General features: G+C 40.9%; 49 protein-coding genes, 1 pseudogene and 1 riboswitch (2 of these 51 running past the window's edge). Of the genes and pseudogenes, 30 read left to right on the forward strand and 20 right to left on the reverse strand.

All coding sequences use genetic code 11. From position 1 onward, the window contains the following. The 3 genes from SJ2017_RS14345 to tesB all read right to left on the reverse strand — a co-directional run. Positions 1–852: the 5' portion of an MFS transporter gene (locus SJ2017_RS14345; RefSeq protein ID WP_080916182.1), read on the reverse strand. Its footprint begins 402 nt before the window's first position; the window shows 852 of its 1,254 coding nt (coding positions 1–852); the start codon lies at positions 850–852; the stop codon falls past the left edge of the window. 192 nt (positions 853–1,044) lie between these two features. Further along, a complete protein-coding gene (locus SJ2017_RS14350; protein WP_055026089.1) occupies positions 1,045–1,440 on the reverse strand; it encodes a YbaY family lipoprotein in 396 nt (131 codons plus the stop codon). Between the two features lie 4 nt (positions 1,441–1,444). Continuing rightward, positions 1,445–2,308, reverse strand: a complete 864-nt coding sequence (tesB, locus tag SJ2017_RS14355) for an acyl-CoA thioesterase II (RefSeq protein WP_080916183.1) — start codon at positions 2,306–2,308, stop codon at positions 1,445–1,447. Between the two features lie 238 nt (positions 2,309–2,546). Here tesB and SJ2017_RS14360 point away from each other — a divergent pair, with 238 nt between their 5' ends. Continuing rightward, a complete protein-coding gene (locus SJ2017_RS14360) occupies positions 2,547–3,428 on the forward strand; it encodes a 1,4-dihydroxy-2-naphthoate polyprenyltransferase (protein ID WP_055026087.1) in 882 nt (293 codons plus the stop codon). A 107-nt stretch (positions 3,429–3,535) separates the two neighbouring features. On the opposite strand, the gene SJ2017_RS14365 is transcribed toward SJ2017_RS14360, so the two are convergent. After that, entirely contained in the window at positions 3,536–4,312 is a 777-nt protein-coding gene (locus SJ2017_RS14365; RefSeq protein WP_080916184.1) for a phytanoyl-CoA dioxygenase family protein, read from the reverse strand. 290 nt (positions 4,313–4,602) lie between these two features. Between SJ2017_RS14365 and SJ2017_RS14370 the strand changes: the two genes are divergently transcribed. Further along, positions 4,603–5,382 carry an IclR family transcriptional regulator gene (locus SJ2017_RS14370; protein ID WP_055026092.1) on the forward strand — a complete coding sequence of 260 codons (780 nt, stop codon included), beginning with the start codon at positions 4,603–4,605 and terminating at the stop codon, positions 5,380–5,382. 77 nt (positions 5,383–5,459) lie between these two features. On the opposite strand, the gene SJ2017_RS14375 is transcribed toward SJ2017_RS14370, so the two are convergent. The 3 genes from SJ2017_RS14375 to SJ2017_RS14385 form a co-directional block, all read right to left on the reverse strand. Then, positions 5,460–5,762 carry a hypothetical protein gene (locus SJ2017_RS14375; RefSeq protein ID WP_055026085.1) on the reverse strand — a complete coding sequence of 101 codons (303 nt, stop codon included), beginning with the start codon at positions 5,760–5,762 and terminating at the stop codon, positions 5,460–5,462. A 198-nt stretch (positions 5,763–5,960) separates the two neighbouring features. Next, the gene (gene gndA / locus SJ2017_RS14380; RefSeq protein WP_080916185.1) at positions 5,961–7,490 is read right to left on the reverse strand and encodes an NADP-dependent phosphogluconate dehydrogenase; all 1,530 of its coding nucleotides are present in this window, start codon (positions 7,488–7,490) and stop codon (positions 5,961–5,963) included. A gap of 375 nt (positions 7,491–7,865) precedes the next feature. Continuing rightward, positions 7,866–10,265, reverse strand: a complete 2,400-nt coding sequence (locus tag SJ2017_RS14385; RefSeq protein ID WP_080916186.1) for an OmcA/MtrC family decaheme c-type cytochrome — start codon at positions 10,263–10,265, stop codon at positions 7,866–7,868. A 393-nt stretch (positions 10,266–10,658) separates the two neighbouring features. Here SJ2017_RS14385 and SJ2017_RS14390 point away from each other — a divergent pair, with 393 nt between their 5' ends. The 4 genes from SJ2017_RS14390 (at position 10,659) to SJ2017_RS14405 (ending at position 15,376) form a co-directional block, all read left to right on the forward strand. After that, positions 10,659–11,306 carry a 4Fe-4S dicluster domain-containing protein gene (locus SJ2017_RS14390; protein ID WP_080916187.1) on the forward strand — a complete coding sequence of 216 codons (648 nt, stop codon included), beginning with the start codon at positions 10,659–10,661 and terminating at the stop codon, positions 11,304–11,306. A gap of 19 nt (positions 11,307–11,325) precedes the next feature. Further along, positions 11,326–13,551: an aldehyde ferredoxin oxidoreductase gene (locus SJ2017_RS14395; RefSeq protein WP_080916188.1), complete on the forward strand. Its 2,226-nt coding sequence runs from the start codon at positions 11,326–11,328 to the stop codon at positions 13,549–13,551. A gap of 11 nt (positions 13,552–13,562) precedes the next feature. Next, the gene (locus tag SJ2017_RS14400; protein ID WP_080916189.1) at positions 13,563–14,096 is read left to right on the forward strand and encodes a hypothetical protein; all 534 of its coding nucleotides are present in this window, start codon (positions 13,563–13,565) and stop codon (positions 14,094–14,096) included. A 269-nt stretch (positions 14,097–14,365) separates the two neighbouring features. Then, positions 14,366–15,376, forward strand: a complete 1,011-nt coding sequence (locus tag SJ2017_RS14405; protein ID WP_055026079.1) for a LysR family transcriptional regulator — start codon at positions 14,366–14,368, stop codon at positions 15,374–15,376. 78 nt (positions 15,377–15,454) lie between these two features. Here the strand turns inward: SJ2017_RS14405 and SJ2017_RS21600 are convergent, their stop codons facing one another. Continuing rightward, positions 15,455–15,613 (reverse strand): hypothetical protein, encoded by a 159-nt coding sequence (locus SJ2017_RS21600; RefSeq protein ID WP_167692928.1) that lies wholly within the window; start codon positions 15,611–15,613, stop codon positions 15,455–15,457. Positions 15,614–15,804: 191 nt separating this feature from the next. Between SJ2017_RS21600 and SJ2017_RS14410 the strand changes: the two genes are divergently transcribed. Then, complete coding sequence (locus SJ2017_RS14410) at positions 15,805–16,554, forward strand: SDR family oxidoreductase (protein WP_080916190.1); 750 nt, start codon at positions 15,805–15,807, stop codon at positions 16,552–16,554. Positions 16,555–16,771: 217 nt separating this feature from the next. Here SJ2017_RS14410 and SJ2017_RS14415 read toward each other — a convergent pair whose 3' ends face one another. Both SJ2017_RS14415 and SJ2017_RS14420 read right to left on the reverse strand, forming a co-directional pair. Continuing rightward, a complete protein-coding gene (locus SJ2017_RS14415; protein ID WP_055026077.1) occupies positions 16,772–17,251 on the reverse strand; it encodes a hypothetical protein in 480 nt (159 codons plus the stop codon). A 324-nt stretch (positions 17,252–17,575) separates the two neighbouring features. Beyond that, entirely contained in the window at positions 17,576–19,498 is a 1,923-nt protein-coding gene (locus SJ2017_RS14420; protein WP_080916191.1) for a propionyl-CoA synthetase, read from the reverse strand. A 394-nt stretch (positions 19,499–19,892) separates the two neighbouring features. Here SJ2017_RS14420 and SJ2017_RS14425 point away from each other — a divergent pair, with 394 nt between their 5' ends. The 9 genes from SJ2017_RS14425 to SJ2017_RS14465 all read left to right on the forward strand — a co-directional run bounded on the left by SJ2017_RS14425 (position 19,893) and on the right by SJ2017_RS14465 (position 29,953). Next, positions 19,893–20,285, forward strand: coding sequence for a MerR family transcriptional regulator (locus SJ2017_RS14425; protein WP_055026075.1), 393 nt, complete (start codon positions 19,893–19,895; stop codon positions 20,283–20,285). 209 nt (positions 20,286–20,494) lie between these two features. Continuing rightward, positions 20,495–21,664: an isovaleryl-CoA dehydrogenase gene (locus SJ2017_RS14430; RefSeq protein WP_055026074.1), complete on the forward strand. Its 1,170-nt coding sequence runs from the start codon at positions 20,495–20,497 to the stop codon at positions 21,662–21,664. Positions 21,665–21,829: 165 nt separating this feature from the next. After that, complete coding sequence (locus SJ2017_RS14435) at positions 21,830–23,437, forward strand: carboxyl transferase domain-containing protein (RefSeq protein ID WP_065108480.1); 1,608 nt, start codon at positions 21,830–21,832, stop codon at positions 23,435–23,437. 26 nt (positions 23,438–23,463) lie between these two features. Further along, positions 23,464–24,333, forward strand: a complete 870-nt coding sequence (locus SJ2017_RS14440; protein WP_080916192.1) for an enoyl-CoA hydratase-related protein — start codon at positions 23,464–23,466, stop codon at positions 24,331–24,333. Continuing rightward, a complete protein-coding gene (locus SJ2017_RS14445) occupies positions 24,333–26,360 on the forward strand; it encodes an acetyl/propionyl/methylcrotonyl-CoA carboxylase subunit alpha (RefSeq protein WP_080916193.1) in 2,028 nt (675 codons plus the stop codon). Before SJ2017_RS14440 ends, SJ2017_RS14445 begins: the two co-directional genes overlap by 1 nt. A gap of 10 nt (positions 26,361–26,370) precedes the next feature. After that, the gene (locus tag SJ2017_RS14450; RefSeq protein ID WP_080916194.1) at positions 26,371–27,264 is read left to right on the forward strand and encodes a hydroxymethylglutaryl-CoA lyase; all 894 of its coding nucleotides are present in this window, start codon (positions 26,371–26,373) and stop codon (positions 27,262–27,264) included. A gap of 59 nt (positions 27,265–27,323) precedes the next feature. After that, positions 27,324–28,040 (forward strand): CoA transferase subunit A, encoded by a 717-nt coding sequence (locus tag SJ2017_RS14455; RefSeq protein ID WP_055026069.1) that lies wholly within the window; start codon positions 27,324–27,326, stop codon positions 28,038–28,040. 11 nt (positions 28,041–28,051) lie between these two features. Further along, positions 28,052–28,708 (forward strand): 3-oxoacid CoA-transferase subunit B, encoded by a 657-nt coding sequence (locus SJ2017_RS14460; RefSeq protein ID WP_080916195.1) that lies wholly within the window; start codon positions 28,052–28,054, stop codon positions 28,706–28,708. 384 nt (positions 28,709–29,092) lie between these two features. Further along, positions 29,093–29,953: a hypothetical protein gene (locus SJ2017_RS14465; protein WP_080916196.1), complete on the forward strand. Its 861-nt coding sequence runs from the start codon at positions 29,093–29,095 to the stop codon at positions 29,951–29,953. A gap of 322 nt (positions 29,954–30,275) precedes the next feature. Here SJ2017_RS14465 and SJ2017_RS14470 read toward each other — a convergent pair whose 3' ends face one another. Further along, positions 30,276–30,707, reverse strand: a complete 432-nt coding sequence (locus tag SJ2017_RS14470; protein WP_080916197.1) for a hypothetical protein — start codon at positions 30,705–30,707, stop codon at positions 30,276–30,278. Between the two features lie 362 nt (positions 30,708–31,069). After that, positions 31,070–31,516: an azurin gene (azu, locus tag SJ2017_RS14475; RefSeq protein WP_420820587.1), complete on the reverse strand. Its 447-nt coding sequence runs from the start codon at positions 31,514–31,516 to the stop codon at positions 31,070–31,072. 335 nt (positions 31,517–31,851) lie between these two features. Between azu and SJ2017_RS14480 the strand changes: the two genes are divergently transcribed. The 4 genes from SJ2017_RS14480 (at position 31,852) to SJ2017_RS14495 (ending at position 36,765) form a co-directional block, all read left to right on the forward strand. Next, the gene (locus tag SJ2017_RS14480) at positions 31,852–32,631 is read left to right on the forward strand and encodes a sulfite exporter TauE/SafE family protein (RefSeq protein ID WP_080916198.1); all 780 of its coding nucleotides are present in this window, start codon (positions 31,852–31,854) and stop codon (positions 32,629–32,631) included. A 399-nt stretch (positions 32,632–33,030) separates the two neighbouring features. Next, a complete protein-coding gene (locus SJ2017_RS14485) occupies positions 33,031–33,579 on the forward strand; it encodes a BUD32 family EKC/KEOPS complex subunit (RefSeq protein ID WP_156003301.1) in 549 nt (182 codons plus the stop codon). A 293-nt stretch (positions 33,580–33,872) separates the two neighbouring features. Continuing rightward, a complete protein-coding gene (locus SJ2017_RS14490) occupies positions 33,873–35,174 on the forward strand; it encodes a hypothetical protein (protein ID WP_080916200.1) in 1,302 nt (433 codons plus the stop codon). Positions 35,175–35,472: 298 nt separating this feature from the next. Next, positions 35,473–36,765 carry a mechanosensitive ion channel family protein gene (locus tag SJ2017_RS14495; protein ID WP_080916201.1) on the forward strand — a complete coding sequence of 431 codons (1,293 nt, stop codon included), beginning with the start codon at positions 35,473–35,475 and terminating at the stop codon, positions 36,763–36,765. Positions 36,766–36,818: 53 nt separating this feature from the next. On the opposite strand, the gene SJ2017_RS14500 is transcribed toward SJ2017_RS14495, so the two are convergent. The 3 genes from SJ2017_RS14500 to SJ2017_RS14510 form a co-directional block, all read right to left on the reverse strand. Beyond that, complete coding sequence (locus SJ2017_RS14500) at positions 36,819–37,220, reverse strand: hypothetical protein (protein WP_080916202.1); 402 nt, start codon at positions 37,218–37,220, stop codon at positions 36,819–36,821. Between the two features lie 276 nt (positions 37,221–37,496). Further along, positions 37,497–37,946, reverse strand: a complete 450-nt coding sequence (locus tag SJ2017_RS14505; RefSeq protein ID WP_055026061.1) for a hypothetical protein — start codon at positions 37,944–37,946, stop codon at positions 37,497–37,499. Positions 37,947–38,278: 332 nt separating this feature from the next. Further along, the gene (locus SJ2017_RS14510) at positions 38,279–38,770 is read right to left on the reverse strand and encodes a DUF1097 domain-containing protein (protein ID WP_080916203.1); all 492 of its coding nucleotides are present in this window, start codon (positions 38,768–38,770) and stop codon (positions 38,279–38,281) included. Positions 38,771–39,252: 482 nt separating this feature from the next. On the opposite strand from SJ2017_RS14510, the gene SJ2017_RS14515 reads away from it, so the two are divergent. After that, positions 39,253–40,617 carry a coproporphyrinogen III oxidase family protein gene (locus SJ2017_RS14515; RefSeq protein ID WP_080916204.1) on the forward strand — a complete coding sequence of 455 codons (1,365 nt, stop codon included), beginning with the start codon at positions 39,253–39,255 and terminating at the stop codon, positions 40,615–40,617. A 94-nt stretch (positions 40,618–40,711) separates the two neighbouring features. Here the strand turns inward: SJ2017_RS14515 and SJ2017_RS14520 are convergent, their stop codons facing one another. Beyond that, positions 40,712–41,269 carry a TlpA family protein disulfide reductase gene (locus SJ2017_RS14520; protein WP_080916205.1) on the reverse strand — a complete coding sequence of 186 codons (558 nt, stop codon included), beginning with the start codon at positions 41,267–41,269 and terminating at the stop codon, positions 40,712–40,714. A 262-nt stretch (positions 41,270–41,531) separates the two neighbouring features. Between SJ2017_RS14520 and SJ2017_RS14525 the strand changes: the two genes are divergently transcribed. Next, positions 41,532–42,422, forward strand: a complete 891-nt coding sequence (locus SJ2017_RS14525; RefSeq protein WP_080916206.1) for an alpha/beta fold hydrolase — start codon at positions 41,532–41,534, stop codon at positions 42,420–42,422. 217 nt (positions 42,423–42,639) lie between these two features. Then, positions 42,640–44,430 (forward strand): acyl-CoA dehydrogenase C-terminal domain-containing protein, encoded by a 1,791-nt coding sequence (locus tag SJ2017_RS14530; protein ID WP_080916207.1) that lies wholly within the window; start codon positions 42,640–42,642, stop codon positions 44,428–44,430. A 90-nt stretch (positions 44,431–44,520) separates the two neighbouring features. On the opposite strand, the gene SJ2017_RS14535 is transcribed toward SJ2017_RS14530, so the two are convergent. Next, entirely contained in the window at positions 44,521–45,099 is a 579-nt protein-coding gene (locus tag SJ2017_RS14535; RefSeq protein ID WP_080916208.1) for a thymidine kinase, read from the reverse strand. A 410-nt stretch (positions 45,100–45,509) separates the two neighbouring features. Here SJ2017_RS14535 and SJ2017_RS14540 point away from each other — a divergent pair. After that, positions 45,510–47,645 (forward strand): annotated as a pseudogene (locus SJ2017_RS14540) (M3 family metallopeptidase). Between the two features lie 137 nt (positions 47,646–47,782). On the opposite strand, the gene SJ2017_RS14545 reads toward SJ2017_RS14540, so the two are convergent. The 3 genes from SJ2017_RS14545 to SJ2017_RS14555 form a co-directional block, all read right to left on the reverse strand. Further along, positions 47,783–49,339 carry a Na+/H+ antiporter NhaC family protein gene (locus SJ2017_RS14545; protein ID WP_080916209.1) on the reverse strand — a complete coding sequence of 519 codons (1,557 nt, stop codon included), beginning with the start codon at positions 49,337–49,339 and terminating at the stop codon, positions 47,783–47,785. 76 nt (positions 49,340–49,415) lie between these two features. Further along, positions 49,416–49,636, reverse strand: a riboswitch (Lysine riboswitch). 408 nt (positions 49,637–50,044) lie between these two features. Further along, a complete protein-coding gene (locus tag SJ2017_RS14550; protein WP_055026054.1) occupies positions 50,045–50,968 on the reverse strand; it encodes an electron transfer flavoprotein subunit alpha/FixB family protein in 924 nt (307 codons plus the stop codon). Positions 50,969–50,970: 2 nt separating this feature from the next. Then, the gene (locus tag SJ2017_RS14555; RefSeq protein WP_055026053.1) at positions 50,971–51,720 is read right to left on the reverse strand and encodes an electron transfer flavoprotein subunit beta/FixA family protein; all 750 of its coding nucleotides are present in this window, start codon (positions 51,718–51,720) and stop codon (positions 50,971–50,973) included. A 449-nt stretch (positions 51,721–52,169) separates the two neighbouring features. Between SJ2017_RS14555 and SJ2017_RS14560 the strand changes: the two genes are divergently transcribed. The 6 genes from SJ2017_RS14560 to SJ2017_RS14585 form a co-directional block, all read left to right on the forward strand. Continuing rightward, entirely contained in the window at positions 52,170–52,574 is a 405-nt protein-coding gene (locus tag SJ2017_RS14560) for an H-NS histone family protein (RefSeq protein WP_055026052.1), read from the forward strand. Between the two features lie 138 nt (positions 52,575–52,712). After that, positions 52,713–53,108 carry an Rcs stress response system protein RcsF gene (rcsF, locus tag SJ2017_RS14565; protein WP_055026051.1) on the forward strand — a complete coding sequence of 132 codons (396 nt, stop codon included), beginning with the start codon at positions 52,713–52,715 and terminating at the stop codon, positions 53,106–53,108. A gap of 23 nt (positions 53,109–53,131) precedes the next feature. Further along, positions 53,132–53,869: a tRNA (N6-threonylcarbamoyladenosine(37)-N6)-methyltransferase TrmO gene (tsaA, locus tag SJ2017_RS14570; protein WP_080916210.1), complete on the forward strand. Its 738-nt coding sequence runs from the start codon at positions 53,132–53,134 to the stop codon at positions 53,867–53,869. A gap of 126 nt (positions 53,870–53,995) precedes the next feature. Then, positions 53,996–54,610 carry an acyltransferase gene (locus SJ2017_RS14575; protein WP_080916211.1) on the forward strand — a complete coding sequence of 205 codons (615 nt, stop codon included), beginning with the start codon at positions 53,996–53,998 and terminating at the stop codon, positions 54,608–54,610. Positions 54,611–54,811: 201 nt separating this feature from the next. Beyond that, positions 54,812–56,527 carry a proline--tRNA ligase gene (locus tag SJ2017_RS14580; protein ID WP_080916212.1) on the forward strand — a complete coding sequence of 572 codons (1,716 nt, stop codon included), beginning with the start codon at positions 54,812–54,814 and terminating at the stop codon, positions 56,525–56,527. Positions 56,528–56,715: 188 nt separating this feature from the next. Then, a protein-coding gene (locus tag SJ2017_RS14585) for a patatin-like phospholipase family protein (RefSeq protein ID WP_055026047.1) crosses the window boundary here: on the forward strand, positions 56,716–57,671 show its 5' portion. 175 nt of this gene lie beyond the right edge of the window; the window shows 956 of its 1,131 coding nt (coding positions 1–956); the start codon lies at positions 56,716–56,718; its stop codon lies off the right edge, out of view.

Raw genomic sequence — 57,671 nt, forward strand, 5'->3', positions numbered from 1 at the left:
AGATAAATAAGACGTTAAAGTTCCACTTAAATAGCAAAGAAAAATTAAAGTCGCCGCAAAACGGCTAAAATTGTATGGGTCGGCCATCAAGTATAATTGAATAAAGCTGAACTGATTCACCATCATCATAAAAGCAAGTCCACCGATGGCATATACAAGCCGCATCTGGGGATCTGTCAAATGATAAATAAAACCACCGATATCGTGCTTTATTTTATTAATGACGCTCGTTGAGTATTGGGTTACCGCGCACTTTATTTCTCTTCTTGGTAGCAAATATGTGACTATAGAAATCCCAATCAAAGTAACCGAAAAATTCACCATCATGGCTTGTTCCCAGGTAAAGTATTGAGACAAAAGCCCTCCCATTAACCTGCCACCAATGCCGCCTAAACTATTTGCCATAATGTAAATACCAGCCGCTTTTAATAAAAAACCTGCTGGTAATTGCTCTTTAAAATATGCCATTGCAATGGCAGGTACTGCTGCGAGTAATACCCCCTGCAATAGCCTAACCAATAATAAAGCATCAAAGTCTCGAGCAAAAATAAGTAATAGATTGGAAGCGACTAACATCCATAAGCTGACCATAATTGGCGCTAAACGGCCTACTCGGTCTGAAATTACCGCATAAATAAGTAACGAAAAAGCCAGCGAAAAACTGGTAACAGACAAGATCAATGTTGCTTTAGCACCACTGACATTAAAATGCTCAGCAATTAAAGGCAGCATGCCTTGTACTGCATATAAATTGATATAAACAACGATAGATGCAAGACACAATGCCCAAATTAATCTTTGTTCGCCACCAGATTGGTTTTCAGTGGCTTCTTTGGCAAGTAAATCAGGCACAACATAAGCCTCGATTAAATAGTTAACTGAGCATTGATTATTGCTCGATGAAGACCATAAGCAATTTGAGAAAGTTAAAGATGTGAGTTATGTCTTAATTTGTCAGCATAATCATTAAGACATAACTTAAAGTTCGAGCAATATTTTTACTAATGAACCCTGCTGTTATTAAGCAGGTGTAAAGTGATCAGTTTAGCGCTCTACCTTTTTCATAATAACTTCAGTGGTGAACTTATCATTATTGATAACCGGAAATTTCTCATAGGTTTGAAAAATAGGTCTATCTTGATACAGAATCATCGCAACAACCCCATACTCAATATCTTCATCAATACTGTCCGCAGGTAACGTAAACTTAAACGGTACTGGTGCTCTGGCAATATCGAACGTTTTTTGCGAGATAATTAAACCTGGGGTATTAAGACCAATAATCGCAATGTTAATTTTACAGTTTTGAGGCAATACAATTTTCTCAAGGTAACCCGCATAGCCATTAATAATAACCGGCTCATCTGGGGTAACGGTTACACACGCAGTCATCATAAATGTCATCAACGCAAACATTGCTGCTTTTACACCGAACTTCATATTTTTATCCTTTCGTCATTCTTAATAAGCCTTCTTGTGTTGCAGATGCAACCAAGCGACCTTGTTGATCAAAAAACTGCCCTTTAACAAAACCGCGGCCACCGCTGGCATTGGTACTTTCTACACTATAAAGCAACCAATCTGAAAAATTAAACGGCCTATGGAACCACATGGCATGATCTATCGTCGCCATTTTAATCCCTGGCGTTAAAAATGACACACCATGAGGCTGAGCCGCAGTCACCAGAAAGTTGAAATCTGACGCATATGCGAGTAAATATTCATGAACACTGTGATCACTTGGAATATGGCCATTCGCTCGCATCCAAATATACCGCTTGGGTTCAGTAGAGTCTGGAGCGATAGGATGTATTGGATTAACCAAGCGCATTTCGATCGGCGAGTCAGCCATGAATTTTTCAAGTATGTTAGCGGGTACTTTATCGCGCATTGTAGAAGCTAATTCTTGCTGATTTAGTAACCCGTCTGGACCATCGACGACTGGCATTTCAGCTTGATGTTCAAAACCTTCTTCAGGAGCTTGAAACGAGCAAGTCATGTAAAAAATAGGGCGGCCTTTTTGAATCGCTTTTACTCGTCTTGCACTGAAACTGCCCCCATCACGCATGTTTTCAACATCGTAGACAATAGGAAGTTTCTCATCACCCGCCCGCAAAAAATAAGAGTGTAATGAATGCACATGCCTATCTTCATTTACCGTTTGCTTTGCAGCACTTAACGCTTGCCCCATCACTTGTCCGCCAAAGACATGACCGAAGCCTAAATCCTGACTTTGCCCACGGAACAGCCCTAGTTCGATTTGCTCTAATGAAAGCAGTGATAATAAATCGTTTAAAACTTGACTCATAATTTCCCTAACGTCTGCACAACCTGACTCAATAAACTTAGATTACCTTAGAACCACACACCTAGCGTAAATATATTCTCGAATTTACGTACAAATAAACAAAAAAACGATAAAATTCAGCACAATTAGTAACAAGATTTTACTTAATTGCGCGATCACAACCTCGTACTTAATCAAAAAAAGTTGCTATGCTAATAGTCTATCCTAATTTAACTCGATATCTTGAAGCCTTAACAATATGCAATCTTGGATTTTAGCCATTAGACCTCGCACTTTACCTGCTGCCATTGGTCCATTATTAATTGGTAATATTTTAGCCCTACACCTTGAGCAATTCAGTTATACCATTGCTTGCATTTCAATGTTATGTGCCATTTTATTGCAAATTGCCGTCAATTTAGCCAATGATTATTTTGATTTTAAAAATGGCATCGACACAGAAGAACGAGTAGGGCCTGTCAGAGTGACCCAAAGCGGAATGTTATCACCTAGCAGTGTACGCAATGCCATGGTTATTTGCTTATTGCTTGCATTATTGGTTGGTTCAGCACTTATTTTTCACGGTGGCTGGCCTATTGCGATATTAGCCGTGGCATCCTTACTTGGTGCGGTATGTTACAGCGGCGGACCTTACCCTTTAGCATCACATGGTTTAGGTGAAGTGGCAGCATTTGTATTCTTTGGACTTGTTGCCGTCGTTGGTAGTTATTACTTACAAGCAGGTGACACGAGTACCAGTGCTTGGCTGTTAGGAAGTGCTATTGGCATGTTTAACGCAGCGATTATGCTAGTAAATAATACCCGTGATATTCAAACAGACACCAAAGCAGGTAAAAATACCCTTGCTGTCAAAATTGGACAAGCTCAAGCTAGAGTCTTATATCAAGCATTAGTCTATTTACCTTTTGGTCTTATTATTGGTGGTTTTTTAATGGGTAACCTTGCAGGCCTTCCAGTGCTGCTAGCAGGTTTATCATTAATCTACGCTCGTCAACTCAGCGGAGAGTTCAGTAATACCAGTGGTGAAGCCTTAAACCCAATCTTAGGGCGCACAGCTAAGTTAACAATGATTTTCAGCCTATTGTTCAGCATAGGGTTAATCTTTAGTTTGCCAATGTAACTGACCGCTCGCCCAATAAGTCTTCCTATGAACTTGCTTTAACATTAATACAAGCATGTCATAGGAAGCTTTTTACCTTATTAAGCCTATACTTAATCCTGTAATAATTACCCTTTTCTTCCCTCTTCATGCCATTCAAGAATAGCACTATCATCCAGCCTAGAAAGCGGATAATACACAGCTTCATTTGGTTTAAATGCTTGATTAGTAATTGCATTGTAAGCACATATCATCGACCATCTAGGTTTATCTGAGCGATTTTGATTTGATTTATGCAGCAAGTTGCAATGAAAAAACAGAACATCCCCTGTTGCTAACTCAACATTGACTAAAGGATGATACTTCATTGCTTCTTCGACAAAAGTCATGTCTGCGCCTTTTTGATCGCCAGTTTTTGCGTGATCTAACCTTCCTATATGATGCGAGCCTTTTAATACCTGTAAGCAGCCATTTTCAACTGTTGCAGGGTTGATGGCAATCATGCAGCTAATCGCTTTTGGGTACAACATAAGGTTATCTTGATGCCAATAACCGAAGTCTTGATGCCATTCCCAAGCGCCTCCAACCAATGGCTCTTTCATCATGATTTTGGTACTCGTATGGTAAGCCTCCTCTTCTAGTATCTTTTCTACTGAATCAACAAGTCGTCGGCCTCTAGAAAACATACTGTATAAGTCATCACCAGTTTGCTGCCAAATGCACACCTTGCTTAAGGCACCTTGACTGTCTTTCTTATTCCATGCTTGTTGGTACAAACCCTCATCATTAAAAGCGACTTGCTGCAATTTCGCCATTTCTTGTTGAGAATAGTACCCCTTTACAATGACATAGCCATCACGATTAAAATCTTTAATCTGTTCAACTGTTAATTCAAGCTTACTCATCTTCCATACTTCCTTTTAATTGCTAATGTTAGTTCCGTCTTTATTCATCTTGCTCGATAATGGCAAAATAAACGCCTAAACAATTCAAGTATTGTTAACAATAATCAATTAAACTTATTAAGATCGCAAGTTTTTATTTACATATAAATGTTAAATTTATATAAGTATTGAGATTGTAAATAAATGCCCTGTCGGTTTTCTATGCAAATTTTGACAAAATAGCCTTCCTACATCTCAAAGAAAAAGGCCAGCCGAACAATTGGGCACCATTAATAAAAGGGAAAGGTGATATGCCAGCAAGTGTTAACTCAATAGCAGAACAAAAGTACTCTGTGCCAGCATTGGACAAGGGCTTTGATATTTTGGAATTTTTAGCTGAGCAACAAACCCCTTTACTTCAATCAGAGATAGCCAAAGGTATTGGGCGTAAGCCAAATGATATCTATCGGGTATTGGTTAACCTTGAAGCTCGGGGGTATCTTCATCGGGATGAGTCTTCTGGTCGATATCAGCTGTCTTTGAAAATATATAACCTCTCAAGAGGAATATCGCCGATTGATAAAGTGAGGCAAGCAGCGCTGCCGTTAATGGAGGATTTGGCGGTTACCACAGGTCAAGCTTGTCACTTAAGCATGCTTTACCAAAGTCAGGCAATGGTTATTGTACAAGCAAAAAGTCACTCCCCAGTGTCAATCAACATAACTGAAGGAGCAATGTTCTCTACCGTTTCATCAACTGCTGGTAAGGTATTACTGGCAAACAGTAACCCTGATGTCGCCTTGATGATACTAAAACGAGATGCACTTTATTTAACAATGAATCAAAAACAGAAAATGGCTTTATCTGCTCAACTGGAAGAAGTTAAGCAACAAGGTTTTTTGTTTACGCATACAAGCCATATTGAAGGTATCGCGGAATATTGCGCATTGATTGGAGAACCAGAAGGACAAGTGATTGCCGCACTCACCTTTTCAGTGTTACCCAATGTGCTAAACCACACAGAGCTAAACCTGCTTCAAAATGCGCTGAAGCAAACAGCGAAACAAATTACCCACCAGTTAATAAGTTAAACGCAATCCGCTTAATACGCCTTTCCTTTATGGAAAAGGCGTATTGGCATACGTAAAAACTTAACACTGTTAGACTTTTAAGATTCAACTTCTGCCGTTGCATTGGCCGAAATCTGTTTTCGGTCAAAATCATCATTAAGCAAGATCATGTCGGCTAAAGAAGCTCTTAACTTCACTGATGCAGGTGCTTTAGCTGCCGTTCTTTGACTTAACGATTCCCTTAGCAATACGACTTCAAGTAATTTTTCTAGTGCATCATTATTGTCAATTTCAAGGGGGGGGAGTTTTTTGGCAGCATTTTTGGAGTATTGTTCATATTCAAACGTGACGCTTTCTATCGCTTCGGCTATTCGTTTCTTTTTATCAGCTTTTGTCGGCATTATATTCCCTCATAACTATGAATTTTTACTTACAAACCTTACTGCTTATAGTTGAACCTATAGCAGTCAAGCCACAGTTACAAGTTTTGCTTACCCGCTGGATTGGGTAATATCATTATTCTATACACAAAAAAGCACTTCTAAATAGAAGTGCTTTTTAATCAATAACCAGCTAAAAGCTGTCATTCAAACTCGATATCAGACTTTTGATAATGTGCGTTGCTTAGCACTCCAATCTAGATGATATTTTTTACCTGCTGGTTTATCGGTACGTTCAAATGTATGGGCCCCAAAAAAGTCACGTTGACCTTGGAGTAAATTTGCGGGCAAGGTTTCACTGCGATAGCTATCATAATAAGCCACTGCAGAACTAATGCAGGGTGCAGGGATCCCTTGCATGACAGATGCCGCAACGGTCTTGCGCCAATTCATATGCTTAGCTGATAAGCTCTCGCTAAAGGTATCCGCCATAAGTAAGTTTGGAAGCGCTGCATCATCTTGATAAGCTTTAGTAATTGACTGTAAGAAAGTGGCACGAATGATACAACCCGCACGCCAAATCTTGGCGATTTCAGCAAAATCTAAATCCCAATTTTGCTCTTTAGCCGCCATCGCCATTAATTGAAAACCTTGGGCATAACAACATACCTTGGCGCAATATAAAGCATCTTCCAGGTTAGCGATAAACTCCGCTTTTTCGGCATCGTTCAATGGTATTTTTGCAGGACCAGAAAGCTTACTGCTTAAATTAACCCGCAAGGTTTTTTGCGTACTCACCGCACGTGCATAAACCGCTTCAGCAATTGTAGGCGCAGGGCAGCCAATTTGTAAGCTGCTTACCGCAGTCCATAGACCAGTGCCTTTTTGACCCGCTTTATCTAAGATCATTTCAACCAGAGGTTGACCGGTTAACGGATCATCTTGTTGTAATACCTCTGCGCTTATTTCCATAAGATAGCTATTTAAACTACCTTGGTTCCAAGTATGGAAAATACTACCAACTTCATGAGCAGATAAACCTAAGCCATCATGCAATAATTGATAAGCTTCGCAAATGAGTTGCATGTCAGCATATTCAATACCGTTATGCACCATTTTCACGTAATGGCCAGAGCCCGCAGGACCAATGTAAGTCGTGCATGGCTCCCCTTCAATCACTGGATTGCCCGGCTCAAACCGCTCAATAGGCAAGCCAGTTGCAGGATCAACTTTTGCTGCCATTGCTTTCCATACAGGTGCTACGTATTGCCAAGCATCTTTATCACCACTAGGCATTAAAGAAGGTCCAAAACGTGCGCCAACTTCTCCACCTGAAACGGCAGAACTGAAGAATACAAACTTACCTTTAAAGCGAGCTTCACGCTCCACTGTATCAGTCCATAGACTATTACCTGTATCAACAATGATATCGTCTGATTCGATACCTGCTTCAATAAGCGCATTACACACGCCATCAACAGGTCCACCAGCAGGCACAGATAACACAATGACGCGAGGTTTAGCTAAAGAATCAAGCATTTCAGTAAGATTATTACAGCCTAGCATTCGGGGAGCTAAGTTTGCTTTTCTTTCTGCTTGTTCTTGATTTATTGCGGTATTCACTTTGTCGCTGTCGAGGTCGAAAGCCGCGACCTGGTAGCCATTATCAGCAATATTTAACGCGAGATTCTTGCCCATTACACCGAGGCCGATAACACCGATGTCTGAACGAAAGGGTTGGGTAGTCATTATTATTTTCCAAAGGTCACAGAGATTAATCGCGCGTAGCGAATCCATTTGGACGGTGATTATACTGATTTATGTAACTAAATTACAGTCGCAAAATGTGCACACACAATTGCATAATTAGGAAAGCAAACTAATAAACAAGTTTTAGCTAATAAACACAGTGAGTTAGAAAAAATTAAGACGGATTGTAAATAATCGTTACAACATTTAATCCAGCAGTCTGAAAATACAAGATTTTTGGTTAAATAACCAAGCCAGCGACCTTAATAAAACATGATTAATGAGCTCACTTTAGCTTAAAAGTAACTAAAAAAGGTTGTATAAGCTAATCTAAGCAAGCTAACTCATACAACCTTTAACACATTTATGAACGATTTAGTTCAGTCCGTGCATCACATCAATACCTAAGCTTTTCCCTTCGCCATGACAGGTTTGGCAAGACTCATCACCAGGCTGATATATTGCGCCAGAGCTTGCATCTTGTTGGAATACACCGCCGAAGCTTTCTGCATGAGCTGCCCAGCTTGCTTCAGTATTATGGCATGAGGCACACACAGCAACAGTCGGTGAATACTCAGAAACTTGACCCGATAAGGTCGCATCACGAGCTGCCACTATGACAGAGTCTTGCGCAGCAAGCGTATCCATTTGGAGCTGACCTTCATCATGACAAGCACGACAATCGTTCGCAGAAGCCGGATACGTCATTGCTTCACGTTCACTACCGGTATAGCCTTTGGTTGTGCGAGTATTTGCATGCAGTGAATGCACTAACTCTCGATAACCTAGACTATTATTAATAGTTCTAAATGATTTAATACTTGCATCACCTGGTGTGTGTTTGCGTGTGGCATTCATGTATTTAACCATGTCGTTGGTATGACAGCTTTGACAACTACCATCTGCTAAGGTTGTCGCAACTTGTGGCGAGTGACAAGCACCGCAGGTTGCCCCATTAGCTGGTGTAGATATTTTACTGTGAGCCTCATTCACTCGTTGATGGAACTGTTCATCATGGCAAGCAATACACTTTTGGTTATTCACTAATTCAGTATAAAGCTCAACATTCGTGGTTAATGGTATCGCTGCATCAGCTGGGACCTCAGCAAGCACGATACTTGATTCCGTCTCTAGTGCCTCACATGAAGCTGCTAGACCCGTTAGTTTGTCTCCGCAAACCATAACCTTCGCATATAAGGTACCCGTCGTATTCAGCCCAAGATCGGCAACACCAGCATTGTTAATCGTCACAGTAACAACTGAGCTCTCCCTAATTAACGTGATATCTTCTGAGCTTGATACTAGGTCCCACACTTTACGCTGACCATTGTTTTCAGGCATTACATCTTGTTGCGGATTACCTGATGCCACCAGCCAAAGGTTATCTATAGCGGGATCAGCATCTGGATTCGTGCTTAATTGGTTAAAAGTTAGGGTAGCTGTTAACGTGTCTTGCGCCTCATCTACCACACTGTCAGTTAACGCAAACTGATATTGCTCAATCAAGGAATCTGTCACACTCACAGTAGCATTGTGGAAAATGGCCGAACCTAATGGATTATGACTATCTGGGTGACAACCACTACAGCTCATCGCCCATGCATCAGGAAACGCATCTCGATCGTGAAATAAGCCTACCGCAGTCCCATTCCAGGTATCAGGTGCATATTTCTCATGACAGCTTAAACAGGTTTCTTGACCAGGGTATTGGTAAAAGTTAGCTTGAGGCGCACCATCTTCAATATGACATTGCTGACATTGATGCATATCACCAGGATAAGTCAGATCGCTATAATCATGGACAGATCCGTTATAACCAATGACCAAATAATCACTTTTATGGATTTTATGTACTAAGCTGGCCATGCCAATACTCACGCCTGTTTCAGGATCGCCAGAATAACTGGTATGACACATCACACAGCCTTCATAATCAAAGCGTTTATTGCCATGCATTAATAAGCGATTGTCAGCACTTAAGTCATTTGTATGGCATCGATAACAACTCTGCTCCGCTGTCAGTAATACCCGAGTATCTTCTGCTGAAGCGCTTACGCCAGTGGTCGGGTCAAAGTCAAATGTGGTGTTCACCAACATCGTACTGATGTCTGCATCGGAAAAAGGCATTAACTCTAAATACACCCGATGAATATTTTCTACATTGTACTCAGTATTAATTCCATCAATATTTGAATAGCTATCTAAAGGCTGTGAAAACGTATAACGATATAAACCGTTTCCAATAGCTTCAATACAAGCTTCTTTACAATCCGACTCAATACTTGCTTGCCACTGAGTCCCTTTGTGCTTGTCCCAGCCCTCTTCTAAATCATTGTCCGCAACGTCTCCAGGCTCAACCACGTTATTGATATAACTCGTCCATTGTGGTGATAAATCAGTTTCAGCAGTTGTCACAACAGTAGCGCTATCTGCTTCATTCAATGGGCGCACGCGCCTTTGTTGAACTCCTAGCTTAGCAATGCCTGCCCCTAAAGTTGAAATGGACGCCACATCGGCTAAACCACTTACAGCTACACCGTTGGCATTACTAAGATAAAACTCAAAAGAGACCTGCAACGACTCATCAATCGTGACCTTTTCAATTTCAGCTTGTAATGATTTTGCCGATGAAATTGCAATGTTAATGTCACCAGATTCGCCATCATCGCCATTTTTTCCGTCATCACCGGAACATGCTGTAAGTGCAACCATTGGAACTAAAACAAGCGGTGTTATCCACTTCTTATATTTCCTAATTAACAATTTGCTCATCATTATTATTCCTTTTATTAATTCACGGCATTTTTAATTTTTAGTAATAATTATTTATTTATAAAAATCTTATTGTGATAAAAATCATGAATCCACTCAAAATATTAAAACAACAACTAACAAAACAGTACATTCCACAAAGTAAAATACTCAGTTCAAAAGTAACAATTCCAAAAAATGGAATCGAATATAATTTTTTAATAATTAAATAGAAAAGCAACTTTTAATAAATAGAATACACAGCAAAAAAATGTGACTTAAGATATATATTAAGACTAATTAGAAAAACAAGAAAACAAACGTGATCATAATCAACTTGTTTTTAAATTAATTAAATAATACTCGAATCATAAATATAAACATAAAAGCAATATTTATAATTAAGAGGAAACAAATATGATTACAAGGAGAGCACTACTTGCTAATGGCGCTAAGGTCGCTGTCGGAACCGTTTATGGTGGAACATTAGTCGGTTTTTTAACTGGGTGTGGTAGCAGTGATGACGCAGAAACCCCAATAGTTGAAGTCATACCCGGTGGACTCATGGTCGTCAACCCTATCTTATGTGTAGGTTGCCGACGTTGCGAAATAGCCTGTAGCTGGAGCCACGGAAAATCAGCTGTTAGCCCAAGCACCTCAAGAATTAAAGTTGCCAAAAACCTCAATTTTGGCCCCCATGGCGTGCAGCCAAACTATCAAGACCAGCGTGGTGAACAAGGTGATAGCACCATTGTGCCATCAACCTGTCGTCAATGTGATGTTTGCATGACCGTTTGCCCTCAAAAAGCGATTACCGTTAACGAAGAAACGGGAGCCAGAGTGGTCAACGATGACTTATGTGTCGGTTGTGGCTATTGCGCTGACAAATGCCCGCAGCAAGTTATCACCATAGATAAAACCACTCGAAAATCTCTCAAATGCGATCTTTGTGAAGGCAGCCCTAATTGTGCCCAAGTTTGCCCAACTGGTGCAATTAAGTTTTATACCTGGGAAGACGCTGTTGCCGAAGTTGAACTTCATGAAAAGTATTTAGAATTAGTTTAAAAACTAAAAAGGAATAATTATGACTACTACATATGGTGGCTGGGCCGGTTATATTTTAAGAGTTAATTTAACAACAAAAGTTATTACTAAAGAAACAACAGAAACCTATCACGATTATATTGGTGGAATGGGAATCGGTTATAAGGTTTTATGGGATGACCATGTCGATGGAATTAAAGCAACTGATGCAGAAAACCAATTAGTTATTTCAGCGGGACCATTAAGTGGCTCAGGTGCAATTTGTTCGGCTAGAACAACGATTACTTCTCGTAACCCTGTTATTCGAAATCACTTAATCACTGATGGCCACTTTGGCGGTCACTTTTCACCAGAGCTTAAATTTGCTGGTTACGATGCAATTATTATTGAAGGTAAATCAGAAACCCCTGTATGGCTAAAAATTGTTGATGACACTGTCACCCTCGAACCCGCTGACTCTTTATGGGGAGTAGGCATATTCGATACCTTTGCCAGCATCAGTAAATTAATGGGACAACAAGCTCAGATTGCAGCAATTGGCCCTAGTGGTGAACACCTTGTAGCTCAATCAACTATTCAAACTCAAGGTGGCCACTCAGCAGGCGGTCATGGGGCTGTACTAGGCTCTAAAAAACTTAAGGCCATTGGTATTATTGGAACTGGTACAGTCGATATCGCAGAATCGACAACCAATGAGCAATTACGTGAACTCGATGACCATATTCTTGGGATCATCGGCGCCAATAATAACGGCGTCGTGCCAAACCAACCACAATCATGGGCAGAGTATAGCTCTACAGGCAGTCGTTGGCGTGGTGGTCCAGGCGTCACATGGGGAGCCGCAGACAATCCTGTTGATGTGGGTGAAACACCATGGGATGACCGCCAAAAAGTGGGCATGCGCACCTCAATGGCAGAAATGTATTTTGGCCGTGATGAAGCCAATAAAATCTTTAAACGTCCAGGTGGCTGTCACTCGTGCCCTATTCGCTGTTTTTGCGAAGTTAAAAACCCAAAAATGAAAACCGAATACAATCTGCCAACCGAAAACATTACTAATGTATGTTTAGGTTTTCTCGACCCTTGGTACGCCATGGGTAAACCAAGCAGTGGTGAAAAACGAACCGACATTCAAACCGTTGGTGCCTATTATATGGATGATAATGGTATTTGGAGTGCTTACGGCCAACTGTCCCATTTAATGCGCGAATTTACCGCCCGCGGCTTTTGGGAAATCATTCTACCAGCTGAAGAATATGCTGCGATTAACTGGGCACAATACGCGGATCTCGATGCGCATTTTATGCAAGATTTCTATACCCGTATTGCCTACAGTGAAGATTATCCTGGCTCAAATATTCTAGGGCGCTGCCTAGGCCGTGGCTTACATGAATTCATTAATGAAGATGGTGAACTGTACAACGTTGAAGATATTCTTAATGAGGTAGAATCCCCTCGTATGGCGGAATTGACCTTCGAGTTAGAATCTGATGCAAATTATGATTTAGTCGGTAAAACCTACAGTGTATTTCTCGATAAAAACATGAAAGTGTTTAACCGATCTATGGTGGGTGGCGTTCACCACGCCAGTGAATCAGCAGGTCAAGTAGGAGCGCTGCTAAACACAGTATTTAACCGTGATCCGCAATGTCACTCGCACATCAACTTAATTAACTGTGGCCTTCCCCACGCCAAGATCGCCGAAGTAGCCGCGTCACTATGGGGTGAAGGCGCATTTGATCCAGTTCAACATTACACCGCCATGAATACCTCTAAAGCAAAATTTGCTAAATGGTGTTTAGTGAAAAATGTATTACATGATTCATTAACCCTATGTAACTGGATGTTCCCACTCGTTGTTTCACCAGATGCCAATCGAGACTATATCGGTGACAGCTCAATAGAAGCACAAATGTTCAGCCTTGTCACAGGCATTGAAACATCAGAAGCTGAACTGGACGCCATGGCGGAAAGTGTCTTGCAATTGCACCGCGCACTTACCGTGTTGCAAATGAATGAAATCGATCAGCGAAATAAACATGATGTCTTGTCTGAATGGGTTTATGACTTAGATCATGACAAGAATTTCGGCGACGAAGGCACGATTAAAATGGATCGAGACGATATCCAAATAGGCTTAGACATGTTTTACGCTGAAATGGGCTGGGATAAGGATACTGGCGTACCGACTCGTGCAACATTAGAAAAATTCAAACTGGGTTACGTCGCTGACAAGCTAGAAAGCTTGGCGTTGTTACCAGCATAGGTAAATAAAATATGATTGAACTGGTTGATTATATTCGCTTGCTAAGTAAGGACGGTCGTCTGGTGACGGCCGAGCAAGTTATTGCTGTCGCAGGCCTTGATGTAGAAATAGAAGATGTTGAACTCGCTCATCAGCAATTGATTGAAGATAGCCAATATCACGATATCGCCATTATAGCGGGAGAAAAAGAGCACTATTTTTATTCTAAAAGGTTCATTGTAAGAAGTTACGCCATCCAATGGATTGGGGTAAAAGATGATAAGTTAATTGAAACAATGGCGGATTATATTCGCCGTTATTCAGCAATGGGCGAACTCGTTGCAGCGGTTAACTTTAGCTATCCCCCTTATCAACTTGAACTCAGTGAATTAACGACATTAATTGATAAATTTAGCCAAACAGAGGGGTGCGAAGACATTCATTTTCAAGCCGATGCCAAGAATCATGAAACACAAAGTCATGGTTATTACTTCTCCATAAAAACCATGACCAACACTTATGCCAAAGTGTTGGCTGACCATGATCCATTTGAGTGGTCTGCATAGGTAAACGTTATTGCCTTATATGCCGTTTATAAGGCAATAACACCCCAATAAAATTAAAATAGGCTAAATTTCTTATTTATATTTAGCCAGTTTGGCTATGTACAGAATAAACTTTTGACTGATTTTCGCTAATCTTATTCGTTAGTTAACACTTCAAGAATAAAAACGCCGCTTTATCGTGACTAAGGTAAAACTTATCTAGTTTTTAACTCCTAAATTACCTCCCAGTTGGTACATTACTCAAACATGATTCCAACTAAGTGTGATATATGAAGCCAACAACTACACAAGAAAGTCTTCTGCATCTTGATTACATGACTTTGCTGGTATTTCTTCGACTTTACGAGTTTCAAAGCGGTAAACTCACAGCTGAGTCATTTAACGTTCCCCAATCAAAAATTAGTCGTTGCCTGTCTAGGTTACGAGAAGCTTTTGATGATCCCTTGTTTATCAAAAAAGTGTCAGGCTTAGAAATAACCGATAAGTCTCAGCGCCTTTACCCTATCCTTAAACGTATTGAGATCAACCATATCGATCTTGCACAAGAAATAGATAAAAGCATCGAAACACTTAACAGTGAAATTGTCATTCATGCGCCTTCTGGTTTTACAAATGGCGTGCTAAGGAAACTGTATAACTGCCAATGTAATAACGCGTGTATGAAACCCTGCGTAAAATCTGCAGTATTGCAAGACAACGGCGCAAATGACGAAGAAATGTTACTGAATAGTCATTGCGACATCGTCATTACCTGCAATCCGTCCATTCATGTTGGCATACAAAGTCAGAAAATTTGTGAAGTTACCGACACCTTTGTAGTCGCAAGAGAAAACCACCCAATTTGGGATGAGATGTATAAGCCAATTTTAGATCGTGTGCTTAATTACCCTGTCATTTTGACTGAAGTGCTGCATTTTAATAGCGAACTTGAAGCGACACCGTTAAAACAGTTTGCCGATTCTCGTCAAAGAGAATTACTCGTTGCCGCTAAAACAAACAACCTTAATGAAATTTCTGACTTCTTAGTCGGCACTGATGCTATTACTTTAGTGGTATCTCAAGGTGCTGTAGATTATTTAACCCATGATGACACCATCAGAGCGCAAATTGTCCCACGAAAAGAACGTGAAGAATTAATGCGTAATAAGCCCAATATGACGCTCTACATGCAAACCAGAAAGTCTGAACGTAAGCTATCTGAATGTGTAAAAAACAAAATTGCCGAGCTAATCACCACAGGAGCAAATGGCTGCATTAAAGCTTGTCAATTTGAGCGCTAAAATGATTGCCAGATTGTTAGTTAACCTAATACAAATAAACAAAATACCAGAAAGACTAATCAGCTAAATACTGAATCCTTACTCTATACACCAGCCGCAATGGCTGGTGTTACCGTGCTTTGCCATCACTTCCCTTTCAATCACAAAACACGCAAAAGCCATCGCAAGGCTCATTTCTAAATACGCCTGACAACTCGAGATACTGGTTCCGTAAGATTTCAGCAGTAATCTCTTCACTGGCCCATGGTTTAAATAACATCGTTATTATTCACTCAGATTTGACACTTGTTTGGAATGTCCGCAAGATAATTTGAGCTTTTGCTCTTTTCTCATCCAATCGGTTGAAAACAGCAAGAAATTTATCGATAAAAATAACACAGAAACAACGTTAAGTTTTCTTGTTCGTGTTTAATCAGAATGGAATCAAGATGCATAGACAAAATATCATTATCACAGGGGCAAGCTCAGGTTTAGGTCAAGGTATGGCCATAGAGTTTGCTAAACAAGGCTGCAATCTAGGACTTTGTGCTCGTAGAACCGAACGATTAGATGCATTAAAAAGTCAAATCGAGTCGATTAATCCGAATGTCAACGTCTGGTTATTACCGCTAGATGTCAATGACCATCAACAGGTGTTTGACGTTTTTGAGCAATTTACTCAGTTAATGGGGCAAGTTGATCGCATCATAGTGAATGCAGGTATGGGAAAAGGTGGCTCAATAGGCACAGGATTATTTGAAGCCAATAAACAAACTGCACAAACTAATTTCATCGCTGCTTTAGCTCAGTGTGAAGCTGCAATGAGTATATTCCGTAAACAAAACGCGGGCCACTTAGTCACAGTTTCCTCAATTAGTGCACTGCGAGGTTTTAGACGAGCAATGACCGTTTATGCAGCAACTAAAGCAGGATTAAGCTCGCTTTCCGAAGGCATACGGTTAGATGTAATGAATACACCGATTAAGGTTACTTGCGTACACCCTGGTTACATTAAAACAGAAATTAACGATCACGCCGATGGGGCATTATTTATGGTCGATGCTGAAACAGGCTGCAAAGCTATGGTCAAAGCAATCAATAAGGAACCTGCAAATTGTTATGTGCCAAGTTACCCTTGGGCGATGATTCAATTAATCCTCCGTATATTACCTGATAAGTTTTTACGTAAAATGAGCTAGAAAATCGCTTACTTTTCAGCTTGTCGTCATATGTTGTTTACACTAAACCGCAAACACAAAAGAGCAATAAAACAACATATTGCAGATATATCAAACTAAAAGCGCGCAAAACTGTTCATTAAATAATTTGATACCAGTTCATAAAAATTAAGTCAGAAACATAAAAAAGAGAAGCGTAAAGCTTCTCTTTTTTTATGTTCAAAATACTGAAACAGGATTACTTTAGCTCAGTAATATTAATCGAGCCTTTGCCATAGGTAGGATGGCCTTTTTGTTGTTCTTCAGGTAATTGATTTATGCAGTAATTAATATAAAAAATATTAAAAATTACCGTGAAGAACTTATTCATTTTGTAATCAATATCGAAGTTAACGTGAGCATAATCTTGAATCGCCGCTCTGGCACGAAAAGACCAAAAAACATAAAGACCAAATGCAATCAGCAGCATCATATTTCCGACAAATCCGAATAATCCCATATCACTGTGAGTTAGCACACCGCCAAGGCCAAAACACACAGCAATAGTTATCACGAAGCTATCGTCAGCAGTGCGAATTGAGGTGATATCATCCATTTTAGGGTATTTCGCAAACAACCAAAGAATGGGATAAATACCGCCAGTGAATACCGTCAACCAAAACAAACGACTTGTTTTAGTGTTAATTTTTTCAGGCAATTCTTTAATATTGGAAATCATGAATGCTAAAACCTTTTTAATCGAATAAGCTGCTAACAAAAACGGATTGTATTAGCTTATTATAAAACTAAATTGCAGTCGTTATTATCATGCAAAGTAAAATTAAATAATAAAATCAGTGTTTAGCTCTCATTTTAGACTAATAATGTCGCTTCGCCAGTCATGCCATATTGAGTCACTTTTTAGCGACAAACCCGCAGCATTACACGAGATTTCAGGCAATTATTCATCAAGGCGCAAAACTCATCAAAAAAAGCTGAGCGTAGATTAAGCTCAGCTTGCTCCCAAACGCATATTTTTGTCACAGCTATACCACAGTGTAACTCAAGAGGCTGTGAGCTCCTTTGCTAACGCATCGGCATATCCCATCTTAGTTAACGCTGAGCGCACAATATCTAAAGTCATGGGATCTTCGATTGTGGCAGGCACAGTAAAGGCACTATTGTCGGCAATTTTACGCATCGTCGCCCGTAATATTTTACCTGAACGGGTTTTAGGCAGCTTTTGCACCGCACTCACCAATCTAAAGGAGGCAACAGGACCTATTTCATGGCGAACTAAGGCTAATAACTCCTTATATAATTGCTCATCAGAAATATCGACACCATTTTTTAATACCACTAACCCTAGAGGCACTTGGCCTTTAAGTTTATCTTGCACACCAATCACTGCCGCCTCAGCCACAGCATCATGCTGACATAATACTTCTTCAAATCGACCTGTCGATAAACGGTGCCCAGCAACATTTATGATGTCATCAATACGACTCATAATATAAAGATACCCGTCTTCATCGATGTAACCAGCATCACCCGTTAAGTAATAACCGTCATACATGGATAAATAACTGTCGACGTAACGGCTGTCATTATTCCAAAGCGTGGTGAGATTTCCTGGCGGCAATGGCAATTTAATCACTACATTACCACTTTCATTGGCAGGCACTTGCTCACCAATAGCATCAAGTACTTCAACTTGGTAACCCGGTACTGGCCTTGCTGGCGATCCTGCTTTAACTTCAATAGGATCGGCTCCCATTAAATTGGCAGCAACTGGCCAACCAGTTTCAGTTTGCCACCAATGATCAATCACTGGCTTGTTCAACTTTTCTTGCGCCCAGTAAAGCGTATCAGGATCGCAACGCTCACCCGCTAAAAAGACTTGCCCAAGACAAGACAAATCAACGCCGTCTAATCCATCACCATTAGGGTCTTCTCGTTTAATTGCACGAATGGCCGTAGGAGCGGTAAAAAAACTTTTAACGTTATATTGTGCGATAATTCGCCAAAAAGCCCCAGCATCAGGCGTGCCAACGGGTTTGCCCTCATACATTAAGGTTGTCGCTCCCGCCATTAACGGTCCATAGACAATGTATGAGTGGCCTACAACCCACCCCACATCCGATGCAGCCCAAAATACATCGCCCGCATCAATATTATAAATATGCTTCATTGACCACATCATGGCGACTGCGTGGCCACCGTTATCTCTTACAACTCCTTTTGGTTGCCCTGTGGTACCTGAGGTATATAACACATATAAAGGGTGAGTTGACTCAAGGGGAACACAATCAATTAATGGTGCATCTGCTACTGCTTGCTGCCAATCAACATCGCGCTCACTCAGTAATTCAGCTTGATATTGTGGTCTATTTAAAATGACACAATGATTAACTTGGTGAGTCGCTTGCTCTAACGCTTCATCCAGTAGCGGTTTGTATTTAACAACACCAGATGGCTCGATACCGCATGATGCTGATAACACTAGCTTAGGCTTAGCATCGTTAATTCTGGTCGCAAGTTCATTAGCAGCAAAGCCACCAAAAACGACAGAATGGATTGCACCGATACGAGCACAAGCCAACATTGCATAGGCGGTTTCTGGCACCATGGGCATGTAAATGACGACTCTATCGCCTTTTTTAATACCAATGGATTCCATGTAACCAGCTAAACGACTGACTTGAGATAACAATTCTTGATACGTAATGCTGTAGTGATTTTGAGTCACAGGGCTCACATACTCGATGGCAATACGATCGCCATGACCCGCTTCAACATGCCTGTCGACAGCATTAAAACAAGAGTTCATTTTGCCACCAGCAAACCACTGATAAAAAGGGGCATTCGACTCGTCCAACACAGTGTTAAAGCGGGTAAACCAAGTCACTGCTTGTGATGCTTGTTGCCAAAACGTCTGCTTATCTTGTATAGATTGCTGATGCATCTTCATCCCTAATCCAGCCATATGCTATTCCTCTATCAGTTTTTTATTCGCAATTGATATTTTTATTTCTGATCATAATTTTTTCATTATGGCGTGGTTAAAAAATAAACCCTATTAGACCAAGGGATATAGAAATAGCGATAAATCCCGCTGCAATTTTCATAGAAATAATTAACTAACTAGCTGAAATTAAAACAGTAGTATAAATTTTCATGATAAACAGCAGCAAAAATTTGCTACACTTAGCTCAATTAGACACAAGCCTTTTCACCTCACCGAAACTGAGATTTTCTCAGTATTGGCAAGCTCAATTTACAACTTCATCAAGCGAAAGCACGTCACAAACTGGCGACAAACTTTACCTTTACGTAAACTTCATATATCTTGCATCAAAAGACGTATTTTTGGTGAGATGATGAGCGCGAACATAAACCCACAATCAACCTATTCAATTAGTGATTTATCAAAAGAATTTGATATCACGACTCGGAGTATTCGTTTTTACGAAGACCAAGGGCTTATTAAACCTAAACGCCGTGGGCAAACCCGTATTTACAGCTTAAAAGACAGAGTTCGTCTAAAACTGATTTTGCGTGGTAAGCGATTAGGCTTTTCGTTAGCTGAAACCCGTCGGTTATTCGAACTGTATGATGCGGATAAAAGCAGTACGTCACAATTACATACCATGCTCGACTTAGTAGAAGAAAAGAAAGCTTCGCTGCAGCAGCAAATGGATGACATCAAAGTCGTACTCATGGAGCTTAATTCTGCAGAGCAGCAATGCCGAGCAGCGCTAGAACAAGATTAAATAATTGGGGGGAGCCCCCCCTCAAAGCATCACAATTAACAACTAAGCTCAAAACGTCGCACTCATCGACTCGATATAACGTTAAACCAAGCAATTAGTCACTAAGAACTGATGCTTAACCAATACAAAGCTCAACATAAAAATTATAAGCCTAAGAAACAACATAGTTTCACGGTAAAAGTACCTAATATTCAACAGGACACAAGACAATGACATCACTCTACACAAGCCTTAATTTCGGCCTGGGCGAAGACGTGGATATGCTTCGCGACGCCATCAATGATTTCGCAACAAATGAAATCGCACCGATTGCTGCGCAGGTCGATCAAGACAATACATTCCCTAACCATATGTGGCCAGTATTAGGCGAAATGGGACTACTAGGCGTGACCGTACCAGAAGAGTTCGGCGGCGCTAATATGGGCTACCTTGCTCATGTTGTAGCCATGGAAGAAATCTCCCGCGCATCAGCTTCAATTGGCCTTAGTTATGGCGCACACTCAAACCTTTGCGTTAACCAAATTAACCGTAACGGTAATGCTGCTCAAAAAGCCAAGTACCTGCCTAAGCTGGTTAGTGGTGAGCACATTGGTGCCTTAGCCATGAGCGAACCTAATGCGGGTTCCGATGTGGTATCGATGAAGCTTCATGCTCGTAAAGAAGGCGACCGCTACATTCTAAATGGCAACAAAATGTGGATCACTAACGGTCCTGATGCCGACACTTTAGTGATTTACGCTAAAACCGATATCGATAAAGGCCCTCACGGCATTACCGCTTTTATCGTTGAAAAAACCTTTAAAGGTTTCAGCACCGCTCAAAAGCTAGACAAACTCGGAATGCGTGGCTCAAACACCTGTGAGCTTGTTTTTGAAGATTGTGAAGTCCCAGAAGAAAACATTCTAGGCGGCCTAAACAATGGCGTAAAAGTATTAATGAGCGGCTTAGATTATGAACGTGTCGTATTATCTGGTGGCCCATTAGGCATCATGAATGCGTGCATGGACATTGTTGTGCCCTACATTCACGAGCGTGAACAGTTTGGTAAATCAATCGGTGAATTTCAGCTTATCCAGGGCAAAATTGCTGATATGTACACCGGTATGAATGCAGCAAAATCATACGTTTATAACGTGGCGAAATCATGCGATCGCGGTGAAACCACTCGTAAAGATGCCGCTGGCGCTATCTTATACAGTGCAGAGTTGGCCACGAAAATGGCGTTAGATGCGATTCAATTACTCGGCGGCAATGGCTATATCAATGAATATGCCACAGGACGATTATTACGAGATGCCAAGCTATACGAAATCGGTGCTGGCACATCAGAAATTCGCCGCATGCTAATTGGCCGTGAACTGTTTAACGAAACAAAATAGTCAAGATAGCAACACGCTATCGTAAGCACATAACCTAAGCCGTTCAAACGGCGGGCATCCGTAACTAATCGGTAAATCGAAAGTGTTTTGCGTAGCGTGGTTGAGAGTTTCCCCCATTGTCTCAGCCATGCTAACGCCTCACTTGATTCAATAAGGATATGCATTGTGACGCAACTGAGCAGCCGTATTAACTCCCGTAGCGATGAATTTAAAGCCAAACATAATGACATGGCTGCCATCGTAGACGACCTAAAACTCAAACTCGCTAAGATTGAACAAGGTGGCGGGCCCGCTGCACTTGAACGTCATCTTTCGAGAGGTAAATTGCTCCCTCGCCAACGTGTCGAAAAGCTACTCGATCCAGGTTCACCTTTTCTGGAAATTTCTCAATTTGCAGCATACGAGGTGTATGATGAAGCCGTACCAGCGGCTGGGGTCATTGCCGGTATTGGTCGTGTTAGCGGCGTTGAATGTATGATTATTGCTAATGATGCAACAGTCAAAGGTGGAACCTACTACCCCATCACAGTGAAGAAGCATTTACGCGCTCAAGATATTGCAAGTCGCTGTCATCTTCCTTGTATCTATCTGGTTGATTCTGGCGGGGCAAACTTACCGCGCCAAGATGAAGTCTTCCCTGACCGAGATCACTTTGGCCGTATTTTCTACAACCAAGCGCAAATGTCAGCGAAAGGGATCCCGCAAGTGGCAGTGGTTATGGGGCTATGTACCGCAGGCGGCGCATACGTTCCAGCAATGGCTGATGAATCAATTATCGTCAAAGAGCAAGGCACCATCTTCTTAGCTGGGCCACCATTAGTTAAAGCAGCTACAGGTGAAGAAGTCACAGCAGAAGAACTTGGCGGTGCTGAAGTGCACACCAAAATTTCTGGTGTGGCAGATCATTTAGCGCAAAATGACGATCACGCATTAGAGCTTGCTCGTAAATCCATTGCGCGCCTTAATCATCAAAAAGACATTGCTGCGCAGCTAAGTCCTGTGAAACCACCTAAATTTGATATCAACGAGCTTTACGGCATTGTTGGCACCGACCTTAAAAAGCCATTTGATGTAAAAGAAGTGATTGCTCGTGTCGTTGATGACTCTGACTTTGATGAGTTCAAAGCAAATTACGGTAACACCTTAGTGTGTGGTTTTGCCCGTATTCACGGCTACCCTGTCGGTATTGTCGCCAATAATGGCATTTTATTTTCAGAGTCAGCACAAAAAGGCGCTCACTTTATTGAGCTATGTTGTCAGCGCAAAATCCCATTATTGTTCCTGCAAAACATCACTGGCTTCATGGTCGGTAAAAAGTATGAACATGAAGGCATCGCTAAGCACGGCGCTAAAATGGTGACAGCTGTTTCTTGTGCCAATGTGCCAAAATTTACCGTGATTATTGGCGGCAGTTATGGTGCAGGTAACTACGGCATGTGTGGCCGTGCATTCGAGCCAACGATGATGTGGATGTGGCCAAATGCCCGAATTTCCGTCATGGGCGGCGAGCAAGCTGCAGGCGTTTTAGCTACCGTTCGTCGTGACGGTTTAGCTCGTAAGGGACAAGATTGGTCAGATGAAGACGAACAAGCCTTTAGAAAACCCATTGTTGAGCAATACGACAAAGAAGGACATCCATATCATGCGAGTGCACGATTATGGGATGACGGCATTATCGACCCAGCGCAAACCCGCGATGTGGTAGGTCTAGCTTTATCGGCGGCACTAAATGCGCCTATTGAAGATACCAAATTTGGTGTATTCCGCATGTAATTGCGGTTTAACAATAGGAGTACATGATGACTGATACAGTGACACTACCGCTTTCTTTTCAACACATCGAATGTCAGCTTAACCAAGGTATTGGTGAGTTAATACTTAATCGTGTTGAAAAGCATAACGCCTTTGATGAAGTGATGATTAATGAAATGATCACCGCCATTGAGTTTTTTGCCAATAACGAAACTTGCCATCAATTAATTCTACGAGCCAACGGGAAAAACTTCAGTGCAGGCGCAGACCTTAATTGGATGCGCAAACAAGCTCAAATGGACTTCGAGCAAAATCTCGATGACGCCCATGAGCTAGCTAAATTAATGCATGTTTTAGACAAATTTCCCAAACCGACCATTGCCTTAGTCAATGGCGCAGCCTTTGGCGGTGCACTTGGTCTTATATGCTGCTGTGATATCGCCATCGCCAATGAGCGTGCAAGCTTTTGTTTAAGCGAAGTCAAACTCGGCCTTATCCCTGCGGTAATTAGCCCTTATGTCGTCAGAGCAATGGGGAACCGCCAAGCAAGACGTTACATGCTCACAGCTGAACGTTTTAGTGCTAACGTTGCGCTAGCTCATCAAGTTATTCACGAAATTAATGATGATTTAGATGCCGCTGCAAAACCCTTTATCGATGCTTTTAACGCGAATAGCCCCCAAGGCATGGCATGGGTTAAAACCTTAGTATCTCACCTCGAAGATGGTGTAATTAACGACGACACTCTTACCTACACCAGTGAGCAAATCGCCCGTATTCGGGTCTCTGATGAAGGTCAAGAAGGTCTTAACGCCTTCTTTGAAAAACGCCCTGCTGCTTGGACAACTGCCAGCAAAAATAATAACGATAAAAGCCCCCAAGCAAGCACCAAGACTGCTGCACAAGGAGTTCAGTAATGTTTACCAAATTATTAATTGCTAATCGCGGTGAAATTGCGTGTCGCATTATTAACACCGCCAGAGATATGGGCATACGCACAGTCGCTTTATACTCTGACGCTGATGCCAATGCCCGTCACGTTGCCATGACTGATGAGTCATTTCACATCGGTGGCAGTGCCCCTGCTGACTCATATCTAAAAGCTGATTTAATTATTGATATTGCTAAAAAATCAGGCGCTGAAGCCATTCATCCTGGTTATGGCTTTTTATCAGAAAATGCAGAATTTGCTCGCAACTGTGAACAAAATGGCGTTGCATTTGTCGGTCCAGGTAGCGATGCAATTGATGCCATGGGCAGCAAAAGTGCCGCTAAAATCATTATGGGGGCGGCCAATGTACCATTAGTGCCTGGTTATCATGGCGATGACCAAAGCGATGCGACATTACTTGATGAAGCAAAAAATGTTGGCTACCCAATGCTCATTAAAGCCGCTTATGGCGGTGGTGGTAAAGGGATGCGCATTGTTGAAAGCCAGGCCGACGTGCTTGAAGCCATTAACTCAGCACGTCGTGAAGCAGCATCATCATTTGGCAATGACAAACTATTGATGGAGCGCTACCTTCGCCAACCTCGTCACGTTGAAGTGCAAGTCTTTGCTGACACTTTTGGCAACACGATTTACTTATCCGATCGTGACTGTTCAATTCAGCGTCGCCATCAAAAAGTGGTCGAAGAAGCACCAGCACCAGGCCTAAGTGATAGTTTACGCAAACAAATGGGTGAAGCGGCAGTCGCAGCAGCAAAAGCTATTGATTATGTTGGCGCTGGTACGGTTGAGTTCTTACTTGATACCGATGACAGTTTTTACTTCATGGAAATGAACACCCGCCTGCAAGTTGAGCATCCAGTGACAGAAATGGTCACAGGGCAAGATTTAGTCAAATGGCAATTGATGGTAGCAAGTGGCAGCGAATTACCTTTGTCTCAAGATGAGGTGCGGGTTCACGGACATGCTTTTGAAGTGCGTATTTACGCCGAAGATCCCCGTAATGAGTTTTTACCAGCTGCTGGTAAATTAAACTTCCTACGTGAGCCTGATCAAAACCGTCATGTACGCATTGATTCGGGTATTCGTGAAAACGATACCATCAGTAACTTTTACGATCCGATGATTTCAAAACTGATTGTATGGGACGAATCTCGCCCTCGCGCATTGCAGCGTTTAACCCACGCATTAAGCTCGTACCAAATCAGCGGTCTGAAACACAATATCGAATTTTTAGCCAATATTGCCGAACATAAAGCCTTTGCAGAAGCCGACTTTTGCACCGACTTTATTGAGCGTTACTCAAATAGCTTAATTGGCGATGTCACCGATGAAACTGAAAATGCACTGGCATTAGCCGGTCTTTACCAGGTATTGGCCCGTCAACACGCTGCAAAAATCAATGCCACCAATAGCGATGATCCTTACTCGCCTTGGGGTCAAGTCAGCGGCTTTAGGCTCAACAGTGCCAATGTGCATCATGTTGCATTGCTGCATGTCACAGGCGCAGATGGCGAACACGAACTGCAAAACCTAGTGATAACTGATTTAGGAGACTCGCTGCACCTTGGTTTAAATGGTCAAGCCCTTAAACTGGCTGGCAGCATCAAAGATGAGGTCTTACTGGCTGAAATTAACGGTCATAAAAGTAAAGTACCAGTTAGCCATGAAGGCGATGAGTTCACGCTATTTTTACCTTCTGGTAGTTATCACTTTAAAGCGGTTCTCGCCCAAGAAGCCGAAGAAACAGTTGATAGCGCAGAAAAACTAAAAGCCCCGATGAATGGCACTGTGGTAACACACTTGGTTGAAGTCGGTGAAACCGTCGTTGAAGGGCAAGGGCTTCTAGTCATGGAAGCCATGAAAATGGAATACACCATCGAAGCCCCTTTTGATGGTGTAGTGAGTGAGTTTTATTTTCAAAGCGGCGAGCTCGTCACCGACGGTGTTCAGCTTTTAAATGTCGAACCAACGGCTGACGCCGAACAAGCATAAGGCGTAAATAATGTTGCCGCATAAAGTCAGTATTTTTGAAGTTGGAGCCCGTGACGGATTACAAAATGAGCTTCCCGTCAGCACGCAAGACAAGTTAACGCTCATCGACCAGTTAGCTGATGTAGGTGTAACGCGAATTGAAGCGGGTAGCTTTGTTTCCCCTAAATGGGTGCCACAAATGGCCGACTCGGGTGATATTTTTAAGCAATTAACCCGCAAGCCAGATGTTGTTTACTCCGCTTTAACCCCTAACTTAAAGGGGCTGGAACTTGCGCTTGACGCTGGAGCAGATGAAGTCGCTATTTTTGGCGCAGCATCAGAAACTTTCAGTCAGCGCAATATAAACTGCTCTATTGAAGAGTCTATTGCACGCTTTGAGCCAGTCATGGCAATGGCTAAAGCCCGTAACATTCCAGTACGAGGTTATGTCTCATGTGTCCTTGGCTGTCCTTACGAAGGTGACATTGAGATTGATGAAGTCGCTCGCGTGTCTGAAATACTTTACAAAATGGGTTGTTACGAGATTTCACTTGGCGACACCATTGGTGTTGGCACCCCCATTAAAGCCCGTAAGATGGTTGAAGCCGTGGCTAAGTTAGTGCCTGTTGAAAAACTGGCGCTACACTTCCATGACACCTATGGCCAAGCGCTTGCCAATATACAAGCTTGTTTAGACACGGGCATCAGTGTGATTGACTCATCTGTGGCCGGCCTAGGTGGTTGCCCATACGCTAAAGGTGCATCAGGCAATTTAGCGACAGAAGATGTTGTATACATGCTTCATGGTATGGGGATTGAAACCGGTATCGACTTACACAAATTAGCTAAAGCTGGCCAACAAATTAGCGCCGCTTTAGGCCGACTAACGGGCTCAAAAGTTGCTCAAGCAATTTGCAGTGAATAACCAAGGTTATTCTGGCCCCAATAATTTGCACTTAACGCAAGATAGAAAAGGACAAGATGATGGCAGGACTCAATAAAGTCGTTCATAGCTACGAAGAAGCCTTAAACGGACTCACCAATGACATGACCATCATGGTCGGTGGCTTTGGCCTTTGTGGTATTCCAGAAGGGTTAATTAACCACATGGTAAAAATGGGTGTAACAGGATTAACCGCCATCTCAAACAACGCTGGTGTTGATGATTTCGGCTTAGGCCTTCTGCTTAAAGAACGTCAAATCGCCACCATGATTGCCTCGTATGTGGGCGAAAACGCCACGTTTGAGCAGCAAATGTTATCGGGTGAGTTAAACGTTATCTTGACTCCACAAGGCACATTGGCTGAAAAAATCCGTGCTGGCGGCGCTGGAATTCCTGCGTTCTTTACCGCAACTGGATACGGAACTCCTATTGCTGAAGGCAAAGAAACCCGTGAAATAAAAGGCCGACATTATGTGCTTGAAGATTCACTGACCTCTGACTTTGCCCTTGTTCGTGCATGGAAAGCTGACACGATGGGCAATCTGATCTTTCGTAAAACGGCAGCGAACTTTAACCCTATGATGGCAACTGCGGGCAAGATTACGGTCGTTGAAGCAGAAGAGATTGTCCAACCGGGTGAATTAGATCCAAACCACATTCATACCCCAGGTATTTATGTTGACCGCGTCATACAAGCAAGCTTTGAAAAACGCATCGAACAACGTACTGTCAAACCAACTGACACGGCTGCAAAATAAGGAGCAAGAACATGGCTTTATCAAGAGAACAACTTGCTCAACGTGTAGCACAAGAAATGCAAGACGGCTTTTACGTTAACTTAGGTATCGGTATTCCAACATTAGTCGCTAATTACATTCCAGACGGCATGAGCGTCATGCTTCAATCTGAAAATGGCTTGCTGGGTATGGGCGAGTTCCCAACCGAAGACACCATTGATGCTGATTTAATTAATGCAGGTAAACAAACGGTCACCGCTGTTGATGGCGCATCTTTTTTCTCATCAGCAGAAAGCTTTGCCATGATCCGCGGCGGTCATGTGGATTTAACCGTACTAGGTGCATTTGAAGTGGATGTTAATGGTTCAATTGCATCATGGATGATCCCAGGAAAATTAATTAAAGGCATGGGCGGCGCAATGGATTTAGTGGCTGGCGCTGACAATATTATCGTCACCATGATGCACGCTGATAAAAAAGGTAACTCAAAGCTACTGCCTCTATGTGAGCTGCCATTAACAGGCTACGGCTGCATCAAACGTGTCATGACAGACTTGGCCTTTATGGAAATCAAAGACGGCGCATTTCACTTGTTAGAGCGAGCACCAGGGGTGAGCGTTGAAGAGATTGCTTCTAAAACTGCAGGTAAGTTGGTCGTGCCAGAGCATGTACCAGAAATGGTGTTTTAAATTGAATGTTTGATTCAATTTAACTTTGGATAAAAAATCAAAAGCGAGCTTCATTTGAGGTTCGCTTTTTTGTTGGTGATTCTGAAGTTTTATGAGATTGCTTAAAGCCACAAAGATAACAGCAAGATCAAAGTCGTGGCGCTTCGCCCACACCAGACGAAAGGGAAACAACAGCATTTCCCTTCTCGACATCCCTTGCCGCTCCAAAGAAGTATTTTCCTATGACTATTAAGCCAATTCAATGGAGATTGTTGTGTCTCTGAACTTCAATAGTAATTATTATCTAGATTACTCCATATCAAGTTTTTGATATAGATTAGTTCCTAGTTCACATTTACCAAGTTACTATAACTTAATAAATTTTTAAATTATGGAGCACTAAAATTGGCACTCCCCATCTTTGTGGAAAATATACGAGATATTTTTCAAACTGCAGCTCTAATAAACAATGAACTAATAATTAGAACCAATATATCTGGTGAAAGCATATTCTCATATCCGCTTGATGAAGTAACACCGAAGGAGTTATTACGTTGGGGTAAAAAAGATCTAAAAGGTAAAGATGCTCATGCTCGTTCAAATGGAATTACTAATGCAAAAAAATCAATAGACCTCCTCATTGAACAAAATCTAAAATCTTTAAATATTTCTGTAAAAAATAAAAATGTAACTGAATTCATAAAAAAAAGCCCTGTTTTAGAAGAAGGTGGAAACTCTAAAACACAACTAATTGCATCTCTTGGTATCGCACCTTCAATATTAATTTCCGATATCTGGGCACACAGAAATGATGCTGAACATGAATACTTAATTCCTCCACTAAGAGATGTTAAACAAGCAATTGAAGTTGCTGAACTTTTAATGTTAAGTAATGATACTAGAGAAAGACAAGCTCACAATATAGAGATTAGAGATGTCAAAATCGAAAACCTTGGAAATAAATCTAATGAAGAAGATCCATTCAGATTAGCACCAATCCCTATGGGAGTTATTTTCAGTTGGGAGTTTGCTGAAAAGAGAACCCTATTCAAACTACAGTATAATGAATTTAAAGAAGGTAACTATCAAAGCTACATTTATGAGTTTAAAGGTTATGAGCATGAGTATTTATTACTAATAAAAGCCTCCTTTTGCGAGAAAACCTATGATAGAGAAGAATTTGAAAGCACTATTGAAGAGTTTTTAGAATACATATATGGCAAATCCTTTAGAGTTCGAGAATTTCAATATAATGATCCCCAATAAAGCTTTACTAAGTCATTTTTCTTCTTGAAATAATAAGTGGAGTCAAAGTTATCTAACTCAGAAGATTCCAGTTACCCGCTGCCAATTAAACATCTTCCGTTGGAAGTGTCTGAATGCGTTAAGCTCATTTGCATGATGGAGGCTGGTCATTCTCGTGCATCCATGCACCACATGACATTCAGGCATCCTGACTATCGACGCCGACATGGCCTCAGATTGAGCTATGGATGGTGAATCTCAGGCGGTAGCAAATTCGCTTATTTAGCATGAAATTGCTCGTTTAAAAAGGTATTTCGTAGCGCCCAAGGCTCTTACAATCTCACTAAAACTTAATTATCTCCCCTTTAGCCTCAAGTTCATTTAAATATTTTAAGGATGCTTTGTCATCATAATAAACAGACCAGTCGAAAAAAAATTTTTGAATATACATTACTGCAGCACCTAAAAACATGAATAAATATCCATCTTGATTTGGTAAAATACCCTTAGTTTCCTGAGCTATCATTCCAAACCAAATCCCCTTAACCCAAAATAGATACACGTGTAAACAGAAGACAATAAAAGCGATTAATAAGCAAAAAGCTGCACTGAAGCTAAAAGGCGCTTTACCATGCTTCTTGAAGTCATAACTTGAACTACCAAAATTATCTACTTTGAATATTTCCATAGTTTTTCCACTAAATACAAAACGTATTAAAGCTCCATAACCGTAGGTAAATATAAAAAAGATAATTAACCCCATCACGATAGCCATTAAGTTACCCTCCAAATAGTTTGAACGAAAAAGTATAGTTAAATCTCAATCTTCATAATAAATATCTTTCTCCACAAAGCTAATTTCATCCTTTTGGATTATAAAAGGAATAAGTGGATGATTAAGTAAGGCCTGATTAAGTGATGATTAAGTCTCTTTCCAACACCAAATGAACCTACCGGTTAAATGATCTCCGTTAGAAGTGTCTGAATTCGTTAAGTTCATTTGCGTGATGGAGGCTGGTCATTCTCGTGCATCCATGCACCACATGACATTAAGGCATCCTGCCTATCGACGCCGACATAGCCTCAGTTAAGCCATGGTCACTCTTAGCATCCCAGCTAGAGTCAAATTAAAAAATATTAGGCTTCTATCACAAAGCTGCCTTGCATAATCGCCCAGTGACCAGGAAATGAACAAAAGAATCGGTAAGCGGCTTTGCTATCTAACCCCTCAATATTAAACGTTATTGATGTTGAGCCACCGCCGCCAATAACGTCAGTATGGGCTAACACTCTTTCATCACCCGCTTTTATATAGCTGTTATCAACACCTGCGGTCATGCCGTCATTCGCAATAGCTTGAACATTGTCAGCAGTGCTTAGTACCCAGTTATGGCCCATTGCTGATTTAGGTAAACTGCCTGAATGATGTAAGTTTAAGGTCACTTCTTTACAGGTCGCTGGCACTGATAAACTTTTCTTATCAAATTGCATCGCATCATTGGCCGTAATTGTTAGTTCGCACTCACTTGCGTTAACGTTTAGGCTCATTAACATTACGCCTAGTGCAGCAGTAGCTTTAATCATGTTGGTCATATCATTTCCTTGTGACGTTATAGAATGCATTGTTATTAAAAACGAAAGCATACTAAAACAATTCACAGCAAATGAGAATGATTATCAATTGTAAATAAGTTAAATATTGATTAGCACTTAGCGAATAACCCTTTAGGAGAAATCAAAAGAGTTTGCGTATTCTACTCTTCTAGGATGCTTACTTCATATGTCTGCGTATATAAAAAATATCGATTATGTGGCAAAAGAGCGCTGTAATTTAATCTTTAATTACCGCTTTGCATGTAAGATAGGGGGTTAATCTTCCCAAATAGGCTCTGCCCTATTGCCATTGTTAGGCTAATTTCATGACGTTTGATATTTTATTACTGTTACTTGCTGGTTTTTTTGGCGGCGTTTTAAACTCGCTAGCTGGCGGCGGTAGTTTTATCACTTTCCCTGCATTAATATTTGTTGGCGTGCCACCGATTATGGCTAATGCAACCAATACTTTTTCGTCCTTTGCTGGATATCTCAGTGGTGCATTTGCATTTAGACGAGAGCTGCTTGCTCATAAAAAAGAGATTAAAACCATTATCATCACCAGTTTATTTGGTGGTGCTTTCGGCGCATGGCTATTACTCATTTCTCCAGAGACCGTGTTCCAACAAGCGATTCCTTGGTTACTATTATTTGCAACCTTACTGTTTATTTTTGGCTCTAAAATCAATGCCTTTTTCAGTCGTTTATCGAATCAACATAAGTATGCCTCTCAATTGGGCGCGGTAATGTTATTTTTAGTGCTACTAGCTGTCTGTATATACGGCGGTTTTTTCAATGCGGGGTTAGGCATTATCGGTTTAAGCTATTTGGCATTAGCTGGGCACACTAATATCAATGCGATGAATGGCATTAAGCTAGTCATTTCTTCATCGGTTTCCTTAATCGCTATTATTTTATTTATCTACAATGATGCAATTGCTTGGTTCGAGGGGGTTACGGTACTGGTTGGTACTTTGATTGGCGGTTATATGTCAGCCCATATTGCTAACAAGGTATCCCAAGTACGCATGAGGCAGTTTGTGATTGTGATGAGTTGCGCCATTACGGTTTATTTCTTTTACTCCACATATTCTAACCCTCTGTAAAAACTAGATGCAGCTTGTTTTTGTAATGAGCTTTAACAGTTCGGTGTATTTGTTTTACACCACATATTTATACCTTCCCCAAAAAACTAGGTGCAGCTTGTTATTGTAATAAGCTGCATCATTACGGTGTATTTCTCTTACTCCACTTATTGTCATCCTCTCAAAAGATGAGATACATGTAGTGAGTGACTCCTATTCCAGTTTCATTCTTAACAACAAAGCGGTGTTAATTACAGATATAAGGTTATCGTTTCTGGCAGGTCACCGCTTTGTTACCGAAGTAACAATTCAGGGTTTAAGCAAAGTAAAACTCACTACTAAGCTTCAGCCAAAAGTCCCATACCGAAGAGGCTTAAACTAAAATAAAACGAAATAATTCTGTAACAAGCAATAAACCCAATGAAAACCCAGACATATATAGTAAATGGAATTTACGATACTGAAAAAATGTACCTCACGATTGGTAAAGACTCAGTAGAGAAGCACTTTAAACCTTACCGTAAATACATTAGTCGTTATAACATCGAAAAAGAATCATTAGTTAGACTTCAAAATATTAATGGAGTCCCCAATTTAATCGACTGTGATGACAGAAACAAAACACTGGTGATGTCAAAAATTTCGGGTAAAACGCCAGCCTATCTAACCCGTGATAACTTGAAAGATTTGATTAAATTAGTCAATAAAATGCTCGATGCAGGTGTTGCCCGTCACGCATTACCCATAAGAGATATCATTGTTGATAATCAGAATAAATTAGGCTTAGTAGACTTCGAACGCTCTACTTTACGCGGCTCAATCATCCGCCTTGATTGGTATGTGGCCAAAAAAGTCACTCACTACCATTTATATCGATTAATTGCTCAATTCCAGCCTGACCTACTTACGAATAAGCAAAGCCAAAAACTCAATGCTGTAACTCGAATTCGACACTTCTTCAAACGCTAGTACAGCGTGCTTTACTAGAAACAGCCGGCGATTGTCATGCTTTAACTGCTTTCAGTGCAAATCAGTCTATTGGTTGATAGTGGTTGTTTTTAATCAAGATTAATCAACCTGCAAAACTCACAACATATAGCAAAATCAGTAAATTAGATCAAATTCGTTATTATATTCAACATTAAATATCACCTATTAATTCAGTGGGTTTAATCGTGCAAGTTTTGCATTTTATATTAGGCTTAAAGATTGTCATCTATTGACATAAAGCAGTGATTTGACAAACTTCTAAGGAGAGAAAAATGTCTAAGAAATTAATAGCGCTACTTATCTCAGGTCTATTGCTGGGTTGTGGTAGTAGTGATGATTCAGAAGAGCCAGCACCAGAAGCTGAAATACCGCAACCAGAGGTTGAAGATCCCGCTCCCACACCAACCCAAGGTATCTTTATCGATAGTGCCGTTATTGGTATTGGATATCGAACAGAAACTCAATCTGGAGTCACTGATGAAGAAGGTAATTATAATTACCTTGAAGGTGAAACTGTCACTTTCTTTATCGGCGACCTAACCTTCCCTGCAACACCAGCATCAGGAGTTGTCACCCCTTTTAATATTGCGGCATCTGAAAGTGTTGATGACAATCAAGTAGTAAACATCGCAAGGTTGCTACAAACGCTTGACCAAGATGGCGATACTTCCAATGGGATTACCATTACCGATACCGCTATCGCAACAGCTGAACCGGTTGATTTTAATTTAAGCACAGATGAATTTGCCGATGATCCTGCGGTTAAAACCACTATTGAAAATGGCGGTCAAGATACCGCTGTAACAGACTTAGTTGATGCAGACGATGCTGTCGACCACTTAACCGAACAAGTTGCGGCGAATGGCGTTCAGGTTGGTATCACAGGCACTTGGCATTATCCAGATGACGATAATGATTTACTCACGTTAGTATTCTTTAACGATGGCACCTATGCGCATTTTGAAGTTGACTCAGAGGATGAAGAGGAAGAGTCAGGAATGGAATGGGGAATGTACAGCCGTGACAGCGAAACCAACCGTGTTATTGCCAGTCAAACATTTGATGAAAATGGCGATACAGGCTTAACTGATTTTACTGACGTAGATGGTGCACCTTTATTATTTGCCGAAGTTATGGAAGAACAATTAGTCCTTTCAATCGACGAAGATGCCAATGACTCAATTGATGAAACACTTAATTTTGATAAGCAAGGCAGCGAGGGTGTTGTCGGCACCTGGTTAGTAAAAGCAACCGATGATCAACCCGGTGATGAAAATGACTTGTTGATGTTGTTATTTAACGATGATGGAACATACATTCATGCAGAAATAGACCTAGATGGTGAGGCCGAAGAGTCTGGCATGGAATGGGGAACCTACAGTATCGATAGTGAAAGCAATATGGTCACAGTAACCCAAACGTTTGATAGTAATGGAGACACTGGGTTAACTGATTTTGTCGGTGAAGATGGGCCTTCCCTATCAATGTCGGCACAAGGCAATACGTTGCTTTTATATATCGACGAGGATGGTGATGGCGACGTTGATACTCAGATGTTATTCCTGCGTCAATAAACAATGTACACAAGCTAACTCAGTAGGTTCAATCTACACCTTTAAGAATGCGCAATACACGCCATGCTTGAATCTGCTGAGTTTTATTATCCCACCGTAATTAAGGCTTTATCATTACGACTTAATCAATAACGACACATCAACACTCCCCTCAAGTGAGTTAGCAAAAAATATAGCCGTAACAAACACGCATGTAATAACTTATTACTCAAGAAGAGACTAATAGATTTGATTTTTTTGCCTAATTATTGTTTGTTTATATACTGTTAGGAAGCAAGGACAATCGATAAGGAAAATTATGGCTATAAATAATGTTGAGCCTGAGCTACCCGAGCCTATTCGCGAACACATTGGTCATTTTCTGATAGAGATATTGAGTTACTTTGATATTACGTTCAATAGTCACGATCTTGCTTCCGATTTCAGTTTACTCATTGCCACAATTTTACTGTCCTTGTTCTTCTTCTTTTTTGTTAAACATTTTGTAAAGCTCTTAATAACCAAGTTGTATAAAAACCAGAATACTAAAATAAGACTGACTGTTTCCCGTAAAAAAGTACCGACTAAAATCGCCCTTATCATTCCTTTTTATATCATTATTACCTCCATCGAACTCCTAATTGGTAAAGTCGGTTTTACGGCAGAACTCATTAATAATATTTTGGGAGCCCTTGGCGGTTTATTCATCCTCATTGCCATATTTGCTGTTGTAGATACCTTATTACTTGTGTCATTAACCCACCCAATTGGGCAAAAATTTCCGCTCCATGGTATCGCTCAATTTGTAAAATTGTTCTCTATTGCTCTTGCAATATTAATGGTTACGTCTGTATTCATGAATAGAACGCCTATTTATTTACTTTCGGGTATTGGTGTCCTTGCTGGCATGCTGATTTTCATTTTTAAAGAAACTTTACTGGGTTTTGTGGCCGGTATTCAGTTGGCAGCAAATGATATGGTCACAATCGGACAATGGATCCAGTTAGATAAATATAAAATTAACGGCATTGTACAAGAGGTCACTTTAACAACAGTAAAAGTACAAAACTGGGATAATACGATATCCATGGTGCCGTCACAGACATTGATGAATGAACCTTTTGTTAATTGGTATGGCGTTGAGCAAATAGGCGCGAGAAGAATTAAGCGTTGTTTATATATTGATATTGAGACCATCAACTTTATAGAAGAGCAGCAATTTTCATCCTTAATTCAAATAGAGCTTATCCGCCCTTATCTTGAAAAAAAAATGGCACAACTCAATGAGTATAATGATGCGCTTTCATCGGATATATCATGTGTTAATCACCGTAAGCTTACCAATTTAGGCTGCTTTAGGGAGTATATGGCTCGCTACATAGAAAGCCATGGCAACATAAGAGCTGATTTAACATTAATAATTAAACAGTTAGAAACTAACAATTTTGGTATACCACTTGAAGTTTACTGCTTTGTAAATACGACTGTGCTTAGAGAGTTTGAACAAGTACAAGCGGATATTTTTGACCATTTTTATTCAATAATGAAAGAATTTAATTTGTCACCCGTTAAAGTCCCAATAAACGTATTAAAAGAAGACACGTACCAATAAAATTAACTTATAGGGAAGCATAGATGTTGCTTCCCTCCTTATCTAACAAACTGCTAAAAATGATACCTAACGCCACCAATAGCCTCTAATTCTACTTTGACATCATCAATTAGGTACAATGTAGGCTGCGCTTCTATGAAAAAAGTAAACCGCTCTACTTTAGTGTGCGCACCAAATACCGCTCTTGCGCCCAATTTAATATCATCATTTTTTTTATCAGCAATCTTGCCGCCCACGCCCCAATAAAAATGTGGGTGGTCCTTAAAATTAAATGTTTTATCTAAGGTAAATGAAAAGTCATCAAAACCCACCCCAAACTTATACTCATTCATTTTTACATTAATGCCTGAGTCGCTACCTACCATTAAACCGACTTCAGGCGCGGCATTGGCCTTAGGTGTAAAAATGATAAGCAGAGAAAGTATGATTGAAACAAAGACGGTGACAAACTTCATGATGGACCTTGTTAGAAAATAAAAGGCGACATCCTAGCGAGTTTGCTTTTAAGAGTAAATTTGACGAGTAACATTGGGACATTTTTAAACAAATAACGCGAGTAAAGCGCCAGTATACATAACGATTTTATAGCAATTTTGCATCAAGTGTTTCAATGCTGGGCAAAACTAACACACAATAAAATTAAGGCGTATATGAAGCATAGATGCCAAAGTAGCATCCGGGTCGGAACCTATTCAAACTCGTCAGTAAATCATGAACAAGTCCCGATTATCTTACTTCAAGATAATTTCTCGCATTCTATACTCCCCTGTTAAGGTTCTCACTTCGGGGTATTTGGCAGAGATTTCGTTAGACATTTTTTCATCCGAATCACTCCATTTCTGCATAAATTGTTTGTACTTCTCCTTATTGGGTTCAATATCAGCTGCATTGTCAAAGGTCACCACCAGCAACATATTAAAGTCACCACTGGTTGCCAGATCGCTGCCGTATATTTTCCAATCTTTAATAAAGCCAAGCTCCTTTTGAATATTAACTGCTTTAACCCAGCTACTGCGTAAACCCGCTAAGTAAATATCTCCCATATTGGGATCCACTTTTACCGTGGTCATCATCATGATTTCGCTGCCGAGATCGTAATCTTCATATACTTCTAATCTATCCTTTGAAAATACAGAACTACTAAATAAAACACATAATGCAATTATTAAGGTCTTGTTCATGTCGTTCACTCCTAATTGTTAACTTAATTTACTGGTCGTTTTTTAACCAAATTAAGCTTTAAGAGTATAGTCGAAAGGGTTATAAAAGCAGGAAAAATATAAACCTGAAAGTTATCAGTTCATTAGCGGTGAATATAAAAGAGCATAAAGAAACAAGTCAGTCTAAAGTTATACAAACAACTGAGATTAAAGGATAAAAACCGCACATAAAAAATAAATAGAAATGGTTCTCGAAGTACATTTAACGTATATAAAGTAAAACACCGCCCGAAGAGCGGGTTTTCACCGCTCAAAAACGTATCACTTTAGACTTACATAAAAAGAGTTGTTAATTAAGCATCGTTAGCGGGGGCTGCAGTAAATAATCCCTGAATTTTCGGTGTGATGCTAATAAGTTGATTGGTCAATAAACTCATGCTGTAACCCAGCATGGCGCCCAATAATAATGGCGGTAAAATAGCTGCTAAATCAGCGCCTAATGCAAATGTAATACAGCAGCCAATAAACGCACCTGGGATAAACGCCAGTTTTTGATAACTCGCCTGTAAACACATCGCTGCAGTGGCAACACCGGTAAATGCGTAACCTACAATCGGTGAAATAAAGAACCCACTCCCCGAGATAATAAGCCAACCCCAAAAAACACCTGACAGATTCGTACTCATAGCCATCAGCATGCCTTTAAGGCCAGTTTCTGTTTGAGCAAAAAAAGTGCTACAGCTTAAAAAACCAACCCAAGTCACTAACTGGAAAACATCGGCAACCCCAGCCCATAGCGCTGCGAGTAGACCTGCTGATATTGCTATTTGCCAACGATGTTCCATATTGTCCCCTCGAGTGTCGCCAAAATAAAACGTAGAGTTTATAAAATAATACAATCGACACGTAATCTACGCTATTTAGCGATGAAACAAAAGTGATCTAGAACAGATTAATGAGCAAAAAACAGTCAACCAAAGCGATAAAGCCGCTAATACATTAAATATTACTAATTCAAGATGCACTTATTGTTAAGGATTTTTATCCTCCTCAATGAAGTAAATCTGTAAATCTATCGACAAAAACCATAACACTTGTCACTTCCAAACAAGCTAAAACCATTCATAAACGAATTATTTAAGTGATACCGTTCAAATTTTTACTACAAGAACACCGAGTTTATGTAGCTAATTGTATTTTCTTGCGAGAGCTATCATTTTCTATTCTTTGACTCCTCTAGTCTGATATTCAACAAGTCATCAACAGCAAAGCTGCCTTATTGGACTCAACAAAACCAATACTCATGACAATAATTTGAGGAACGCCTATGAAAAACTACCTATCAAACTCAAGATTAAATCTTGCGACAAATAGTCTTGACTGGGTCATGGGACACACCATCAAACAATCGCTAAGTCTTAAAGATGCAGTGCCTTTAGATGGAATTCAGCAATTAGCGGTACCAGAAAAACCGATTGAGACCTTATACATTCACATTCCTTTTTGTCATACATTGTGTCGATTTTGCTCGTTCCACAAAATTAAGTTTAATGAAGGCGTCGCTAAAACTTATTTTAAAGCCCTAAGACAAGAAATTCGCACAGTAATTGCACAAGGATACCGATTTAATCGAGTGTATATTGGCGGCGGCACGACCACGATTTTAGAAGATGAATTAATCAAAACTATCGAACTGATTAAATCTATTACCACGATAAGAGAAGTCTCTTGCGAGAGCGATCCGATATACTTTAAAGAAGGTAATCCGCATTTACTTAAAGGCTTAGTGGATCGCATGTCTATCGGGGTGCAGAGCTTTGATGACAAGATTTTAAAGGCCAGTGGTCGATTTGAAAAATTTGGTAGTGGATTACAACAAGCCGAATACGTTAGCCGTGCAATTGAAGTAATACCAACGGTTAATCTCGATATGATGTACGGCTTTAAAATGCAGACCCCAGAGACTGTAGCCAATGATTTAGCCCAAACAATTCGTCTCAGCCCAGATCAAATCACCACTTATCCGCTTACCGTAGGCATTGGTCAAAACCGTAAAAAAGCGGGTTGCCTTGCTGGCCAACCCGAAGAACTTTGGCCACAATTTTTAGCGGTAAAAGAAGCACTGGCTGAGCGGTATATTATGGAGTTCCCATGGACTTTCAGTCGTAACTTTGGCCAACCCGTTGAAAATAAGTATGTATTAGATGGCGAAGATTGTTTCGGTGTTGGCTCTGGTGCTTTCGGGCGTTTTGGCGAGCAGTTCAGGATCTCAAGTTTTGATATCCCTGACTATATTGAGCGTATCCAATCTAATCAAACCGGAACCAGCTACACCAAACCATTAGATAACAAAGCATTATTACAACATCATTTAATGATGATGATGGGGCATGGACTATTGGATAACGCCCAATTTAAAGCACATACAGGTAAAACATTGTGGCAAGCGTTCCCACTTGAGATGAGTTATTTGATTTCAGCAGGCGCACTGAATAAACAAGGCAGTAACTATGTGACCACACCGGCAGGTCAATTTATTGGTTTGAAAATGTTCTCAGGCTTTTTAGCTGGGATGGACTTCTTACGTGAACAAGCAAGAGAACTGCCCTTATCAATGAAATCTGACAGCGAAGCATCTGCTAATAACAGCATCGCTAATGAAACAAAAACAGATTCAGGCATTATCGTTTAATACAGGCTCTGCGGCTTACTATTTAAGTCGCAGAGCAAACATCCCTTAAATTTGCTACGACTTTATTAGCTTATAAAAGGATAACTAAACGGTATTACGGCGTAAGGATATATTCTATGGCTTGAGCTAGTTTAGGCGAGTCAGGGTCGGACACTTGTGTCACCCACACCACTTCCCCACTTCGATTTACAAATACGGTAGTTGGTGTACCTTTAACGCCATATAAGTCGGCCACACTGTCACCGTTTATCAGCGTTTGCATCTCTATCCCTCGACTTTTTAACACACTCTGCGGTTGTGCGCCCTTATCTTCACGAAAACTAATCGCTACCATCTCTAAATCAGTATCTTGATAAGTTTGCCGTAATCTTTCTAAACCAGGTTGCAGCTTTTTGCAGTAAGGACACCAAGTCGCCCAAAAGTGAATAACAACGGGCTTGCCAGCAGTCGATTCAAGTGACCATTGTTTACCATTAGCATCAAACAGCGAAAAATCGGCGGCTTTGGGAAATTGATACCCTTTATCACCTTGCTCATCAGCGCCCCATGCTAGCGATGACAATAAAACACCTTGTATAACTGCCGCAGCGAATAGTAGCCATTTGGCGAGTTTTATATGGTCACCGTTATGGTGAATATCAATCACATTCATACAGACAAACCTCGGAAATATTAAGAATGATTTAACGCAAAAGTCATCTAAATTCTGTCTTAAACGCTCTCTTAAATTCGGCCTTTAATTCGGCCTTGCTTGAGCACCTATATACAGACCGAGCTACCCGCTTATTGCTTTCATCGCTATTCATTTTTAACTGAACTTGTCACAGAAATCATGTTCGTTTATCCAAGTCATCAGCCATTTTACAAACTGGTCTAATCAGGTTAACTTGGCATAAAAGGTAAATGGAGTTCACATGCCGACATTGACTGACTGGCAACAAGATAGCTATTTTCAGCAATTTTCTTTTGCAAAAGAAGCTGACTATTCTATTTTCGTAAAACATGCAGGAGATACTAATAATCCCGCGTTATTACTGATCCATGGCTTTCCCACCAGCAGTTATGATTGGCAGCCTATATGGCAAAGTCTCAGCGCTCAGTTTCATGTCATTACCTTAGATATGATTGGCTTTGGATTATCAGATAAACCCACCCAATTTCACTATTCGTTCGCCGCTCAAGCCAATTTAATCGAGCAACTACTCGCGTCACTCAAGATAAATAATGTGCATATTTTGTCTCATGATTATGGCAACACAGTCACACAAGAGTTACTGGCGAGGCAACAGCTCAATCAACCCAATTATCGAATGCTGAGCACAGTGTTATTAAACGGCGGTATTTTTCCTGAAGTGATTCACCCAATTCTTATCCAAAGATTGTTATTAAGCCCACTCGGCTTTTTAGTCGCTAAAGGAATGGGATTCAAAGCATTTAAACGTAACTTTGATACCATTTGCACAATCAACATTTCAGAAAGCGAACTACAAAAACATTGGCAATTGATTAAACATCATCAAGGTGAGCGAGTGTTTCATAAGCTTATTCAATACATGAAAGAGCGAAAGGTGAATCGTGACCGTTGGGTCAATGCGCTTATTGATAACCCAACGCCGATGCGCTTCATTAATGGGCTAGATGATCCTATTTCTGGCCAAGATATGCTTGAGCGATATGAAGCTCTGATTGATACTCCAGATGCTATCAGCCTGCATGATATTGGTCATTACCCTCAACTAGAAGCGCCAAGCCTAGTATTGAAGCATGCAATGGCATTCTGGCAGCGCCACCAAATTATTGGTTAATTTGCGTCAATAAAACCAAGCAATGAATGAAGGATAATGGCGCTCAAGCAACACAAATTATTACCGCTAAAATTAACTGAGTTTTTACTCAAAGTTCGCTAAAGTAGACTACTTTATAACCAGTCGCTGAAAAACTAATTCAATATTAATAACAACCACGACAACTCAACAACCACAACTATGGTGCGAAAAAACGCAAAAAACAAAGGACCGTATTATGCCGATTTATCAAGCCCCACTGCGTGATTACCAATTTATCCTATCTGAGCTGCTATCTATCTATGATCAAACCGAACTCGCAGGCTTTGATGAAATAGACCCAGAGCTAACCGACGCTATTTTGCAAGGCATCGCCGATTTCACCACCGACATCATGTTACCTTTAAATGCCTCTGGCGATCTTGAAGGATGCCAACTTAAAGATGGCAACGTCATTACGCCTAAAGGTTTTAAAGAGGCTTACCAACAATACATTGATGATGGCTGGGCTACGCTCACCTGCGATCCTGAATATGGCGGTCAAGGCTTACCTGAAGTCATTGGCACCTTTGCCACCGAAATGAAAACCGCCACCAATATGGCTTTTGCCATGTATCCTGGGTTAACCCATGGCGCTTATTCAGCCATCCATGTCCATGGAAGCGATGCACTGAAACAAAAATATTTAGCAAAATTAGTCAGTGGTGAATGGACTGGAACCATGAACTTAACTGAATCCCATGCTGGAACCGATCTTGCCCTTCTTCGTACTAAAGCAACCCCCGTTGCTGATGGCAAATTTGCAATCAGTGGCGAGAAAATTTTCATTTCATCAGGGGATCATGACTTAGCTGAAAACATTGTCCATTTAGTTTTGGCCAAGCTGCCTGATGCACCAGAAGGGGTGAAAGGTATTTCATTGTTCGCGGTGCCAAAATTTCATGTAAACAATGACGGTAGCTTAGGTGAAGCCAATCAGTTATGTGCCAGTGCGTTAGAGCACAAAATGGGGATTCATGGTAACTCAACCTGTGTCATGGTGTTTGATGGCGCTGTAGGAGAGTTGGTTGGCGAACCTCATCAAGGTCTAAAAGCCATGTTTACTATGATGAACCAAGCTCGCCTTGGCGTTGGTATTCAGGGCTTAGGCGTATCTGACATCGCTTATCAAAATGCGCTGGTTTATGCCAAAGAGCGCATTCAAGGCCGAGCCCTTTCTGGAGTTAAACAGCCACAACAAGCTGCAGACTCGATTTTGGTTCACGGTGATGTGCGTCGTATGTTGTTATCTCAAAAGTCATTCAATGAAGGAACGCGTGCATTAATGGGCCAACAGGCTTTATGGCTTGATCAAGCTGAGCGACACAGCGATCCTGTAAAAGCTAAACAAGCGGCAGCGCTTGCAGCCCTTTTTACGCCAATCGTAAAAGGGTTTGTGACCGATCAAGGCTTTAAAGCTTGTGTTGATGCTCAGCAGATTTATGGCGGACACGGCTATATTAATGAATGGGGTATGGAGCAATTTGTACGTGATATTCGAATTGCGATGATTTATGAAGGCACAAATGGCGTACAAGCACTCGATCTTGTTGGTCGTAAATTATTATCAGATAAAGGCGCAACACTGACATTATGGTCAGATATGGTTAAAGGCTTTATTGGTGAGCATAGTAATAATGACGCGATGAAACCTTACCTTGCAGGGTTAATGGATGCAGCCACGGATTTAGAAAAAGCCACCGGCTTTATTGCACAGTCAGCGGCTAAAAATCCCGATATGATTGGTGCAGCCTCAATGCCATATATGCAGTTATTTGGCATTAGTGCCCTTGCATGGATGTGGGCACGAATTGCAGCGACTTCAATTGCCGCCCTTGATGCAGGTACAGATGAGTCTGATTTTTATCAAGCTAAGTTAAATACAGCCGAGTTTTATATGCGATATTGGGGATGCCAAACGCGCAGTTTACGCAAGCAAGTCGAAATGAGCAGCGCGCAAATTGCAACCTTTGATGAAGCCGATTTTTAGTCAGACTTAATACAAGATATCTATGTAAGCTATATAAAAAACAGCGCCTTTAGGCGCTGTTTTTGTATTTCTGGAAATAACCTTTAATGACTAATCCCAGATAAATTCTCTAAAATGCTTACGACACACTGACTCGTAGCTTTCATTACCACCAATAGCAACCTGCTCACCTTCACGCATAGGTTTTCCATTACCATCAAGGCGAACGACCATATTGGCTTTGCGACCACAGTGACAAATGGTTTTTAACTCAACCAATTTATCTGCCCAAGCGAGTAGATATTGACTACCGCTGAACAACTCCCCTTGGAAATCCGTTTTCAGGCCGTAACACAATACTGGGATATCAAGATTATCCACCACATGAGTTAATTGCTTCACTTGTTCTTTACTTAAAAACTGGGACTCATCAATTAAAATGCAGTGTAATTGCTGAGATTCAAGCTCAGCTTCAATCATGGTCGATAAATTATCGTTTGCTCCAAATACTTGAGCATCTGTTTCAACCCCTATTCTAGACGCCACTTTTCCAACACCGTATCTGTCATCAATTGACGCTGTCATAACAAGCGTATTCATGCCACGTTCACGGTAGTTATAAGATGATTGGAGAAGCGAAGTTGATTTGCCGGCATTCATTGCCGAATAATAGAAATAGAGTTGTGCCAAAACAGAAGATCCTTATTGTTATAATCGAGGTTAGTCTACCATTGAATCGATTTAGAGATAAGGCATGTGAGGATTAAATAGCGTGAACTTGCTAGCACTATTCCTTGATGATGAATCCCCTTTATCATCACAGTTAATTTGCTTTCCCTTTTGATGGTTAACTCGCCCTCCTCCTTATCCGTTTCTCAAGAGAATATCGCACAAAGCCAAAGCATGACTGATGAAAAGAATGTATTCCAAACAAGCATCTATTAACATAATTTACATTTTGCAATAAATTAGATCACAGTTTTCAAGCTCACTACCAGCACAACATATACAGGCATCACGAAACGACAAAATCTTCATATACGATTAAGAAACAATTGATAAATTGCATAAACAATTATAATTAAGGAAGTAGAAACACAATGCATAAAACAATTGTCGCTGCCGCGATTGCTGCAACACTCGCATTAAGTGGTTGTAGTCATACTCAAACAGAAAACACCACTCAGGGCGCTCAAGTGCAATCTCAAAATCCATTGATGCAAGCAAGCGTACTCCAGTACCAAGCACCTGACTTTAGTTAGCTTAACAATGAGCATTTTCAGCCAGCGCTTGAGCTGGGAATTGAACAGCACCATCAAGAAATCCTCAAAATTGCTGCTAACCCTGCCTCACCGACATTTGAAAATACCATTGTCGCTATGGAAAAAAGCGGTGCATTACTCACTCGCACCTCGAGTATTTTCTATAACTTAACCGGCTCAAACAGCAACCCTGAATTACGTAAAGTACAAGGCATAATGGCGCCTAAGATGGCGGCACATTCAGACAATATTAATTTAAATCCGCAGTTATTCAGCCGTATTCAAGCAATTTATGATACTCGCAATAACAGCTCGTTAACTGCAGAAGAAGTTCGTTTAGTAGAGGTTTATCATCAGCGATTTGTGCTCGCTGGCGCCAAACTAACTGAAGCGGAAAAACAAAAGATTCGTGAATTAAATGAAGAGCAATCAACACTCACCAATGAGTTTGCACAACGACTGTTAAGACTCAGCAAGGAAATTGCAGTAAAAGTAGACGATGAAGCCCAACTGGCGGGGTTATCACAATCCGCTATTGCAGCAGCAAAAGCAGATGCTGAAGCGGCAGGACTTAAAGGCCAATATCTACTCAATATCACCAATACCACACGCCAACCGGTTTTAGCTCAATTAGATAACCGTGAGTTGCGTCAGCAAGTTTGGGAAGCGTCAGCAAACCGTGGCTTAACGGGTGACAACGAAACCGCTTCATTAGTCGCTCGTTTAGCGCAGCTTCGTGCTAAAAAAGCCAAACTACTTGGCTTTGACACTTGGTCTGATTACCGTTTAGCACCGCAGATGGCTAAAACACCCGAAGCGGTTTACGACATGTTTGGCTCAATGGTGCCATCTGTGGTGGAAAACACTCAAAAAGAAGCCGCTGATATACAAGCCATGATAGATAAAACTGGCGGTAACTTTACCCTAGCACCATGGGACTGGGCATATTACGCAGAGTTAGTCCGTAAGGAAAAATATGACCTCGACTCAGCGTCTATCAAACCTTACTTTGAGTTCAATCGTGTTTTAGAAGATGGCGTATTCTTTACCCTAGAAGCATTGTACGGTGTTACATTAAAGCCACGTCCAGACTTACCGGTTTATCACCCAGACGTAAAAGCTTACGAGATGTTTGATGAAGATGGCAGTAGCATGGCTATCTTCTATGCAGACTACTTTGCTCGTGAAGGTAAACGTGGTGGTGCGTGGATGAGCTCGTTTGTCGGTCAATCTGAGTTATTAAATCAAAAACCTGTCGTCGTAAATGTCATGAACATTAAAAAGGCGCCAGAAGGCCAGCCAACCTTTGTGAGCTACGATGAAGCGACGACCATGTTCCATGAAATGGGCCACGGTACTCACGGTATGTTCTCTAAAGTGAAATACCCATCTTTAGCAGGTACTGCTGTATCTCGTGATTTCGTTGAATTCCCTTCAACTTTTGAAGAGGACTGGGCTGCGCATCCTAAAGTACTTGCAAACTACGCTAAACACTACGATACAGGCAAACCTATTCCTGACGATTTACTGCAAAAGCTATTAGCTTCTCGAAGCTTTAACCAAGGCTTTGACACCTTAGAATACATGTCAGCTGCGCTACTTGATCTAGAGTGGCATGCACTGGATGCTGACGCGCCGCTGCAAAATGTTGAAAGCTTTGAAGCTGCTGCGCTTAAAAAACATGGTGTCGACTTACCAGCAGTACCACCTCGTTACCGCTCAACTTACTTTGCTCATGCCTTCCCTGGGGGATATTCAGCTAGCTACTATGCATACATGTGGAGTGAAATTCTTGCTGCTGATGCCTTTGCTTATGTGCAAACTCAAGGCGGGCTGAATCGAGAAATCGGTATGAAGTTTAGAAAAACTATCCGTGAAGTCGGCAATAGCGTGCCGCCAATGGAAGCCTATCAAAACTTTAGAGGCCAAGCGCCTACCACTGACGGCTTATTAGAGCGCCGTGGCTTAAAGTAACTTAGCTCTGGTTAACGAGCAAAAAAATGCCACTCAATTGAGTGGCATTTTTATTGTTAGATTTTAGCCTAAACTGGGATCTGACTTTAACAAGTCGAGCTCATATTAAGTCACAAACTAAATCCAAGTGCTTAGGACTACTTAGTGGCTATTTTTAGTCCTAAGATTGCTAATACGAACAATACAGAACACGTAATAAAGCCCATCGCAACAGAACCAGAGAAACCAAGCACGGTATAACCCACAATACTGATAACCGCTACGATTATCGCGTAAGGCAATTGTGTCATAACGTGGTCAAGATGGTGACAGCTCGCTCCTGTCGAAGACAAGATAGTGGTATCAGAAATCGGTGAACAATGGTCTCCAAATACCGCACCAGAAAGCACCGCGGCAAGCATTGGTAACATCATAGTGCTATCACTGCCCATCGCCATATCGGCAGCGATTGGTAACATAATACCAAATGTGCCCCAGCTAGTGCCGGTTGAAAATGCGGTTAAACCAGCTAATAAAAATAGCACTGCAGGCAGCAATGCAAATGGAATATTACCCGTTGCCAAGCTCGCCATATATTTACCCGTTTCAAGCTCGCCAATCACTGACGCAATTGTCCAAGCAAATAACAAGATATAAATAGCTGGCAACATTGACTTAGCGCCAACTTTGATTCCAGTAAACATCATGCTGGTGCTAATTTTTTGCTGCATGGTTAATGCAATCGTCACCACTAGACCCACTAATGAGCCGTAAAATAATGATTCGCTGACTTCAGTGTTTTCAAATGCACCTAAAACACTAAATGGTAAACCTTCACCCGCCAGCGCATCAGCACCGGTTGAAACCATAAAGTAAATAGTTGCCGCCACAAGCACAAAAATCGGCAGGAATAACCCCATGATTTTACCTGTATCAGCTTCTGGTAAATCAGCGGTGGCGCCTGGAGGTAACCCTTTGCTTTCGTCAAAGAGTTCGCCTTTTTGCGCATTACGCTCATGTTGGCGCATTGGGCCAATGTCTAAACCAAAGATAGCAACACACAATAAAAGTAATAGCGCAAAAATGGCATAAAAGTTCATCGGCACCATTTGTAAAAACACGCTTAAATGGCCGGTATCAGCAAAACCATGTGCCGTTAAGATACCGCCAATTAGGGCAATAATGTATGCGCCCCAGCTTGAGACTGGAGAGATAACACAAACTGGCGCAGCGGTTGAATCTAACAAGTAGGCCAGTTTTGCACGTGAAATATGGTAGCGATCAGTAATAGGACGTGCGATTGAGCCAACCACGATACTGTTGAAGTAATCGTCGATAAATACCACACAACCTAAGAACATGGTCATGAGTTTGGCGTCACGTTTATTGCGAATACGTTGGTGTGCCCAATCAGCAAACGCACGTGCTGAACCACTCACGGTAATTAAAGCGGTGATCACCCCCAATACAACCAAGAAGCCAATAATTTGTAAATTCCAGGCATTGAGTGCGCCGTCATCCCACACTAAACTGGTGACAGTACTCACTAAGTGGCTTGCAGCTCCAGTAAAAGAGAAATCAGTCAGCAATATCACGCCAGCAATAATACCTAAACCTAATGAAAGAAGTACTTTGCGTGTAACTACTGCTAATACAATTGCCACAACAGGAGGCAAAAGAGAGAGTGCCGAATCGGCATAACTTGTTATCATCATTTATATATTTTCTTCGTTGAGTACGAATGGAGGATAACTGATAAGGCAAGACATCGCATAAAGCGAAGACAAGAATCTTTTCAGTAGCACTCCACAGTAATATCGATATCAACATCGATATCCATTGTTTTATCCTCACGGATAAAAATTACTATGACAGTGCAGCCCCTTTCGGAAACTGCCCCAGCAAATGGTATTGATCGTACCGATTCACTTCGGCACCAAATCCTTTCAAATTAAGTTATTGGTATCAACCAACTTAACCATACTGATATTTGATGCGCCTCTACTTATGTATACGACAGTTTAAATGCTTTATAAAAGCTCACTGCCGCGACACAAGACCATACAAACATAAGCACGAGGTTAATTACCAGATAAAACTAGCTTATCTTGTGAGAAATAACATCACAATCAAAAAACAACACAACACGATATCGACACCGTAACGAATTGTTAGCAAGCGAAGAATTATCCATCAATTAACGACAGTGAGATTAATATGCTTAAAAAATCTGATTATTGAATTAATTCAGGTGTATTTATATCGTTCAATAGGTTTAGCAATGATAAAGCTGAAAAACAATGTCATTTAATGCGCACTGACACTAAAACAAACTATCGAATAATCACGCCATAAACTGCGACCCAAAAAAAAGGTTTTTGCCTAAAAGACAAAAACCTTTTTCTACAATCAGTTTATAATTACAAAGATTGAGTTAACTCTGGAATCGCATCAAATAAGTCAGCTTCAAGTCCATAATCAGCCACTTGGAAAATTGGCGCTTCAGGATCTTTATTGATAGCCACAATCACTTTAGAGTCTTTCATACCCGCTAAGTGTTGAATGGCGCCAGATATACCGACAGCGATATACAGATCAGGAGCAACAATTTTACCTGTTTGACCGACTTGCAAATCGTTAGGAACATAACCAGCATCAACAGCGGCACGTGAAGCGCCAACGGCAGCGGTTAGCTTGTCAGCTAATGCTTCTAGAATAGCAAAGTTCTCACCGCTACCCATGCCACGACCACCAGAAACAATCACTCCAGCGCTGCCTAATTCAGGGCGCTCAGATTCTGTGAGAGTTTGCGAAACAAAAACAGTCTTAGCTTCTGCAACAAAATCAATGTTAACCGCTTCAGCACTGCCATCGTTGCCTGCAGCATCAAATGCACTGGTACGAACCGTCATCACTTTTTTGTCATCTAAGCTTTGTACTGTCGCCAATGCAGAACCTGCATAAATAGGACGTACAAATGTGTCAGCACTCACCACATCTACGACTTCAGAAATTTGCGCAACATCTAATAATGCTGCCACACAAGGAAGTGTATCTTTACCTACACTGCTTGCTGCAGCTAGCACGTAATCGTAATCACTGGCGACATTAACAATTAACTTAGAAAGGTTTTCAGCCATTTGCGCTTCATAAGCAGCATTGTCAGCTACAAGGACTTTACTCACACCCGATAGTGCTTGTGCAGATGCAACCACAGCACCAACATGACTACCAGCAACAAGCACATGGACATCGCCGCCAATTGCGGTTGCTGCACTAACGACTTTGGCCGTGTCTAATTTTAAACTTGCGTTATCGTGTTCTGCTAATACTAAAATAGCCATAATTAGATCACCTTCGCTTCATTTTTTAACTTTTCAACAAGTTCAGCCACCGAACTCACCATGACACCTGCTTGACGTTCTGCAGGTGGCGTCACTTTAATCACATTTTGATGTGCTTTAAGGCTTACACCCAAGTCATCAATAGATAAGGTTTCAAGTGGTTTACGCTTTGCTTTCATAATATTAGGTAATGAAGCATAGCGAGGCTCATTTAAGCGTAAGTCCGCAGTCACCACAGCTGGTAACGGCATTTTTAATGTTTGTAACCCACCATCAACTTCACGAGTCACTTCAGCACTGTCAGCAGTTAATGTTAATTCAGAAGCAAATGTTGCTTGTGGCATATCAGTTAAAGCAGCAAGCATTTGGCCTGTCTGGTTATTGTCGCCATCAATTGATTGCTTACCAAAAATAATCACATCAGCTTGTTCTTTTTCTTGAACCGCTTTTAAAATTTTAGCAATTGATAACGGCACTAAATCTTCATCAGTCGTCACATGAATGGCACGGTCAGCACCCAAAGCCATTGAAGTACGTAACTGCTCTTGTACTGATTTGGCACCAATACTCACCACTACAACTTCTGTGACACTTCCCGCTTCTTTTAGTCTAACGGCTTCTTCTACCGCGATTTCACAAAATGGGTTCAAGGCCATTTTCAAATTAGCAGTATCAACATCTGTGTTATCAGCTTTTACTCTGACTTTCACATTGGCATCGACTACGCGCTTTACAGGCACCAATACTTTCATGGGATTTCCTTCTACACCTTCAATGTATGTGGATGGCACATTGGCTTCAGCCAATGCAATATGGCATAACTTTACGTCCTGTTAACGTTAACGTCAACCAAAGTCAAACACTTGTTTATATAATTTTTAGTTAAGAGACTGCTGATAAATAACTTATATATGCAAATAAAATATTACTTTTAGACTTAATTAACGCTTTTTAATTAAAATTTGCCTATTTAAAGGTTTTTTTATTTGATCCAATCAAATTTACTTTCTATTATTAAGAGCAATTCAAGTAACCGTGCTTTTTTACTATCTTTTTTTGTTTTAACAATTTAAATAGTCGCATCAATTTACACTCTAGTTTGATAACAATTAACCAATTTAGAGTATTGATAGGTATTATTTAATCATCACAGAATTACTTGAGATACTTATTAATTAAAATCATTAGGATGCACATTGATATGAGTGACTTTTTAGAAATTTTGACACATGGTCGTCGTTTTAAAGCTGCTGTAAAAGAGTTATCACTAGATGAATTACGTGAACTTTCTACTAAGCTTGAAAAAATCATTACAGAAAGAGAAGAAGACGAAAAAGCTGAATTAGAAGCCAATGCTGAGCGTAATGCCCGCATTGCTGAAATATTAGCTCAAATTGAAAATAGCGGTTTATCAATTGAAGATTTAGGTGAAGTAACAGCAAAGCCTGCACCTAAAAAGCGTGCCCCACGCCCTGCTAAATATCAAATTGAAGTTGATGGCGAATTAATTCAATGGACTGGTCAAGGCCGCATGCCAACTGTATTTAAAAACCAAGTAGATAATGGTAAAACAATGGAAGACTTCTTAATTCCAGGTATGGAATAAGTCTTAATCTACGATATGATAAAAAGCTTACTTCGGTAAGCTTTTTTGTTATCTAGGATGAGTAAACAGTATTTCCTCGACGCCATAAGCCATGTAAACTAACCCCTTCGCAGCACACCACTCAATTAGGCCTGTATTATGAATGTTTCTCGTCCAATGATGTCTTTCGCACTAGTATCAAGCTTTTTATTATCAGGCTGCGCAAGTGATTATACTTTTAATAGTAATTTAGACAGTAAAGCCATAGATGAGTATTTCAAGCCAACAAGCGTTGAACTATTTAAAGACGGTGAACGTCCAACTGGCGCATTTGATATTGTTGCCCTAGTTGAAGGCGAGTCTTGCCAAGAAACGGAAACTGGCGTACCCGCTAATGTCGCCGATGCACGCACACAAGCCCGTAAAAAGGCCAATGAACTGGGTGCTAATGGACTTATCGTTAAGAAGTGTCTATTAACAGAACAACCAACAGAAACTTGCTTTACCCAAGCATTCTGCGTCGGCCAAGCAATTAAAATGCACAATGTGCAATAACCTTTTTACTATATATTTAATTCATGACTACTCATTCTGACCAGCCGTTTCAATCTGATATTGAAGCGGTTGCAATTTGTCGCACGCCATATAAACAAAAGTTTGGTATTCCTAGGCAACCTGGCCTAGTTAATGTCAAAGGCTGGGTTGAGTTAACCCCCAAATTTAACCAACTCGATGCCGTCAGGGGTATTGAACAATATTCACACCTTTGGCTACTTTTTTGTTTTCATGAAAACTTAGCACAAGGCTGGAAAAACACCGTTAGACCTCCTCGACTAGGCGGAAATGAAAAGCTAGGCGTATTTGCTACCCGCTCTACTTTTAGACCAAATGGCATTGGCCAATCTGTAGTTAAATTACATTCAGTTGTTAGACGCAACGGTAAAATCTGCCTAGAAATATCTGGAATGGATTTATTAGATGGCACACCAATCATTGACATAAAACCCTATATTCCATTTTCTGACGCCATTGATAATGCAACTGGGGGCATTGCTCAATCAGCACCAGAATTAATAGAGGTTCAATATTCATCATTAGCTGAAACACAAGTTTTGGCTCACTCTAAAGCGCTTGATATATCGCATTTACAACAAGTAATTACGGATGTTTTAGCGCAAGACCCGAGGCCTGCATATAAAAAAGCCAAAGTTGATCTTAAAATTTATCAAGTTGCTTTATTTGATATAGATGTATTTTGGCGAGTTAATGATAAAACGATTGAGGTGATTGAAATTAAACCGACTAGCGTATGTTAAAATAAACTTAGCTTTTCGATTAACTATGTCATTTTCACCCATTTTTAGGCGAATTGATTTATCTAACAATGTTTTAAATCTAACGGTCTTAATAATAATTTCGTTAACTTAATCTTAGGCTTAATAATGAATAATAAACCTGATTATCAAACTCAGCATAAAAAACGCCTATCTTGGATGCCTTGGCTTTATTTTTCGTTAAAAGAAAAACACTTAGTCTGGGCAAAGCCTTGGCAAGACGAGATCCAACAACATTTAACCCAAGTTGAAACTATTCATATTGGTGAGCACAGTTTTATCGCTCCTGAAGCCAACCTTTTTGCAGAACGTGGACGTGACATTCATATAGGTAACCAATGTATGATTGCAGCTGATGTGTTCCTCCACGGCCCTATTACACTGGGTAATGAGGTCGCGATTAACCACGGCTGTTCATTTGATGGCGGAAAAGTAGGGATCACGATCGGCAATAAGACCCGCATAGCAAATAACGTGACTATTTACGCATTTAATCACGGGATGTCCGTCGATAACCCTATTTACCAACAAGCTGTTACAGCTAAAGGGATCACTATTGGTGATGATGTTTGGATTGGAGCACAAGCTGGTATTGTTGATGGTGTCACTATTGGTAATCAAGCCATTGTAGGTATGGGCAGCATTGTCACCAAAGATGTCCCGGAGTTCGCTATTGTTGCAGGAAACCCTGCTAAAATAATCGGCGATAGGCGCGATAAGTAGTTAAAAAGTGCTGCACAATAACGCCATGTCGTTCAATTTTCCTTGCTAACATAGCGATGTTAAACCAGCGTCTTATTGGTTTAATTATTTCAATGCCCTTGTTCCATATATTAAAGCCAAGATGTTGTTAATTATCTGGTGACAACATCGTTGCAAGTGCTAAAATGTCGCCCATTAATAGCTACTAAGTGGACATTGGGAATGCGAGTTAGCAATTACCTGCTTTCAACACAAAAAGAAACTCCTGCAAATGCAGAAGTGATCAGTCATCAATTAATGTTACGTGCAGGTTTTATCCGCCGTAATGCATCAGGCCTTTATTCATGGCTGCCCAGCGGATTACGCGTATTGCGTAAAGTTGAGGCGATTGTTCGTGAAGAAATGAATAATGCTGGTGCTGTTGAAATCTTAATGCCCCTAGTTCAGCCTGCCGATTTATGGGCTGAAACTGGTCGCTGGGAAAAATTCGGTCCAGAATTGCTCCGCTTTCAAGATCGCCACAATCGCGACTTCGTATTAGGTCCAACTCATGAAGAAGTCATTACCGACCTTGTACGTAAAGAAGTTAGCTCTTATAAGCAATTACCATTGAACTTATATCAAGTTCAAACAAAATTCCGTGATGAGGTTCGTCCTCGTTTTGGTGTGATGCGTGCTCGTGAGTTCTTGATGAAAGATGCTTACACATTCCATTTAAGCCAAGAGTGTTTAGATAACACCTACGCACAAATGCATAATGCATACAGTAAAATTTTTGAGCGTATGGGGTTAGCTTTCCGTCCTGTTATCGCAGATACAGGCTCAATTGGCGGCAGTGCTTCACACGAATTCCATGTACTTGCAAATAGCGGCGAAGATTTAATTGCTTACTCAAACGGCAGTGATTACGCAGCCAATATCGAGAAAGCAGAAACAGCTGAGCCTACAACAACGTTAGCCGCACCAACTCAAGAAATGACTTTAGTTGATACGCCAAATGCTAAAACGATTGCCGAGTTAGTTGAACAATTTGACGTTGAAATCACTAAAACAGTGAAAACATTGATTGTTAAAGGTGCGACTGAAGAAGCGCCCCTTGTAGCGCTAATCGTACGTGGCGATCATGAGCTCAATGAATTAAAAGCTGATAAGCACGAACTTGTTGCTGCACCACTTGAGTTTGCAACTGACGCAGAAATCAAAGATGCCATTGGCGCAAGCACTGGCTCTTTAGGCCCTGTAGGCTTAACAATGCCAGTTATCATTGACAAAGATGTTGCTGTAATGAGCGATTTTGCAGCGGGTGCCAACCAAGATGGAAAACATCATTTTGGTATCAACTGGGAACGTGACTTACCAATGGCGCAAGCGATGGATCTTCGCAATGTTGTTGAAGGTGAGCCTACGCCTGACGGTAAAGGTACTTACGAGTTTGCTCGTGGTATCGAAGTGGGTCACATCTTCCAACTTGGAACCAATTACTCAGAAGCCATGGGTGCAACCGTACTTGATGAAAACGGTAAAGCAAAAGAAATGCTGATGGGGTGTTATGGTATCGGTGTCAGTCGTATTGTTGCTGCAGCAATTGAGCAAAACCACGACGACCGAGGCATGATGTTGCCAGCGACCCTTGCCCCATTCACTGTGGGTATTTTACCGATGAACATGCACAAATCGCATCGTGTAAAAGAAATGGCAGAGCAGTTATACAAAGATTTGAGTGCTGAAGGCATTGAAATCTTACTGGACGATCGTAAAGAGCGCCCAGGTGTCATGTTCAATGACATGGAGCTAATTGGTCTACCTCACGTTGTCGTAATTGGTGACCGTAATATCGACGCGGGTGTATTTGAATATAAAAATCGCCGCACTGGTGAAAAGCAAGAAATTCCTTTTGACCAAATCGTTGACTTCATTAAGTCATCTATTAAAGGCTAAACCTTTACTCAAACCTTCACTAGGCTAGCTAAAACCTGCCTCAGTGAAAGACATTAAACGCACCTTAGGGTGCGTTTTTTTTGCTAAAAATTTATACGATGGTGTAAAAAAACCTTCATTAACTCGTCTAACCAGATAATATTAACCATACTGATATCATGATGTTAAACACAATAAGGAGATAAACGTTGTCAGAGACTATTGCACTGGTATTAGGTGGCGGTGGCGCTAGGGCTGCATACCAAATTGGTGTGTTAAAAGCCTTAGTACAACTGTACCCTCGCAATCACCACATTCCATTTGCAATCCTCAGTGGTTCTTCAGCTGGTGCAATTAATGCCACTTCGTTAGCAACCCATGCATCGTGTTTTCATTTAGGTGTTAAAAAGCTCGATTGGGTATGGCGTCATTTTGAAACTAAAAAAGTATATCGCTCTTCTTTTTGGGATGTATTCAAACACCTTTGCAAGATGGCATTAAAAGGCTTACAGACTGATAAAATGAACACTGATGCCGGTAGTTTGCTCGATAACTCTCCGTTACGTCAGTTACTTAACCAACTAATAGACTTCCAACGCATTGAGCGAAACATTGGCAGTGGCGCGCTAAAAGCGATTAGTATTGACGCTTCTAGTTATAACGACTCACATTCATACAGCTTCTACCAAGCCCATAATAGTGTCGATGATTGGCAAAGAGCCAGACGGCAAGGAAACCGCTGCACACTGACGACCAACCATTTGATGGCAACATCAGCTATTCCTTTGGTTTTTCCGTCAATTAAGCTCAATCAAGCTTACTTTGGCGATGGCTCAGTGCATCAATTATCCCCGCTATCAAGTTCAATTCATTTGGGGGCTGATAAAATCATGGTTATTAACCTCGATAGCCCACATAAAAAACCGCAACACGAAATTGATGCTCACCCAAAAGCTGCCACCATCGCGGGTCACTTACTCGATACCATTTTTTCTGACACCTTAAACAGTGATCTTGAGCGGCTTGAAAGAATTAATACCACCTTAGATTTAATTCCTGGCGCAGATGTGGAAATGATAAACCTAAGGAAGATTAATACGTTAGTTATAAAGCCTAGTGAAGACCTAAGCGAAATTGCAGCAAGATATTATAAAGATCTTCCCCT

Source organism: Shewanella japonica (assembly GCF_002075795.1).
GTDB lineage: Bacteria > Pseudomonadota > Gammaproteobacteria > Enterobacterales > Shewanellaceae > Shewanella > Shewanella japonica.

Coding starts and splice junctions, on each gene's coding strand:
- azu (WP_420820587.1), bottom strand. CDS start 31,516: ATGATTAAAGCTACTGCTGCACTAGGCGTAATGTTAATGAGCCTAAAC.
- SJ2017_RS14480 (WP_080916198.1), top strand. CDS start 31,852: ATGACGTTTGATATTTTATTACTGTTACTTGCTGGTTTTTTTGGCGGC.
- SJ2017_RS14495 (WP_080916201.1), top strand. CDS start 35,473: ATGGCTATAAATAATGTTGAGCCTGAGCTACCCGAGCCTATTCGCGAA.
- SJ2017_RS14545 (WP_080916209.1), bottom strand. CDS start 49,339: ATGATGATAACAAGTTATGCCGATTCGGCACTCTCTCTTTTGCCTCCT.
- SJ2017_RS14450 (WP_080916194.1), top strand. CDS start 26,371: ATGTTGCCGCATAAAGTCAGTATTTTTGAAGTTGGAGCCCGTGACGGA.
- SJ2017_RS14360 (WP_055026087.1), top strand. CDS start 2,547: ATGCAATCTTGGATTTTAGCCATTAGACCTCGCACTTTACCTGCTGCC.
- SJ2017_RS14365 (WP_080916184.1), bottom strand. CDS start 4,312: ATGAGTAAGCTTGAATTAACAGTTGAACAGATTAAAGATTTTAATCGT.
- gndA (WP_080916185.1), bottom strand. CDS start 7,490: ATGACTACCCAACCCTTTCGTTCAGACATCGGTGTTATCGGCCTCGGT.
- SJ2017_RS14555 (WP_055026053.1), bottom strand. CDS start 51,720: ATGAAAGTATTGGTGCCTGTAAAGCGCGTAGTCGATGCCAATGTGAAA.
- SJ2017_RS14385 (WP_080916186.1), bottom strand. CDS start 10,265: ATGATGAGCAAATTGTTAATTAGGAAATATAAGAAGTGGATAACACCG.
- rcsF (WP_055026051.1), top strand. CDS start 52,713: ATGAATGTTTCTCGTCCAATGATGTCTTTCGCACTAGTATCAAGCTTT.
- SJ2017_RS14500 (WP_080916202.1), bottom strand. CDS start 37,220: ATGAAGTTTGTCACCGTCTTTGTTTCAATCATACTTTCTCTGCTTATC.
- SJ2017_RS14395 (WP_080916188.1), top strand. CDS start 11,326: ATGACTACTACATATGGTGGCTGGGCCGGTTATATTTTAAGAGTTAAT.
- SJ2017_RS14470 (WP_080916197.1), bottom strand. CDS start 30,707: ATGGCTATCGTGATGGGGTTAATTATCTTTTTTATATTTACCTACGGT.
- SJ2017_RS14420 (WP_080916191.1), bottom strand. CDS start 19,498: ATGGCTGGATTAGGGATGAAGATGCATCAGCAATCTATACAAGATAAG.
- SJ2017_RS14445 (WP_080916193.1), top strand. CDS start 24,333: ATGTTTACCAAATTATTAATTGCTAATCGCGGTGAAATTGCGTGTCGC.
- SJ2017_RS14485 (WP_156003301.1), top strand. CDS start 33,031: ATGAAAACCCAGACATATATAGTAAATGGAATTTACGATACTGAAAAA.
- SJ2017_RS14455 (WP_055026069.1), top strand. CDS start 27,324: ATGGCAGGACTCAATAAAGTCGTTCATAGCTACGAAGAAGCCTTAAAC.
- tsaA (WP_080916210.1), top strand. CDS start 53,132: ATGACTACTCATTCTGACCAGCCGTTTCAATCTGATATTGAAGCGGTT.
- SJ2017_RS14430 (WP_055026074.1), top strand. CDS start 20,495: ATGACATCACTCTACACAAGCCTTAATTTCGGCCTGGGCGAAGACGTG.
- SJ2017_RS14575 (WP_080916211.1), top strand. CDS start 53,996: ATGAATAATAAACCTGATTATCAAACTCAGCATAAAAAACGCCTATCT.
- SJ2017_RS14350 (WP_055026089.1), bottom strand. CDS start 1,440: ATGAAGTTCGGTGTAAAAGCAGCAATGTTTGCGTTGATGACATTTATG.
- SJ2017_RS14525 (WP_080916206.1), top strand. CDS start 41,532: ATGCCGACATTGACTGACTGGCAACAAGATAGCTATTTTCAGCAATTT.
- SJ2017_RS14425 (WP_055026075.1), top strand. CDS start 19,893: ATGAGCGCGAACATAAACCCACAATCAACCTATTCAATTAGTGATTTA.
- SJ2017_RS14440 (WP_080916192.1), top strand. CDS start 23,464: ATGACTGATACAGTGACACTACCGCTTTCTTTTCAACACATCGAATGT.
- SJ2017_RS14460 (WP_080916195.1), top strand. CDS start 28,052: ATGGCTTTATCAAGAGAACAACTTGCTCAACGTGTAGCACAAGAAATG.
- SJ2017_RS14580 (WP_080916212.1), top strand. CDS start 54,812: ATGCGAGTTAGCAATTACCTGCTTTCAACACAAAAAGAAACTCCTGCA.
- SJ2017_RS14390 (WP_080916187.1), top strand. CDS start 10,659: ATGATTACAAGGAGAGCACTACTTGCTAATGGCGCTAAGGTCGCTGTC.
- SJ2017_RS14490 (WP_080916200.1), top strand. CDS start 33,873: ATGTCTAAGAAATTAATAGCGCTACTTATCTCAGGTCTATTGCTGGGT.
- SJ2017_RS14505 (WP_055026061.1), bottom strand. CDS start 37,946: ATGAACAAGACCTTAATAATTGCATTATGTGTTTTATTTAGTAGTTCT.
- SJ2017_RS14400 (WP_080916189.1), top strand. CDS start 13,563: ATGATTGAACTGGTTGATTATATTCGCTTGCTAAGTAAGGACGGTCGT.
- SJ2017_RS14370 (WP_055026092.1), top strand. CDS start 4,603: ATGCCAGCAAGTGTTAACTCAATAGCAGAACAAAAGTACTCTGTGCCA.
- SJ2017_RS14520 (WP_080916205.1), bottom strand. CDS start 41,269: ATGAATGTGATTGATATTCACCATAACGGTGACCATATAAAACTCGCC.
- SJ2017_RS14515 (WP_080916204.1), top strand. CDS start 39,253: ATGAAAAACTACCTATCAAACTCAAGATTAAATCTTGCGACAAATAGT.
- SJ2017_RS14530 (WP_080916207.1), top strand. CDS start 42,640: ATGCCGATTTATCAAGCCCCACTGCGTGATTACCAATTTATCCTATCT.
- SJ2017_RS14415 (WP_055026077.1), bottom strand. CDS start 17,251: ATGATTTCCAATATTAAAGAATTGCCTGAAAAAATTAACACTAAAACA.
- tesB (WP_080916183.1), bottom strand. CDS start 2,308: ATGAGTCAAGTTTTAAACGATTTATTATCACTGCTTTCATTAGAGCAA.
- SJ2017_RS14550 (WP_055026054.1), bottom strand. CDS start 50,968: ATGGCTATTTTAGTATTAGCAGAACACGATAACGCAAGTTTAAAATTA.
- SJ2017_RS14405 (WP_055026079.1), top strand. CDS start 14,366: ATGAAGCCAACAACTACACAAGAAAGTCTTCTGCATCTTGATTACATG.
- SJ2017_RS14375 (WP_055026085.1), bottom strand. CDS start 5,762: ATGCCGACAAAAGCTGATAAAAAGAAACGAATAGCCGAAGCGATAGAA.
- SJ2017_RS14510 (WP_080916203.1), bottom strand. CDS start 38,770: ATGGAACATCGTTGGCAAATAGCAATATCAGCAGGTCTACTCGCAGCG.
- SJ2017_RS14560 (WP_055026052.1), top strand. CDS start 52,170: ATGAGTGACTTTTTAGAAATTTTGACACATGGTCGTCGTTTTAAAGCT.
- SJ2017_RS14410 (WP_080916190.1), top strand. CDS start 15,805: ATGCATAGACAAAATATCATTATCACAGGGGCAAGCTCAGGTTTAGGT.